The following is a 52,683-nucleotide window of genomic DNA, read 5'->3' on the forward strand; positions in this document are numbered from 1 at the left end:
CCGCGCGCGCCGCCTGCATCATCATGCAGCTTGTCCAAGCTCGCGACGGAGCATCCGCACAGTCGGCCGAGATCGCCTTTACGCCTACCGAAATCGACACCTTGCAGGCACTGGTGCCCGAGCTGGAGGGCAAGACCGAACTTCAGAAAAACCCTCACCCGCCCAAATCCCTGGCCTGGGCCGCATGGATCATCGCCAAGCTCGGAGGATGGGATGGCTATCCCAAGTCCAAGCCGCCAGGCCCCATTACCTTCCGCCACGGCCTTCAGTACTTCCAATCCATCGCACGGGGCTGGAGCCTACGAGATGTGTGAATCGCCTAGCCACTTGGGGGGAGATTGGCAGCTTCAGCGCCTCACCTCTCCTCGGCCCGCGCCGCCTTTTCCAGCGCGGCGAGGTCGGCGTCTTCCAGCGTCAGGAACCCCATGATGTGCTGCACGACTTCCGCCCGCGCGTTGGAGAGCGCGCTGTGCAGCTCGAAGCCGTCGGGCGTCTTGGTGCGGGCCAGCCAGTCGCCGTAGGACGGGCGGCGGTAGTAGCCTGTCGTGGCGGTGAGGTCGGCCAGCACCAGCTCGCCGTCCTCGCCGGAAAAGGCGCGGCGATAGGCCTTGGTCAGCGCTTCGCGCGCGGCGAGCGGACCGCCGGCGTCGGAGGGACGGGCGAAGCGTTTGCGGCTCATGCGGCACCATTGGCGGGGCCGCCCGCGGGGCCGCCCTGGGAGCCAGGCGCAGCGCCTTGCCCGCCGGGCATCGCGCCTAGCGTCGCGCCGGCCGGACCAGCAGCGCCGCCGCCTGCCTGGGCGCCCTGCATCATCGCCTGCAAGCTGTCGAGCAGACCGCTGTCGCGCGCCTGCACGGCCGCCGGCACCGCGTCCTTGGCCACCTTGCCGGCGTTGGCGATCGCCGCCATGCCGGCCTGCGCCTGCTGCGCCTGAGCGCGGGCGCCGCGCATTCCTTCCACCTCGTCCTTGCGCCGGAAAATGCGCTGCGGACTGCGGCCGGCGCTCTGCACGACGCGGATCGCCTCATCGCCGTCGATATTGTCCATGATGCCGGGATCGAACTGCGCCATCTGCATGGCGGTGGTCACCACCTGGATGGTGTCGCGCGCTTCCGCCGAGCGGCGCAGCACGTCGAGCGGACCGGTGAAGGTCGGCCGCACCGCCTTGCCGGCGAGGCTTTCCGGCGGGCGGAAGCGGCTGTCCTGGTCGTAGAGGCCCTTGTCTTCCAGGATCGACAGCTCGCGGTCGAGATTGGCGGCAAAGCCGGCCTGGATGATCGAGCCCGAAGGCCCGAGCAGCGCGCCCTTCTCCTCCTGGCGGATCAGCGCCTCGGTGGCGGTCATCTGCGGGTTCTGCACCAGCGTCTGGAAGAGGTTGACGAACATCATGTCGCGGATCTCCTCCGCCCGGCTCGCCGCATAGTCGAAGGCATAGCTCGGGTTCTGGCCGGTGGCGATCGGCTGGATCAGCGGCCGGCCATTGTCGTCGATCAGGCCCGGATAATTCTCGCCGGGATTGAGCACCGGCACATAGTCGAGCCGTRCCTTTGAGGCCGTCGGCGGATCGGTGATCTGCTGCAAGGCGCGCAAGCCAGAGCGGCGCACGGCGTTCTCCTCGCGCACCGTGGTCAGCGCCTCGATCGCCGGCGAGATGCCGTAAGCGTCGCCCTCGTAGCGACGCCAGTTGAAGGTCGAGACCGGGAAGGTGCGGAAGCCGGACTCGCGCACGATCTCCTCTTCGTCCTCGATGACGTGGTAGGAGGCGAAGGCCTGGTCGAGATACTGGTAGAAGCCGCCCTTGCGGTACATGCGGCGCTCGTCGCGCGGCTGCACGCACTGGATCAGCGAGATCTTCTCCTCGCATTTGGCCGGGTCGTCGACGAGCGCCTTGATGCGCGCCGGCAGTTTCTCGTAGCCGAGCAGCTGCGCCGCCTGGCGGGCCGTGCGCTCGTAGCGGCGGTGGAAGATGTCGACCTGACCCCAGCGGTTGCGGCTGAGATAGCCCTCGACCACGGGGATCGAGGYATAGCGGATCAGTGTGCCGCCAAACCCTTCCTCGGCATAGAGATAGGCCGGGCCGTAGCGCACGACGTTCCTGAGGCAGGCCTGCGTCGCCGGCACGAAGTTGGAGTTGGCGGAATAGCGCAGCGCGAACAGGAAATCGCGGAGCGCCTCCGCCCATTCCTTCTCCTCGTCGGTCTCCTCGTCATTCATCTCGGCCGTGGTCAGCCCATGCCATTTTTCCGACTGCGGGATGATCAGGCTTTCCAGCCCGGCGGCGAGCCGGTTGGCGGCCGAGTTGATCGTGTTGGCGTAGACGCGGGAGCCGCGCCGCTCCTGCCGTTCGGCCTGACTGTCCGAGCGGCTGGTGCGGCGGCCGGACCAGATGTCGGGCGCATCGGGATCGCAGAACTCCGCCACCGCCTCCCATACGGGCTCGTAGGCGGCGCGTTCGGTCTCGAGTTCGGCCTGTCGCGACAGGATATCGCGGGCGCGGGAGTCGGTCATGGGAATGATCTCACTTGTTTGGCGCCGGCGCAGAAGCTGCCAATCTCCCCTCGTGGAGGAGTTGTCCGGCAGGACAGAGAGGGGCACGAAGGATCGCCAACCTCTGAGGTGAATTGGCCAACGAGCATGGCCGCGGAAGAGAGCGGAACGTTAGAAAGGCCGGCGCAACAGCACCCCGTCCGGCTCGCACGCCCTCCGCGGCCGCGCAGAGCGGATCGGTCATCCCCCTTTGAGGTAGATCGACAGTTCCACCGGCCGCTTCTACTCGGCCGGCGTCGTCCCCAACGCCGGCTTCCTGCGGGCGAACCGGCGCAGGACCGTGCGGCCGAGTTGCTGGCCAGGCATTTCGATGACCCTGTAGGTGACGAAGGACAGAAGGCAGACCACCGGCAGCACGATCGCCAGCACGATGGCGAAGCGCAGCGGCGCGGCAAGGCCATCGCCATAGCGGGCAATGACGAATGCCGCGACGGGCTGCAGCACCAGAAGATGGATCAGATAGATGCTGTAGGACAGCTCGCCGAGCACGTGGAAGACGCCTCCACCCAAGGCGACGGCGACTTTTCGCGCCACCTTGCCCGCCACGCCCGGCAGCATCCGATAGAGGACAAGGGCAAAGAACCCAAGCACCAGCGCCTCGCGTATCAGGAACTTCGAAAGGCCGTAGCCGTCGCCGAAGGGGATCGCCGCAAGCGCCATGGCCAGGGCGAGATGCAGCAGCGGCCGCGGTTGTCTTCGTGCCAGCACGCCCGCCAGAAGCATGCCGCACAAGAAGACCTGGATTTTCAGCGGCAGGAAGGACGGCATCGGGAAATGGACCGACATCGACTTGAGGATCATCACCGCCAGACCGCCGAGCGCCGCCACGGCTATGGCGCTCCATATCCAGTTGAAGCGGCGCACCAGGAGCATCAGCGCGGGAAAGACCGCGTAGAACTGCATTTCCAGTCCCAGGCTCCAGTCGGGCAGCGGCGTCCGGTAGGCGAAGTTCGGGGATAGTCCGAACAGGAATGTCAGATGGGTGACAATGTTCTTCAGGCCGCCGTCGAGGAAGCGCTCGGGCGCCTGCGGCGCGCGGCCCAGGAAGCCATCGATGACCATTCGCGATTCATAGAGATAGGGCCCCAGCGCCAGCGCGAGGAACAGCATGACGTAGAACAGCGGCGCAATGCGGAAATAGCGCCGCGTCCAGAATTTGAGCCAGGTCTCGGGCCTTTGCCAGGGCTCCTTGTCCTGGCGCAACTGATAGTGAAACACCATCAGGAAGCCGGACAGCATGATGAAGAGGTCGACACCTAGCGCGGGGTCGCCAAGCACCGGAAGATGCCAGCCGGTCAGGAGCAGGCAGTGTCCGACCAGCACCCACAATGCGGCGGCGGCGCGAAGGCCGTCCAGGCATTCGATGCGCGTTGACTCGGTAGGGCTACTTTCCATGCTGCAATGCAGCATGGCCAGGAGAGTGGGAATGTCAACCTTGTTTCGGCGCTCGTCCTTTTCCGCTGGCGGCAGCGTTCGCGTCAATCCGCCCGTTTTTTCACCAGCCTTGCGTGCCGCCTCCAATACCACCAGTCCAGCACGCGCCGGCGAAAGCTGCGTTTCATTGCGGTCATCGCGTCATACTCCGAGCAGCACACGACGCCGGCCGGCGACGTCGCTCGGAGCCAGATCGGTCTTGACGGTGGAGAGCGTGCCCTGGCGCTGCTCGAGCTCAGCGCGAAGCGCGGCTTCCCGCGCCTGCACGTCCTTGTCCTGCGCGGTCGGCACCGGCGGCAGCGGCTTCAGTTCCGGTGGCTTTTGAAAGAGACACATTGTTCCAGCTTTCCCTTGTCCAGTCATAGAGGAAGAAGTCTTCGCCGTTCCTGCCGTAACCCGGCAGGCGGCAGCGTTGCGTGGCGCCGAGCCTGTCCAGCCAGCGCAAGGCAAGATCATTGTCGGCAAGCGCCCTCGCCTCGACCCGCCAGGCGCCTTTGGCCGCGACCTGAGGCCCGAGCGCCGCATGGAAGAAGCGCGTGATCTCGGGCACGCAGCGCTTCATACGGCGCGTGCCCCAGCTCCAGGCGATCCACAGGCCGCCGCGCTGCTCGGCCGCGCCGAAGCCGGCCTCAGGATTGCCGTCGAGCTCGGCAACGTAGGCAAAGCACTGCAGCGCTGTGAGCGCCAACAGCGCCGGCGACCAGTGGTCGAGCTGGCAGTCGATCTCGGCGCGGTCCTCGGGGCGCAGGTTCGCGGCGATGTAGGAGAGGTCCCGCAGCGTGGCGGGGATGATGCGGATGGGCATTGGCTCTGATCCCGGAGCGAAACAAGGCTGCGGAAGCCAGATGCGGAAAGACCGCTCAACCCGCGAAATTGTTGTCCACGAACATCTCGGCAAATTGCTGGGGTGTGAGCGTCAGGTTGTTGTCGTGGGCGATTTTGAGATTCTTCTTCCACATATCCCGGATTGCCTCCGGCATCGTATCTGGCATGTGGAGAGCCTTGGCGATCGCATCTTCCCACCGTCCATCGCCGCCATAGATGGCCTGCAGCTTGGGAGCCATGGCATTCAGCGATTCTTCCGACTCCCGAGAGAGTTCTCCAATCGCCTTCAGCACGTAGAGCTCTAGTAGCCTGAGCAGCGGCTTTCCTTCATAGCGCGTGTCGGTCGTCATGTTCCCTCTCACGCGTCATAGGTGGCGTATTCGATGAGCCGTTGGCAAACGGCCGACAGGCTGGGCTTTTCCTCCTGGGACGCGACCCAGGCCTCGGTGAATTCGATCGCGATGATTATTTCGATGAAATATGTTGGGCCTGCCTTGGCGGCCTTCGCCGGCACCAATCCCTCGTCGGGCTCGGGCGCTACCATTGCGGCGGAATCTTCGGTCCAAGGCTCCGCTGCATAGATCGTGTCTTCTTCATCGAAATCCGACAGCCGCCCAACGATATCCAAAAGCTTCGTTATTTTTGCCACGGCAGCCTCCCCCAGATTGAATCGCCAAACGCCACACGCTATGAGTGCATAGCCTTAATGTTTGGCGATGAAGATGTCGATCGGGTCAGCGGCGCTAACGTCGTTTTCGCGAGTGTCGCTGGGGAGAACACCATGAAAGCAATAGTCCTTGCGCTTGGCTTCCTGATGTTGTCCGCGCCGCTTGCCGCCGCAGAGAAGCCGTTCAAATGGGTCAAGTCCCTGAGCGGCGGAAGCGAAATCGAAATCCCTGATTTCTTTGGTCGACTGCTTGGCGGATTTGCGCATAACTACGGCCAAACATTCGAGCCGGAGGAGTATCCAGACTCCCAGCTGCGTCAGTATCGAACCCATACCTACGGCAAGAGCCTATTCCAGTACCTCAAGGATATGAACGTCAGCGCTGGTGACAAAGTGACGTATCAAGTTGACAAGCCCTCGCTCGCAGTAATTTCAAGCACCTCCGCTGATGGCAAATTTGTTTTCTACGGCATGTGCCAGAAGCATCGTATCGTCACCTGTTTTGATATCGTGTACGACACGAAGGATCATGCGACCTTCGGTCCAATTGTCGAACATATCGCCCGATCGTTCCGAAAAAATCCGTGATCAGTTTGCCTCTGAGGATCGTCTTGAAAGCACTTGTTTTTGCACTTGGCCTTTTAGCAGCGTCGCCACCATTTGCGATGGCTGAGGAGCCGATCAAATGGGTCGTTTCCACCATCGGCAGAAGCCAGATCGAGATTCCCTCTCTCTTTGCCGAAGGGAAGGTTGAACCTTTATATGAGTTCTCCGTAGGATTGACATTTACGCCGAAGAATTATCCGGGTGCCCAGTTTCGTCAATACGAAGGAAGCGGCACGATAACTCCTTTCGAGTACATCGCGCGCATGCTCGTCGACTCGAATGAAGACTATGAAGATCAGAAGGCAGACTACGAGCGCAACCATCCTGGGGATAAAGTTACGTACACCTTTGATGAACCGACTATCGGCGCGGTTTCCGGTTCGCACGCATACGGATCGATTAATTACTATGGCATGTGCCGGAAGCTCGACGCCGATAACATAATCTGTTTCGATATAACCTGGAAAAAGAAAGATAGGGCGATATTCAAGCCGATCGCCGAGCGCATTGCTCGGTCGTTCGATAAGGATAAATGATCTCACCTACCATGAAGTCACAGATAGCCGACTCCACGAATGTTGACAGAAATCTGCTCTACCGTTCAATTAGGTAGTAGTAAGCACCACTCTCCAGACCCTGACCTGCACTCTGCCAGGGTCGGAAGATTATATTTGCGTTCCGTCCCTTCCATTGATCCAAAATGAAGATTCCTGATTCATTTTGGCCAAGATAAATTCCGGTGTGACTAAATCCGCTTACCCCTCCAGCTTGGCCTTTTGGCCCGTAATGAATTCTACCCTTCCCGTCGCCCCAATCACCGTTGAATGTGGCGATGGGAGTCCCCGGTGGAATCTTATTATTCCCTTGTATTTTCTCTCCCTTTTTCCATGTCGAGGCAGGAATACCGGCCATACCTCCCACTTCCTTTGTCAACGCGACGCATTGGCCATTGCCGAAACTTTTTCCCAGAATTTTTGTGTAGGGTTTAGCCCTCGCCTGGACGTCTTCCGGCAAAACTGAAATATTTGTGGTGCTGTTCCCAAACCATCCTTCAGATAGATTTTTCGACTGCGGTAGCTTTTTGCTGAAATCGATAGAAGGAGCCTTCGGACTCCCTGGCGGCGGCTCCATCTGTTCTGATGGGACCTCCTTCAAGTCGACGGGCAAATTAGAATTGTCGTCCGCGGATTGGGGCGCCGGATCAGATGTTGCAGGAGGAACGTCCGGACGCTCTGGCGGTAGATCTATTTGCTCCGGTAGCCCCTGCTCCAGGCCAACGGGCGGATCAGCACCCTCATCCGCAAGCTCGGACGTGGATATTTGTGAAATACTATCGGCCGCGACCGGAGAGTTAGCAGCCCCAAGCGTCTCGTCCGATTGTTCAGACGCCTGCGTCGAAGACGAGGCGTCTTCACCCGCCAAGGGCGCCTTTGAGGGCGCCCCAAAGCGCTTGTCGAAATCATCCTGCCCAAGCGGGGTTGCCTTCTGCGCCGGCCCGCCAAGCAATCCAGCCTCGGCAAACTGCTGCTTCACCGCCGCCTTGACGACCGGATCCGTCGTTCCGGCAAGCAGGCCGTTCATCCCGGCCCGCATGTCTTGCGGCGCTAGTGCGCCGAGGTCCTTCAGCACAGACCTTGGGACGGGCTGAGCGTTCTCGATGCCGAGATAGCGCTGCGTGGCGATGGTGAGGGCCAGCGCATTCTGGACCGCTGCAGGGTCGCGCCAGCCCTGGGCGGCCGCGGCGCGCCAGGCCTCGTTCGCCTGCGGAAACGCGTTGATGGCCTCGCCGGCAGGATCGTTCTGCCTGGCTTCCAGCACGTGTTGGGCGGCAGCGGCGGTTATCCGGTAGCGCGACTGGCCCTCCGGCGAATTTGCCGCGCCGACCGCTGCGTCCAGAAGCTGACTGTTTAGGTCCCGGGCCGGCATGACACGCATGTCGAAGGCCTGCTTGCCCGTCTCCACGCTCTGGTCGAATTTCGCCAGCTGCCGGCGGCCTTCCTCGACGCCGAAGACATAGGCGAAGTCCTCGGGCTTGGGCATCACGCCAGAATAGCTGCCGGTGTCCGCGAAAGCCTTCGGGGCGTTCTGAAAGGCCAGAGAGATGTTGGCGCGCGCGCCGATCTGCTGGGAGACATTGGCGGCGCGCGCGCGCCGGGCAAGAGCGGCGGCGGAGGCCGGCGTGAGATCGGCAAGCATGGCGGCGAGCGGCCGATCCTTGTCCGTCATGGCATCGACCGGCCGGTCCTTCGCCAGCGCCTGTTCCACCCTGTCATAGAGCGGCGCGAGATCGGCGGACTGGTCACTGGCGCCGGCATTCTCGCCGGTGACTTCGGTCTGGTCCTCGGCGGGATCGAGGGCGATGCCGCTGCCAGCGTTAAGCTCCATTGTCCTGACCTCTTGTTGCTTGAAAATGTTTGACGGCCTGGCAAGACCCTGCCTCGCTTGATGAGCGCGTTCAGCGGAGTCTTAGGTCTGCGCCTGGGTCCTGCGCGACAGCGCTTCCAGGCACGCATTAGCAGCGCCGGAGCGTCAGGCGGCCTCGATCTGGGATTTGCGGTGAGGACCCAGTGCCTCCCCTTCGCCATCAGGCTGGCGTCAGTCGGATAATTACAAACACCATATACAAAGACATAAATCCGGGAACACTGAACGCGGCTGCGCCAAAAAGAACAAGGGCTCGCCGGAGCGGTGTAAGCTGTTGCGACTTGACGCCCTTCACCAACAGGAACATGGCGAATGCAAAACTGGGGACTCCCAGTAAGAATATTAAAACATCCACCTTCACATCTCCGACTTCAGCAGTATATATAAGTCAATTCAATGGAAAATCCAGACAATTCTGTATACAGCAAAATCCCAAATAACGAAGAAGCCCGGCAAACTCAAAAAAGCTGATATATAAATGGTGTATCGACCAATCTTTGGCCAGCGATCACTGCAGATTACGCCAAAAGACGCCAGCAATATCGCTACCACAAGTGAGATAGAACCAAGAAAGTAAAACCCCATCGGCTAAGCCCTTAACGCCGGCTCCGAGTCAAAACCGGAGGCAAAATGAACGCTCAGATCTCATTCCGGATCGCGACTACCAATTGCCGAATGACATGCCGCTTTCAAACCGCGCCCTTCCAACAGCCGCTTGCGCATCGTCGTAAGCCCTTTGCGCTTCATCTCGGCCAGAAATCTCCGCCGCGCTCAACGGATGGAGTGCGACATCGCCGGCAATCTTAATCCGGAAAGCCCTGAGCGCCAGTCGAGCGTATTTGGATGCGTCCCTGCGCTCCTCGTCGGTCTTCAAGGCTGGATCCGTGGCGTAAACCTCATTGTCGAGATATGACTTCAATGATGCTGCAAGTTTCCTATCCGCTAAAATTGTATCGCCCGGCGTTTTCGCGTCATGGTAGTCCGCGTCATGCTGTTTGTAAAACCCGTCCTGAATATCAATGGGCGGCACGCCAAAACCGCCACCCCATGTCCCGCCGGTCCAGCCACGACCGCCGTAGTTGCCATAGGCAGGCATATTTCGGTTGATCCTATCGGACAGGCTTGAAGGCTGGTCATCGCGGGTCACCCCTGCGCCGCCCAGCATTTCCAATGCGCGCTGGGGATCCCGCGCGATCAGCGCCTCGATCCGCGCCGTCGCCGCGCGCTCGCGCCAGGCGGCCTCGGCTTGCAGCCGGCTCTCAGGGTCGAGGTTCATCTTGCCGATGAGGTCGAGGCCGGCGTAACGCGCTGCATCGAAGGCGACGTGGTCGTCCGGGTCGCTGTTGGCGATGATGTCGAGCTCTTCGGCCTGGGCCGCCGACAGCCGGTCTTGCTCATACTGGGCGCGGCGCTGATTTTGCTGCATCGCCATGCGCACCGAGCCTGCCTCTCGCAGGGCCGGCTTGCGGCTGGCGAGGCCGGCGCGCAGCTCGGGCGGCGCCTGCTTCAGGAAATTGTCGAACAGCGTGTCGAACCGGCCTTCGAGCAGGACGCGCCCGGTATGCGGATCGACCTCGCCATACATGGCGTGGTGTAGGCCCTCGCCGTCGGCCGGCGCGTTGGCCGCGACATCGGCCTCAGCGCGCGCGATCTCGCCATCCAGCCTGCGCGCGGCGATCTCGGTGTCGAAAGCCTGCTGCCGCGCCATGCGCCGCGCATAGTGATCGGCAACCTCCTGCCAGTAGGGATCGAGCGGGCCAGTCGGCGCGGCGCCGGGCGCCGCATGGCGAGGATCGGGCCGGCGCTGATTGGTGAAGAGCGGGATAATGTGGACCATGGGGATGCTTCCAGGCATGCGGACGCGCCGCCGGCGGCACGGCCGATGCATGGCGCATCGGTTGCCGCTTGCAGGGGCTGTCGGATCGAGGATTTCGGGGGGCGAGAAGGCGCCAGCGTTGTGGATGAGGCGCCGGCTGCAGGAGCCACGTCATCCTAGGGCGAAGCAAGGAGCGGAGCGACGAGCGCAGACCCTAGGATCCATGCCATGACGCTAAGGCGTTGCTACGGTTACAGAATTCTGCGCCGTTGTGCTCCACGGCGGGGGTCACGGCATGGATACTCGGGTCAAGCCCGAGTATGACGAAGTGAGAGGGCGAATCCCCCTAGCGAAACGCCCCCAGCGGATCGCTCTGCCCCGCTGGCCGTCGAGCCGCCTTGAACTCCGCCGGGTCGACGATCGCCTCGCGCAGCATCATCACGCCGTAGCGCGTCGCGGCCATTAGGTCGTCGCGCAATTTGACCACCTGGCCGTTCTTGCGATGGTAGAGCCGGAATTCCTCGAACCAGGCGTGGAGCGTGGAAAACACCTTGAAGCGGCCGGATTGCATGCGGTCGAGCATGTCCATCAGGCCGGCCTCGACCGAGACGGAGCCATCCGCGAAGCGGGCGTGGCCGGTAAGCATGTTCAGCCCATGCGCAGCGTATTGTTTGGCGAGCGCCACGCCGGCGCCTTCCAGCGTTTCGCGGCGGCCGTCGCGCGGCCAGGCGAAGGGCAGCCATTCGCCCCACGCCTTCAGCGACAGCGCCTGCATGGCGGGCGTCTGCTGGGACGCGCGATGGGCCTTGGTCACGTAAACGACGTCGGCCTCGGTATCCCAGGCAAGCTCGATGGCGGCGGAAGGATGGTCCCAGCCGAAATCGAGCGCGCCGATGCGCGGCCACCAGCGGGGCAGCTTGAACGGTTCGCAGGCGATCAGCTCGTCAGGCACCGGAAAGATCCGGCCTGACCCGAGAACAGGGATGCCTTTCGCGCGGGCTTCACGCTCATGCTCGGGGTATGCCGCGATGATCTCGGCGCGCTGCTCGGGCGAATAGTGCCCGGCATCGTCAATGGTCATGAAGGTAACGTGGCGCGTCATTATTATGTGCTCAAGTAGAGGTTCAGAGTTGATAACTCAGCGAATGAGTGCGACGTTGGCGCGGGACTTGGGGGAAACATGGTCCGCATAGCAATCGTAATAGCCATTGCCGCAAGCGCCTCGGCTTGCCAATCGAACGTGCCTTATGACACGAGCAAGCAGACTTGCAGGATGTATGAGCTGAGGGGGTTCCAACGCAAAGTCTGCACCCCGGACACACCGAACAAAGTATGCAATGTCTGGTTCAATCAGATCACGGGCGACGAAAGGATATGGTGTCAACCGCTCACCCGTAAAGCAACCGATCCTAAGGCTCGCGCCAGGCAGCTTGCGGGCAGCCATTACCCCTGATCCGGCTCCATCTGCCCTTTGAGCTCCAGATTCCTCGCCTCCATGCAAGTGAGGGAGGTGGCGCGGCGAATCCGCGACGGAGGGGAGCAGTGCCTGGCTTTGATGAAAGAGCGGAAAGCTATTCGTAGAGCTTTCGCCCTACGAAGGCCCCTCTCCGGCCGCTACGCGGCCACCCCGCCTTGCGGAGGCGAGGAACCCAGGCCCTGAATCGCCTCCACGCTCAAAAACCTGAGCACCACATCGCTCATGCCGAGCAGCGGCGTGAACGTCACGATCGTGATGCCATCCGTCGCATTCGTGCGGGTCAGGCCTTCCGAATAGATGTCCAGCGGCGGTTCCTCGTCGAACCAGACGCCATGCAGCGTCTCGCCCTGCCATTTCTCGCGGCCCTTCTCGTAGCTCTTGAAGGAGAGCACGCTTTCGCCGGCCTGGACGTCACCGCCGCCACCCCAGCGCACGACGACGCTGTCCAGCGCACCAGGCGCGCCGCGGCCCATCACCGTGTCGGCGATGGCGTCGGCTGGGATCATGCCGGTGCCCCATTCGCCCTGCTGCTGGGGCGGGCCGACCAGCACGCGCTGCGGGTTGTCGCGCGTGCCTTCGCCGGTGACGCCGGCGGCCCACAGCCTGACGGGTTGGTCGAACATCTTGCCCACCCACCAGTCGGGATAGCGGCCGGTGAGGTGCATGGCCCATTCCGCGCCCCCTGCCCTGGTCTTGCCGAGCTGGTTTCCGGCCATGAACAGGCGCTCGCGGTTCGTTGCTCCTGCTGCGTGAAATTCGGCCTGCCTGTCGTAGGGCTTGTAGACCGCTAGGCTATTGCCGCGCCGCCGCCGTTCCAGTTCCTCCAGAAGGGCCAGATACGCCCGCATCTCCTTCGAGGCCGGCATCTTCTTTGAGGAAAGGCCGCAGACTCGCTTCGAGGCCGCGGATTCGGCTCTTGATCTCGTCATCACTCAACCGGTCGAGACTGTTCTTATCGGCATCGAAATCCTGCGAAAAATCCTTGGGCAGCAGCGTCARCACGACCTTCAGGTATTGCTCCGGTTTTTCGGCCCGCACCGCGGCGATGACGCCGGCGCCATGGGCGCGGAAGTCGGCGCGCAGCGCAGCGGCGAAGTCGTCGACGAGCGTCTTTCGCGAGCGCTTCGGGCGATTGGGCGAAGCAACATCGACGCGGCGAGCCTGCGGCTTTCGCCCTGCCCGCTTCGCGCCAGCGGGCCTGCGGCGGGCCTCGTTTTCGTCAGCCATGGGCAGCCGGGACGGATGACGCGGCCTTTGCCGCCTTCGCCTTGCGGACCTTGCGCGCGGGTTTCCTGCGCGGCTTGGCACGTGCCGGCCTGGCGGGCTCGCCGTCGGCCGCCGGCGCGGTCATTGCTTCCAACGTCGCGATGGCAACGCGAGCTGCCGAGGGGCTGGGGCCCTGGCGCGGAAAGCCGAAACCGGCGACGGCATCGACCATGCCGCCACGCACCATGCCGATGCGCACGCCGGGCGCAACCTGCTCAATGCGGCCTGAGCTGAGCGGCAGGCTTGCGCTCTCGAACTCGCCGATGGCGCTGACGATCTCGGTGCCGTCATCGGCGGTGACGATGGTGGCGTAACGTGGCATGGAGGCCTCGATGTGCAGATGGAATGGATGAGGCGGCGTTTCCTCGCGCCCCTCTGTCCCGCCAGTGCTTGAAACAAAAAACCCGCCTTGCGGCGGGCCGTTGGCGCAAATCAGCACCATGGACAGAATAGTAGCATAGCTGCCCTCACCCAGCAATAGGGTTTAGGCGAACTTTCCTATTTCTCCAAATCCGCTTGGCCCGACCTCTGTGGGCGAGGCGCGCCCGCCACAGCCATGGATCGAGCCCTGCAGCCGAAAGCCGAAGGGAATTTTGTCGGAACCAACCTTAGTCCGACGGGTTCCACCCTTAGTCGCAACGCGACAGACGAACCGTCTCGCACAGAGGAGAAGATCATGCTTATGAAGATCCTTGCAGCTTCGGCCCTGACGATCGGTCTCGCCACGGCGGCGATGGGCCAGACCGCCGGCACCGCCGGAAACAATGGCGGCGGCAGCGGCCAGACCATCACCGTCGACCCGAAGACGCCGGCCACGCCATCGCCTGACCAGATGGGGCCGCCTGACACCGGCACGACCGGCAGCATCAGTGGCGGCGACATGAATTCGAACGCCGACAAGAACTGCCCGAACAGCCCGCAGGGCACGGTGGGCGATGCGAACAACTCGACCGCCGGCACGATGGAGCCGAACGTCAATGACAAGAATTGCGGCAAGTAACGGGCGCCGGGCTTGAAGCAAGGGCCGCGGAGCACGCTCCGCGGCTCTGTTTTCTGGCCGGGCGGGCACGGGGCTCGGATCATGCGGCGCGGAACCATGCGACGCCTTGGCCGTTCCAGGAGGCAAAAAGGAGAAACCGATGGCAGACAACGACACTAGCATCGCCAATTCAGCCGACGGCAATCCGAAAACCACGGCCGCGCGCAGCAGCAGCGCATCGCGCAGCAGCGCCGCGTCGCGTGGCAACACGCGGGCCGCGAAAGCGTCCGAAGACGCGATGAAAAAGCAGATCGCCGAGCTGAAGCGCGAGGTGAACCGGCTGAACCGCGCGCTTGCCGAACAGGCCGAGGATGCTGCCGAGACCGCGCAGGGCTGGTACCGAAGCGCGGCCGATCGTGCCTCGTCCCTCTACAGCGGCGCCTCCGATCGCGCGTCGCGCGCGGCGAGCCAGTTGCGCACCCAGGCACATAGCGTTTCGGAAACGGTGCAGCAGAACCCCGGCACCTTCTCGACGGCAATGCTGATCGGCGGACTGGTCGGATTGCTGGCCGGCATGGCGATCAGCCGAAACGCCGACCCCGAGCCGGACTGGCTGCGTCGCTGGCACAGGTAGACCTTTCCGGTCCCGGCTGCAGCGGCCGAACCGAGCAATGGCGGTGAGCGCCTCGCGGCGGCCGCGCGGAGGCAAAGGCCGTCGCGCTCGGCCTTTTTCTTTCTATATCAGATCTTTTCGTTTCAAGGTTGTGCTGCTCCCTGCCCTCTGCTGTGGCTGGTTGTCCCGGGCTGGTCATTAGCCGGAGCTTATGGGATCATTCCCTCAGGGAATCGCGGAGAGCAGCATGGACAGACCTGCCATGGCATCCGTCTTTCGGATGCGGCATGTGCCTGCAAGCATTTCGGGCGTTCGCAGCCTGGGCCGGGGCCAGGCCGATCCGATCTTCCATTCGAGACCACTCGGCGAAGCGATCCGCCTCATCGCCCAGGCCGAGGGCCAGTACGACCTCAGTGCCGTCGCCGTTTTCTATGGCGACCGCCAGACGCCGCCGCTCGGCAATCGCGAGATCAGGCAGCTTTGGAGCGAATATGGCGAGCGGTGGATGGAGGCTTAGCCGCATAGGCTTCCACCCGGATCGGAAACGCCCCTCATGCGTTCTTGAGGCGAGGTCAATGGGAGGAACGCCATGAACGTCGCCAATCTGCAACTCGAGGGCCTGCTGATGGCCGTCGCCGCGATCAACCACGTGCTCGTCAAGAAAGGTGTGCTCACCGTCGAGGAAATCGATATCGCACTGCGCAAGGCCGAGGCCGTCGAGACGGGTGAGGACCGGTCGGAAGGCATGTCGGCATCGAGCCGTGACGCCGTCAACTTCCCAATCCGGCTGCTCGAGCTTGCCAACCAGTGCCAGCCGGAAGCGGACATGCCGTCCTTCTCCAAGCTGGCGCGCATGGTCGGGCAGATGAAGGAGCCGTATAACGATCAGATGTGAAGGCGGGCAGGCGCCTTGCCTTGTAATGTGGGCGCCGCCCCTTATCCGCCCTTCGGGGCACGACAGCCCTGCGCTTTCGCTCCGGGCGTTCGTTGTTCGAAAAGCCAAGCAATTGGCTTTTCGTCCGCTAACGCGGACCACGCCTCACCCCGTGGAACGGGGAGAAGGAAAGGGTCATGCCCTGCCCGGCCAGCCCTGGCGCAGCGCAAGAACGCTGCCGGGGCCGTGCGCCGCGGCGTAGAGCAGGCCGGCGGCGAAGGGGAAATGCGACATGAAGGCGCCGAACTCGGCCTGGTTTCCGGCCCAGTGCGACGGGCCGTGGAAGGCAAAGCCAAGGAAGGTGACGTAAACCGCGCCGATCAGCGCCAACGGTGTCAGATAAGCGCCGGTGAGGAAGGATATCACCAGCAGCGTTTCGAGGATCGCCGCACACCAGGCCAGGAACAGCGGGAACGGAAAGCCCGCGGCGGCGATGTAGCCGGCAGTGGCGCCCATATCCATGAGCTTGAAGGCGACGCCCATCGCGAACATGGCGGCGAAGATCAGGCGGGCGATGAGAATGGCGACGGTCTGCCAGGTCGATTGAGTGTTTTCCACGAGTGTCCCTCCGGATTGTTGAAGCGGTCGATGCCCCAAGGACGGGCGGAGGGAGAGGATTCCGACAGGGGTGGGGAAGATTTTTCGAGGCGCCCTTTTCCTCGCCCCCGCCACAGGCGGGGGAGAGGTGGCGCGGCGAAGCCGCGACGGAGAGGGGGCTGCGCCAGCGATGGTGGGACAAACGCCAAGCGGCGAACCCCATCTAGTCGGCACTCTACGAGGGCCCCTCTCCGGCCGCTGCGCGGCCACCTCTCCCCCCGCTTCGCGCGGGGCGAGGAAGGTTGCGCCCTTACCCCGCCTTTGCTTGCGGCGGATGGCTGATTGAATCCCGCACGGTGCCGTATTCGGCGCCCCAGCGGTCGGTCATGTCGCAGCGTATGTCCCAGAGCTCGGGGAAGAAGCGATGGCGGGCGCCGCCTTCGAGGATTTCCACCGGCCGTCCCTTCAGCGACTTGGCGCCCAGCCCGATCGAGCGGTGGATCAGATAAAGGTGGTTGGCGCGGAATTTCTGGAACAGCTCGTCGAACTCGATCAGCGCCTCGGCCACGACATAGGAATCACCGTGGTCGTAATGCTCGTCATAGATATCCTCCACGGTCAGCCCGCGGCCGTCGCAATAGGCACGCTTGAAGGCCCGCCAAAGATCCGGCGGCAGGCGCAGCAAGAGCTTGAAACCGGGTGATTCCTGGCCGCTGCCATTGCCGAGCTGCAGGCGGATCTGCTGATACTCCTTGGGCGACATCGTCTCCAGGAGATCGAGCTGCGCCGTCATCATGCGCATCAACCGGTGCACGCGGCCCATCAGCGTGACGATGCGGTGGGTGTCCTGCCTCTCCAGATAGTCGAGCACGTCGACCAGCGTGTAGGCGATAAGCTTCATCCAAAGCTCCTCGACCTGATGCACGATCTGGAACTGCAATTCGTCGGCATTGACCATCTCGGCGAGCGGCTTCTGGCAGGTGAGCAGCTGGTCGCATTTGAGATAAACGCCGTAGTCGCGCATTTCGGGCGCCTCGATGCGGGCGTGATAGTCCGTCTTGTCCATGGCTCGTCCTCCTCGCGTCGGGTTTCGACTTGGCGACAAGGATAGCGCTTTCGGCTTGAACATTGTTCCTTTCTGTTGTTCAAGTGGCAAAAAACGAAGGACGATTGTCGACATCTTCTGCCATATTGGAGAACGAATGACGTTGGATGCACTCGACCGCAGAATAGTCGCTGCGCTTGAGCGCGACGCGCGCATCTCCTTCGGCGCGCTCGCCGAGGAGGTCGGATTGAGCAAGACGCCTTGCTGGAAACGGGTGAAGGCGCTGGAAGAGGCCGGCATTATCCGCGGATATTCGACCCGCGTCGACCCGGCCGGGATCGGCTTCGGCATCGAGGCCTTCATCCAGGTGTCGATCGACTTCGAGGTGTCGGATGCCTTCGAGGCGGCGGTGAAGAAGCACCCGCTGATCCGCCGCTGCTACGCCACCACGGGCGAAGCCGATTATCTGCTCCAGATCGTCACCGTCGACATGATGGCGCTCGATCGCATGCTGCGCGAGGAGCTCAGCCGCCTGCCCGGCGTGCGCCGCACGGTGACCTCGATGGCGATGCGCGAGATCAAGGGCGAGATCTCCTTTGCCGAGGCGGCAGCGCGGGTGAGAGGCGCGCACGACAAATGAACCGAGGACGCCGGACGAGCGGCCGCCGCGTCGACCAGATGACTATTTCTGGGATGGTCGAGAACAAAGGTTCAACCCGTCTATAGTCCCGCCCGGGTTACGCGGGTGACTGGTATCATGTCGATCGAAACAGGTTCCGAGCCTGCCAGGCGAGTGTCGGCAGGACGCTTCGGTTTGGCCTTCACGGGCAATGCCGGCATAAGGCGGCGATCCCTTCCCATTCTGGCAGCGGCGGTGCTGGCATCGACCATGCTGCTGCCGATCACAACGCGCGCGGTGTCGGTCCTGCCGGAGTCGCGAGACGGGCTCCACCAGTCCATAGATCGGAAAGCCCTGCTGCAGGAGGCCAAGCGCGCTCTTCTGGCCCAGGCCACCGGCGGAAATGGCGGCAACGGCGGCAATGGCGGCTCCGCTGGCGGGAACGGCGGCAACGGTGGTAATGGCGGATCCGCTGGCGGGAACGGCGGCAACGGAGGGAATGGCGGCAACGGCGGCTCCGGCGGCGATGGCGGATCCGCTGGAAACGGCGGCGCTGGAAATGGTGGCGGGAACGGTGGTTCCGGCGGGAACGGTTCAGGGGGCAACGGCGGCTCTGCTGGGAATGGCGGTTCCAGTGGCAACGGCTCGGGAGGCAATGGCGGCTCCGGTGGCAACGGCAGCTCGGGTGGAAACGGCAGCTCCGGCGGGAACGGCAGTTCCGGAGGCAATGGCGGCACCGGCCATCACAACGACGGCGCCGGGCATTCGGACGGCGGCCCGCGTTCCTGCGGAACTTCTCCGAGATCGTCCTGCTGACGCGGCCTGGCCTTTACGCACTCGCGCAGAAGCCGACCAAAGGACGCGCTTCATGCCTGAACGCAGCGGCCACTCTGCTGATCGCGCTACGGCCCGGTGCGGTAAGCGAAATCGTCGATCGCGGCCTGCCAGTAATGCAGCGTGCGGATCTCAAGCCTCGTTATGCGGCTGTAGTCGGCCGCGAAATAGACAAGGCCGTTGGCGGACAGCGCCAGTTGGTCCTCATAGGCGGGCTCATCGCCCCGCCATGCTTTGAGGATCAGCGTCTCGCCCTCCGCATCGTCCCAGCCGGCGCCGAAATAGGCGCCGGTGAAATCGAACGGCTTGTCGCTGAACACCTGCGCCGGGTGGCCGGAGCTGTTATAGGCGATGAACTCGCCCGACATGGTGGTGTTGACGTAGCCCGGGCCAGCGGTGAAGCTTTGGTGCATGGCAACGAGGTTGTACCAGTTGAGCCCGCCGTAACCGGACGGAATTTCGAACACGCCGGGCGACGTCATCAAGTCGTCGAAGCCGACGACATGCTGGTTGGGCAGCGGCGCCTCGGCCGATCTGCCCAGGCCGGAAAACGCCGAGAGTATTACCGGCGCCGAGCCGACGACGACATGCCTCCGCTCAGTCGCTCCGCCGGCCGAAAAATCGACCAGCCATTCGCCTGGCGTGACGGCTGCGCTGAAGCGCCCGTCGAGGCCGACCTTGGCGGCGGACGTTACGCCGTCGGGCCCCGTGAGGGACACGCGCGATCCGGCGGCGGCCGCGCCGCCCATCGTCAGGTCCGCCGCGAGACCGACCGGATGCGTGGTGGTCCTTGCAATCATGTCGCCCGGCGATCCGGGCGAAACGACATAGTCGCTTTCGTGCGAGGCATTGCCGGTGGTGACAGTATACCCCGGCGGTGGCACGACGCGGAACGCATAGTGCCCGGGATCGACAACTTCGAAATCACGCTGGCTGACCGACATGCGGAAATTCGCGAAGCCGTCGACATTGGTCAGGCGCATGATCGTGCTGCCGTTCGGCTTGTCGAGCTCGACGGCCACGCGCGACATCGGCCGGTCGCCCAGATCGTAGACGCCGTTCCTGTTAAGGTCRCGGAACACAAGCAGCGAGGTGTTCATCTGCCCGCCTTCGAAGGAACCCCATACGCGCTTGGGATAATAGTCCTCGGCACCGCCAGCATGCGCCACGCTGCAGTCCATGGCCAGGCTCATGGCCACCGCGACGGCGACGGCGCCCGAAAACAACAAACCACGCCTCACGAAACTTCCCCTCTGGCAGTCGGTGCCGGTCCGGTTCCGTGGAGACGCGCGATGACCTCGTCGACGGCATCCGTGTCGAAATAGGCGAGATAGAGCAACGCCGTGGTGGCGCTGAATGTATAGACCGGCAGCGTCAGGTAGAGGATGGCATGAAACGCCAGGCCAGGCACGACCAGAAAGCGCCTGCTGCGGCGAAACGGCAGGCCAAGAGCCAAGCAATATTCAAGCGCGACCACGGCGACGGACGCCATGGTGGCCGGCCAGGCAAGGCCGGCCGGGTAATCCGAACCCGCATAGTACCAGAGGAATATCTGCTCGAGGCGCGCGCCGCTGAGAAAAGCGTGGTTCGACTTGTCGAAGGCGGCGAAGAAATAGAGCACCGAGAGCTGCACCACGATCAGTCGTAGCCCCCATAGATTGCCGCGCTCCGCCGGCGGCGGAACACCCATACGCTCGGCGTGYATCACCGCCAGATAGCGATCCAGCGAATAGGAGCGGCCGCAAGGGGTGAGCGCGATCAGGAGCGCCGCGACGGCAAGCAGATAGGTATGGTGGTGGGTCCAGGGCTCGCGGCCAAGCTGGAAGCCGAAATAATAGTACATCGCCAGTCCGACCGCGCCCGCCCAGACGGCGGCGGCGCGGCTGTGATAGCCGATGAAGAGCAGCGCGGTGGCGACGAAGAAGTTGGCCGCCAGAAACAGGCCGGCCGGCGATCGGTCCATATAGAGCAGCAACTCGCCGGCCCAGCGCGACCAGAACAGCATTGCCAGGCCGATGCGGATCAACGCGGACGAACGCGACGAGCCCTCCGTCTCGACCGCCCAGCCAACGAAGCGCGCGGCCCAGGCGGATGCCGAACGCCAGTTCCGCCAGTCGGCGATCAAGTCAGTCCGCGCAGGCATTTTGGTCATCGGTATGGATGGTCTGCCACCCGCCGCGAATGCCAAGCCTGGCACGGACACGGATGTCGGCGCCCTGCCCGGCGACAGCGCAGAGCCGCCTGATGACAGAAGCCAGGTCCTCGCGGCTTTGGATCCATTTCAGCCCCCCGTTGCGAGGCGCGCCAAGCATCTCGAACCGGTCGAGCGGAACAAGCGCGCCATCGGGTCGGCGGATCTCGAAGGAAGCGTCGATCACGCCGAGCCCGATCGCGCTGAACATGGTCCAGGAGCGCAGCAATGCCGTTCGCACGCCGAAGACCTGTTCCGCGACCGGACCGGCGATCATGAAGGCGGCGATCGCCACGAAGGCAATCAGCCGCAAGCGTCCCGCCGACAGCCGCCCGGCAGGCTCCGCACCTGTTCTGATCGAGATGATATCCGCCACCGCGCACCCCCGGTCCGAGACTATAGACCGGTTCAACGCCGTTCTTCGATCGTCCCAGAAAAAGTCGGGGCTTGGCGCGACCGCCCTGACCTCGATGGCGTGCGCTTAGGGTTAAAGTGCGGAATGATCGCAGCGCTGGAGGACCGCAGCCTCAGGACTTTGCCGATACATCTTCCTCGGCGAGCGGAGGTTTAACGCCGGCAACCCGCGCCGTCTCGCGCTCCTTTTCGGCGTCGGCTTTGCGTTTCGGACATTCCTCGAAATCATGGTCGCGGCCGCCGCAATAGGAGCAGCATTTGGCGGGGGTGTCGGGCTGGAGCATCGGGGCCATTCCCAAGAATGCACGAAAAGGTTTCCGGTTGCAGCAATTGCGTGAAGCCGCCGCAACAGCCGCCTTGCCCCATGCCCAAGAGATCAAAGTCCGAGGAGCTCGCCGCTCACGCGGCGGGCTCCCATTCAGTCACCCCTTACGCATGCGCGTGGGGGTTACGGAAGTCCCAGACGGCCCAAGCCGATGCCGCAACCACCAGCACGCCGAGGACGACATGCGTGGCCATGACATGCGTGTCAGCCTCGAAGCGTAGCAACCAGGGCGACACGATCAGCCAGAGCCCAAGGACCACGCTTGCCCATTCTTCCCACTCGGCGAACACCGAAAGCGTCGCCAGCGCCAGCGCGCCGAGAAGAACGCCGACAATCCAGGCGTTCCACGCRGGCACCATCGCCGCGGTGAATCCGATGACCCAGGGTGAGATGAACAGGCAGATCGCGAGGACCAGAGTGATCCAGTCGAGACTCTTTCTTGCTTCCATCATTGCCATGACAACCTCCATGGATGAAGCTTGACCAAAGCAACCTACCCGAGCGTGCGATCACACGCTCTGTTACATGATGTAATCCATTTTTACAGAGCTACAAGGGAGGACCGGCCGCGCAGACGCCTTAGCCCTTGAAATCACTGCCATCTTCAGCGCCGAGCTGCGGCACGACGATCGCCTCGAGCGGCGCCTCAAGTGCCCACTTCACACCCTCGGGCGAGCGTTCGAGGCTGGAGGAACCGCTCAGCGACTGCGGGGCCACCCGCTGCAGCACCACGGTGCCGAACCCCTTGCGTTCGGGCGCCTTCCGCGCGGTTGCGGCCCCCCCGGATGTCTCGTGCCAGACAAGATGAAAGCGTCGCTGCGCTTCGGGGCCGGTTTTAACCTTCCAGGTGATTTCGATATGGCCCCCCTCCGAGGCCAGCGCGCCATATTTGGACGAGTTGGTGCCTAGCTCGTGGAAGGCCATGCCGAGATTCTGCACGGCATTCGACTGCAGCGTTAGAAGCGGTCCGGAAAGCGAGATGCGGTCTTCATGGCCGAAGGGCTTCAAATGTTCCTGGACAAGGTCGAACAGGCTGGCGCCGGCCCATTCCGTGGTGACCAGAAGGTCGTGCGAGCGCGACAGCGCCATGATGCGGGCGCGGATCATTTCCTCGAACTCGCGGGGGTCGGTCGAGCGCTTGCTGGTTTCCCTGACCATCGACAGGATCACCGCGAACTGGTTCTTCACGCGGTGGTTGACCTCGCGCATCAGGAGGCGGATGCGGCGCTCGCTTTCCTTGGCGGCGGAGATATCGCGGGCGATCTGCGAGGCGCCGATGATCTCGCCTGTGTTGTTCCTGATCGGCGAGACGGTGATCGACACGGCGATCAGCGAGCCATCCTTGCGCTTGCGCGTCGTCTCGTGGCTCCCCACCCCCTCGCCCCGACGGATGCGGCCGATGATTTCGGCTTCTTCGTTGTGCATATGCTCGGGGAGCAGCATCAGTATGGATTGGCCCACGGCCTCCTCGGCGCTGTAGCCGAACATACGCTCGGCCGCCTGGTTCCAATCGGTGATGATGCTGTTGAGATTCTTGCCGATGATGGCGTCGTAGGATGAATCGACGATCGCCGCGAGGCGCGCATCGGCATTGGCATTCTGTCGGAAAATCCCCCCCCGATCGGTCATGTGCATTAGCTAGGGCCGATAGACATCAAGGCAACGGCTCGGGTGCATCTGCTTATGGCTTAGAGTCGCTGGAGCCATTGCCGACCTTCCTGTCCTGGGCTATCACGCCAAAATCCTGCGACTTCGCGCCTGCGCCGGCAGTCAAGAACCCATCCGATGCAAGCCCGCGGCGCAAAAGCTCACGCACCGCAGCCGATCGGCTTGGCATGCGCTTTTCGAAACGCCAGTTCTCCAGCGCCGCCAATTCCTCGTCGGTCAGCATGATCTGCAATCTTTGCGGCCGTTCGAGTTCAGCCATGCCCGCCTCTCTCACTGACAAAAATGCCAAGAATGAGTAAATGCCTCGCTGTGAGTAGAAGTAGGGTTCGCCGCATAGCACGTCAAGGATGCTTAAGCTGTGAAAGGGGGCACAAACTAACCATACCAACGATGGGTCGAAACCACATTTGTTGCTCTATGCTAACTTATTGATTATTTTTTCTTTTTTTACTTTTTTTCTTGCTATTCGCGGCTGTGGGACGCATGATGGCGATCGAGGGATATCCTCCAAGAAAGGAGGCATTCCATGTTCCGACGATTCTCCATTCAGTTGCGCGATGATGCGCACCGCAGGGTCCAACAGGCCCTGCGGATCAAAGGCATCGTCAACATCATCCGGCTTTCGGAAGAGATTAGGCTGAACAACCTGGCCGAGAACATCGCCCGCGAAGACATCGAGGACCTGGTGTTACAGATCGCGCAGCTTTACGCTGCGCCGATCGAGTTCGATGACGATGGCCTGGCGGCGCTTGATATGCCCGGCGACTTTAGCCAAGACAACCGCAACGATCTCGAGAAGATGTTGGATGGTCACACTTGCGGCGATGTCACCAGCGATCTGCTGCAGTTGACGCGGAAATAGCGCAGGATCATCTAAGCACGCGCTAGACTCGTGCTCACGCCTTCTTGTTTCGCTTCGAAACGGCTTTCTTCGGCGGGACCGCGGGCGCGTCGGCTTCCTGCGCCAGCCTGGCAGCGCGCAATCGCTTCGTCTTGGCCTCCCTGGCAGTTGCTTCCAAGTCCAGGATCTGCCGCGCGACGCGAGATGTCATGTCGGTTTTGGCTTCCGTTCGAGACGGAACCGGCTTGAACAGACTGCTATCCGATAGGGACTTCATTTCTTCTCCTTGATCAAAAAAGGCCGGGCAAAGCCCGACCTTCTCCAACGCGCCTCCGAGGCTGGTGCCAGTACATCCGTGGTCAAGAACCCGGAGGCGTTATGTTTAGGCGGCTTGCAGGTTTTCGGCAGAACTTTTGCCGTTGCGAGCATCCTTCACGATGTCGAAGCTGACCTTCTGGCCCTCGACCAGCGAGCGCAGTCCAGCGCGCTCCACGGCCGAGATGTGCACGAACACGTCGGGCTGGCCGCCGCCCTGCTCGATAAAGCCGAAGCCCTTGGTGGCATTGAAAAACTTCACGGTCCCAGAGCTCATTGCGATTTCCTTTCAAATCGACGTAAATTATCGTCGCTTGGCCACCTGACCAAACGCCGTATTCTTCGAAATTGAGAGGGAATATCGTCGGGCGCTTTGGCGCGAAAACAATGTTCGTTCAACAAGATCGATTGTTGATAGATAGCGCTTAATTCGGACATTCGCAAGGGATTCCGAAATAATACTCGTTACATCAGCCTTCGACAGGGCTTGGTGCGTTCCACCGTTCGCGGAAACGGCGAACCGCTCTATCCCTTTGTTCTTACGCAATTCCGGACGGAAAACCGCTTCGTACTTTTCCTGGAATTGCTCTAGGCGCTGGCGTTCAATCCATGGAGCACCACGAGGCCGGTTTCATATCTGGCTGGAGAAAGCCCTGCCTGATGTGCCTGCCATAGATTATCTTTCAGATCAGCTTCCTTGACCGACCTGGCGAGCGCGTTCGAGGCTGCGCGGCAGATGAACCCCTGCTCGCTTTCGTCCATCCGTTTCGTCAGCGCGTCGACGGCCGCGACAACGGATGAACTGAAGCCGGCCTGTTCGAGCCGCTCGAGGCTCCAACCCTCACCTTTCTCGACGACATCATGCAGATAGGCGACGGTCTTTTCGTCCAGCGTCTCGACGGCATCGGCGACCCGCCTCAAATGCTCGATGTAGGGTCGTCCGGTCTTGTCTTTCTGGCCGCTATGAGCCTGCTCAGCGATCTTGGCTGCCCGGTGAAGCATGATCCTTCCAATCATCAATATGAAGCCCGCCCCGGCGAGGGACGGCCGAGGCGGGCTGCTCGGGTCTGAACCCGGTCGGTGGCGCGCTTTTCGCGGGGGGGGAGCGGGGCTGCGCGCCATCTGCATCCAAGAACATCCGCGCAAGCCGAATGTTCCCGCAACGCCCTGCAATTTTCACTAGCGCGGTCGCCGCGCCGGCAGACCCGTGACGCTGCCAAGCCTGCCGGCCAACAAACGTTTTGCGGCAGGAACCTCGCGACCGCGCCATCGTTAGCCACTCGTGTTCAACAGGAGGTAAGGCAATGGATTGGAACCGCGTCGAAGGCAATTGGAAACAGATGAAGGGCAAGGTCAAGGAACAGTGGGGCAAGCTAACCGACGATGACCTCGACCGCATCGCGGGAAAACGCGATCAGCTTGAAGGGAAGATCCAGGAACGCTACGGCCTCGAGAAGGATCGCGTGCGCCGCGACATCGACGACTGGTACGACCGCCAAGGATGGTAAAAGCCGACTGGGGTAACCAGGAAGGGCGCTGTCTCGCGACGGCGCCCTTTTCTTTGGCAGGTCAAAGCCGCGTAATGCGGCTGCATATTTCAGTCTCGATGTCCCGGTCAAGCGGCAGGGGCGGCGGCTCGGTCGGCTTGCCGAGTTCAGCCAGAGCAGCGGCATCGCGACCGAATTTTTCGAACGACACCGTGCGGCCCTGCTCCAGCCAACCGGAGGCGTGGAGGATGAAGCTCGCGCCGGAGGCCACCGAGGCCGAGAGTACCCTGCCCCCTTCGGCACCGGATTGCGCGTCGTCGATCTTGGCCGAGGTGATCGCGCCATCGCCCCGTATCGGCACGCCAAGCCGCCTGCCCAGCTCGGCCGCGTAGAACTGAACGAGCTGGGAGGCCGGATCGCCGAAGCTGGGCAGCATCCGGCGCATATCAAAAGGATAGGCTAGGATGCCCATCACGACCGGCGCGCCCGGACGCCAGATCTGCGCCAGCGCAAGTCCGGCAAGCACCTCCGCATAGCCTTGGATAAGCGCGCCGGCCACGGTGACGGGCGACGTCGCGCCCATCATCATGTAGGACGAAACCATGCTCGCCTCGCCCTTCAGCGCGATTGCCCGCAGGCACTTCAATGGGTTCGGCCAATAGGTGAGCGGCGGCGTGGCGTTGATCAGGTGGAGAAGGTTGCACTCGCCGGCAGAGGCCGGCCGCGCGACCGCCGCGGCGGTCAGGTCGATTACCGCTTCGGCGGCGGCCGGCGAAGCGATGTTGCCCATGAACGGCTTGTCGGAGCGGCTGAGATGCGCAAGCAGCATCTCCAACGGCCGCCGATCCTCGGGGATGTCCTCCATGACGCAGATCATCTGCCCGGTGTTGGTGAGCCCCGGCGCGGCATGCGCGGCGGCGACAAGTTCGCCGTAGATCCGCCGGCTTCCCGCCTCTCTCGCCCCGTTGTCGAGCACGACATTGGGCGCGCCGTAGATCGGCGCGAAGACCGGCGGTGCGCCTGCGCCGACCGGCGTATCCCGCGCCGGATTCCTGCCGCGCAGCAGAAACTTTGCCGGCGCATGCCGGCGTATGACGCGGCGCAACTCGGCCCCGTCCAGGCGCACGACATCTCCGGTCGCCACGCCACCGGCCTGCTTGAGAACGTCGATGGTCTGCGGATCGTCCAGAAAGCGGATGCCGGTTTCCTCAAGAACCCGGTCGGCCGCCCTCTCGATCGTCTCCAGCCCGGCCTCGTCCTGTTCGGGACGATAGGCCGCGGCGACAAAATCCGCCGCCGCGCGATATTCCTTTGGCCATGAAGCCGGCATGCAACTCCTCGGCCGGCGCAAGGTTCGATGAGGCCGGCACGCAGGAATATCCGGATCGGCTTGCCTTCGCGACGCTCCCGGCGCGCCACCTTGCGTCGCTTCCAGAAAGGCGCGGCGGACGAGCGATCCGGCGGCACCGGCCGCAATGCGTCAATCGGCATTTCGCCCGAGAAAAAGCGCCGAGTTATCAAATGTTAGCGCACTGTGTCTAACAACCCCATACCTCGTCAAACGCGCCTGTTTTGAATCACTTGTGACATCCCCTGTGACCGGGCCGCTCGGCCCGCTCATGGAAGACATGAATGCTTGAATCGCTTTTCCTGAATCTCGGCCAGCACGACAGCCTGTCGGATGATGAGCAATCCCTGCTCGGCAATTTGATGACGGGCGAGCGCAGCTTCGCCGCCGGGCAGGACATCGTCGCGTCCGGATCGCGGCCGGCCTACAGCACGCTCATCCTCGACGGACTCGCCGCGCGTTACAAGGTGCTTGCCGATGGCGGCCGGCAATTCACATCGCTGCAGATTCCAGGCGATTTCGTCGACCTCTATGCCTTTCTGCTGAAGACGATGGACCACGGCGTCATCGCGCTCTCGCCCTGCCGCGTCATCCTGGCCGACCATTCGAAGCTGCGTAGCATCACCGAGCGGGCACCGCACCTGACGCGGCTCTTGTGGCTCGACACGCTGATCGACGGCGCCATCCACCGCGAGTGGATCGTCGCCATGGGGCGGCGCTCGAAAGTCTCCCATCTGGCRCATCTGTTCTGCGAGCTGTTCGTCAGGCTGCAAGTGGTGAAGCGCACCAACGGCATGAGCTTCCATTTGCCCGTTTCGCAAGCCGAGCTCGCCGACGTGCTGGGCCTGTCGGTGGTGCATATGAACCGTGTCATCAGCGCGCTGCGCAACAGCGGCGTGATCGCCTGGGCAAACCATACGGTGACGATCCTCGACTGGCAGAAGCTGCAGCAGATCGCCGAGTTCGACCCGACCTATCTTTCAATGACGCGCGAGCCGCGCTGATCGCCGCTGAAGGCATCTTGCCAAAACCGCTGCGCAGTTTTCGGGCGACATGCATCATTCAGAACGCCGTTTCCGGTGCGKGGATTCCTGGTTTTCGCCGCGCAGCATCTGCCGGTCGTCGGGATCGGTCAGGTCGCTCTCGGCAGGCTTCAACGTATTGCCCTTCGCGCGGGCAGCCCGCTCCTGATGCGGCCGCTTCAGTTCCTCCTCGGCATTGAAATCCTTGCCGGCATTCTTGGTGTTGACGCGCTCCTCGATGATGCGCTGCTGCTGATCATGCGTTGTCTTGCCTGCCATGCCGGTCTCTCCCACGGCTGAAAGAAATTCTCCCCCACAGAGAAGCCCGTCCGCAGGGGTGAGCGGGCGGGCTTCTATCGGGAGGGACCCCGATGGCGGCGGGGGAGCCGCCGCGCACCGAACCGGCCACCGGCGGTTATGTTCCATTGCTGGAGCGAAAGCGACGGAATTTCCCGACGGGGCCGAGACATTCCGCGCGACAGCCGCTGCGGTTCCGATCTTCGTCGCGCTGCCGGCCTTCTTCCTCTTCGGCCGATAAGCCGGTGGGACACGCGCCGGCTGCGCCGCGGACGCGCCAGCATGGCGCAAAATATCAAATGTAATTTTGCTCTGCCCCGCGGTCGRCCAAACTGTGGGTGGGGATTCGATGAATGAAGGCCTATCGCGTGGAAGAGATGGATGGCGAGACCGTCCTTGCAAGCCATGCCGTCGAGGCGATGGCGCCGTACGAGGCGGCGCGAAAGGCGCTCGGCGTCGAGGTCACGCTGCGCGCCGGTGCCGACAGATGGATTCGGGTCGTCGAGCTGACCGACAGGCCGCCGACGCGGCTGCGCCCTGGCGTTTTCGAGTTCAGGGTTGTCGGTCGTACGAGCTATCCTTTGCCATCGGTTTGCTGAAATCGGCTCGCGGTTGATCTCAACGATCCGCAACGCATCCTCGCCCTGGAACCTTCCCCTGCCGGTGAAAGTTCACTTTGCGCAACTGACTCGGCGCGGCTCCCGATTTGAAATGGCTGATTACCTCAAACTTCCGGCAATCTCTGGTAAACTATTCCGTGTGGTCGTCGAGACGCCGCGGGGATCGGCCGCGAAACTAGCCTATGAACGGAAGACCCGCGTGTTCGAATACTCCCGCCCTCTTCCGGTGGGAAATACCTACCCCTATGATTGGGGTTTCGTGCCGTCCACGTTGGGGGACGATGGTGATCCCCTGGACGGGCTCGTTATCCATCAGGCCGCCGCCGCCCCGGGCGTTGTTATTAAATGCGACCTACTTGGCGCGCTTCGCGTGAAGCAGCAGGACCCCGATGGCTCGAAGGTTCGTAACGACAGGTATATCTTCTGCCCGCACAATGAAGACGCGCAGGACGAGCCCGTCGCTATCGCCGATGTCCCACAGGATCTTCGCCGGGAGATAGAGCAGTTTTTTCTTTCGTCGGTATTGGGCACCGGCAAGAAGATCAAGCTTAAGGGTTGGCAAAACGCCGCCGAGGCCAGGGCTTCGCTTGTGGAGGGGATGAAAATTTTCAAGCGAAAATTCTCGCATTGAGCGGACAGCGGATGCCTGCCTCGCACGGTTTTCTGACCGTCGGTGAGAACCTCTGGGCCATGAACGAATGCGGTGGGAACCTCGGCTGGCCATGCCCAGGTGACCGTCACTCTGGAACCGATCGTTCATCCGCCGGTTACCTTATGCCTTCGTTAGCAGGTGCTTATGCAATGCGGAAGAGCCGCCCCAAATCCTTGGCGCACCTCGCGCTCACGGCCGACCCCGCGCCGGCGGCCTTCCTATGACCGGGATCGGTTCGCAAATCGATAGAGAACAAAGCAGCACGTTGGCGAAAGGTCCTTTCCAACGGTTCCTTCGCACGATCGGGCCCGGATTCATCACCGGTGCGTCCGATGACGATCCCTCCGGCATCGGAACTTACAGCCAGGCTGGAGCCCAACTCGGATTCAATATCGGCTGGTCCATGCTGTTCACCTTCCCGCTGATGGCGGCAATCCAGGAGATCGCCGCTCGCATTGGCCGCACCACGGGCAAGGGTATTTCAGGCAACCTCAGCCGGCACTATCCGGCCCCGCTGCTTTCCGTTGTGGTGATGCTGCTGTTCGTTGCCAACGTCATCAACATCGGCGCCGATCTCAGCGCCATGGCCGACGCGTTGAAACTGCTCGTCGGCGGACCGAGTTCCCTCTATGTCGTCGCTTTCGCGATCATCTGTGTCTCGGCGATCGTGTTCCTCGACTACACCCGCTACGTGACGGTCCTCAAATGGACCACCTTGAGCCTTTTTGCCTACGTCATCGCGATGTTCGCGGCCAATGTGCCCTGGATCGACGCGGCCAAAGGCCTGTTCATTCCGCACCTCGAATGGAGCGGGGCTTTCTTCACGACATTGCTGGCGATCCTTGGCACGACGATCTCGCCTTATCTGTTCTTCTGGCAGGCCTCGCAGGAGGTCGAAGAGGAGGAGCTCAAGCTGACCGCCGAGCCGCTGCGATGGGCGCCCTGGCAAGCCACACGGGCGTTCGGGCGGATACGCGCCGACACGCTGGTCGGAATGGCGTTCTCGAATTTGATCGCCGTCGCGATCATCTTCACCACCGCCGCGACCCTTCACAAGGCGGGGGTGACGGACATCACCTCGTCAACGGACGCGGCAAAGGCGCTGGAACCGGCGGCTGGAGAATTCGCTTTCATCGTCTTCTCGGCGGGCATCATCGGCACCGGACTTCTGGCGGTGCCGGTGCTGGCGGGTTCGGCGGCATTCGCAGTAGGCGAAGCGCTGCGCTGGCCGGTCGGCCTTCAGCGCAAGCCGAAGGAAGCAGCCGCCTTCTACGCCACGCTCGCCGCGGCGACCGCTCTTGGCACTGGGATCATGTTTACCCCAATCGACCCGATCAAGGCGCTTTACTGGAGCGCCGTGATAAACGGCATGTGCGCTGTGCCGGTCATGGTCGTGATGATGCTGATGGCTGCCCGTAAGGACATCATGGGAGAATTCCCGGTCCAGGGCTGGCTGCGCGCGCTGGGTTGGCTGTCGACATTGGCAATGGGTATGTCGTCGCTCGGTCTGGTCGCTCAATGGTTCTTGTGAGTGCTGCGCCCGCTGCGCGGCACCTAAGACGAGAAAGGCGGTCAACGCCTGAGCTGCACCCAACCGGTCGTCTGGAGGGATAGTGCGCGACTTCGGTCAGCATTGATTATTCATTTTGAAGGCGGGCAAATATGACCAAATCTTCGCTTCATCTGCTCAAGGGCACCGGCTATCTGATCTCCACCGTGAGCGTGATCCTGCTGGCGACCGTAAGTTGGGACAGCGCCTCGAAAAGTCCTTTGCTGACGGCCTGTCTGCTCGGAGGAGCGGCCACCTCGATCATCGGCATGTTCTGTCGCTGGCTCTCCTACGAGATCGAGAAACGGCAGGAAGAGCGGCGGGAGAGTCAGCAGGCTCGGTGAGGCCGTTCGCACCCGCGTTTGCCGAAGGAATCGCGCCCAGGCTGGTGACGCATCCAGCGACAATAGACGCCCGCCGGCAAGGCCAGCGGGCGCACCTGACGAGGGATGCCGAAGGCAGCCGGGCTGTCAGCCGCGAACGAAGAGCGCTTCGTCTTCGTCGCGCTGCCTGCCGCCGAGAGCGCCGGCAACGCTGGCAATGAAAGCTCCAACGATCATCGACAGGGCGCCGACGAGCGCGAAGGTGGCACCTGCCTTTCTGGCGGTGTCGGCGGCCGCCTTCGCCTTGTTCTTGGCGTCTTCAATGCCGCCAAGCACAGTATCGACGCGCTTGGCGGCATCGGCCTGAGAAAGCCCGGTGCGGGAGGCTACCAGCTTCGCAAGATAGGCTTTGTCGTCGGCCGACACCTCGCCCTTGGCGGCGCTTGCCACCAGGATGCGTGTTGCCTGCGCCGTCATGCCGGCGTCATTCTGGCCGGCTGGGGCGACGTTACCTGTGTCGGCCGGGCGGAAGAGCTGGTCGATGAAATAACCCAAGGTGTTGTTGTCGGTTGCGGCGGCGCCATTCGCGGCTGCCGTCGAAGCACCCRCCGCCGCGCCCGCCGCAACGTTGGACCCCGCTTGCACGCCCGCCCCGATTGTTGCGGACAAGGCAGAGCCGAACACGCCGGCAACCAGCAGCGTCGCCAGCGCCCAGGCCAGAAAGCCATGCGCGGTGTCGCGGAAGTAGACTTCGTTGTCGTGAATGCCGACCCATTTCGTCCGTAGCCGGCCGGTCAAGTAGCCGCCCAGCCCGGCCGACAGCCATTGCACGACGATCAACCAGACGGCGGCCGAAACCGCAAAAGTGGTGGTCGAGGCGCTGGCGCCGGTCCAGGGCGAAACCATGGTTAGCCCCAACCCGGAGCCGATCAGCATCAAAACCACTGTCAGGGTCGCCGCGGCGAAGGCTCCCGCAACGATCGGACCCCAACTCACGGCAGAAGACGAAGACTCGGTCGCGCCGGAAAGTTCGACGTCAGTTACAGCGGAATTCATCACCCATCTCCTACCGCGCGAACAGCATAAGCAGGATGATGATCGGGATTGGAACCCCCAGCAGCCAAAGCAATATACCTCGTCCCATAGTAACCTCCTGTTGCTGTCGAGACGGAATACCAATTCGCAGAACTGGCTTTCGTTCCTAAGGTTTAGTGAGGGATCGACGGGACTTTGAGCCCGCTGATGCCGGCGATGCCGCCGCGGAATCTTTCGGAACAAGCGGCGACTCGACATGTTCGGCAGCCGGTGGCTCGCGCGGCCTGCAAGGCACAATTCGGTGCCGGCGCAATGGTCCCCGAAGATGCTGTCGAAAACGGTGGCGAATTTGCAATAAGAAACGACGGACATATAATTAGCTGACTAAGTGATTCATGGCACGGTGAGCCGATGGCCAAGAAGAAGAACAGGCAGACTCCCGCAGGCGTTTCGGCAGCATCTCGAGCTGAAATCCTCGAGGCGGCCTATTTTGCCCGCAAATGCGGGCTCACCCGCGACGAGGCATTACAGATGATCCGCGAAGCCCACGGCTCGACCGTCAAGCCGGTAGAAGGCGGAAAGCGCAAACACTGACCTTGGTCGACCGGTCAGTTCTCATTGGCCCGTCTGCGGCGGCACCTGGCCGGGCTTGATCACCGGCATCTCGCTGCCTGTCGGCGGCGGCGGCGTTGCGTTCTTGTCGCCGGTCGGCGGCGGTTTCAGCACGCCGCCGCAATTGCCGAGCTGTTTCGACAGTTCATCCGTATCGGCCTCTTGCTTCTGTTTCTGCTGCTGGTCGTTGGCGTCGGGCTTGGCCTGACAGTTCTGCGTCTGCTGATCCGTCGGTTGCTCGTCCCCCTGCTGGGCGGTCTGCGCAACCGCCGGCAGAGCCGGGATCAGAGCGAAAGCCGCGATGAGAAGCGCTTTCTTCATGGGATCCTCCTCATGGTCAGTGCTCGTGAGAGCGCCTCGGCCAGGCTAGAAACGCATGGGGCCGGCGCGATCTCATTCAGCGGGCAGTATTTGGCGTCTCGGTCGGAACTGCGAAATATCCTCCGCTTGCCTTTCAGGCGGGTCGAGCGGCGTGAAAGCCGGCCGGCGCCACCGCGCTGAAGCGAATTCCAAGGGACAACGCATATCGCCAGAAAAGGTTGGCTCGGTTCGTCGCGCTTGGCCAAGACCCTTCGGCATGCATCAAAGTTAAATGCGGACCACCCGAGCGTGATGCTAGATTCCATCGTTGGGGGGACTCTTCAGGAGGAGTCCCATGGACGTTCGAACTCTCATCGGCACTCTCTCGGCCGCTTTGCTGCGCCGGCGTGCCGCAGCACCGCCGATTCCCGCCAGGGTAATCCGCGCCTCGCTGGCGGATATCCCGCTAAGGCCGCGGCCGCGTCCGCCACATCGGCCGGCGCCTCCCGCCAGGCCCGCGAGCAACATGTAGCCTCCGAACCGCTGGGCGAATGCAACCGACTGGCTAGGTCATCGTTTACGGCCATTCCCAATCTTGTGGTGCACCATGAAATCCTTGCCTGTGAATCCGCTCCTTGCCCTTGTAGCCGCCATGATCACGGCCGCACCCTTTGTCGGCCTTGCCTGGCGAACGCGCGAATGGTTCGGATGGTGACGACCCGATGAGCCGTTTCCTGCCGCTCACCATCCGCTTCGTCAGCGGCGGCACGATGGTCGTCACCACGGTCGCAGAGGCGAAGAAGGCGCTTGCCGGGGCCTGGAAGAACAAGGAAGCGCCGGATTATCTCAAGGCGGCGCGGCTGGTGGACGACGCAATCGCGGGCACCTGCCGGCCGGCCGTCGCCTTTGCCGCCTTCAAGAAAGCCGCCGCGCAGCAGGGGCTGCTGAAATCCGCGCAGCCAAGCGCGGCCCTGACCATGCTGGACGAGCTCTGGTCGCGCTCCAAGAAGCCGCCTGGCTAGAGACCTATCTCGGCTCGCGCGTCATGCTGAGATAGGTCGGATCGAACTCTGCGATCGTAACCAGCCGCTCCCAGTCGAGGATCGTGATCATATGGTTCGTCCAGTTGATGACGTTCATGCGTCGCAGCGTGCCGATCACCCGGTTCATATGGACGACGGACAGGCCGAGCACGTCGGCCAGTTGAGCCTGCGACAGCGGCAAGTAAAAACCCATGTCGCGCGTCTTCTTCACCACCTGTAGCCGGATAAACAGCTCGCATATCAGGTGTGCGAGGTGGGAGAGCTTGGAGCGGCGTCCCATCGCCACGATCCACTCGCGATGAATGGCGCCGTCGACGAGCGTGTCGAGCCACAAAAGCCGGGTGAGATGCGGCGCCTGTTCGGTGATCGTCTTGAGCTTGCTGTGCTCGGCAGCAGCCACATGGCAAGGCGACAAGGCAGTGATGCCGTGATCCATCGTCTTCAGCAGGAAGGCATGGAGATCGACGAAATCCCCCGGGACCTGCAGCGAGGTGAACTGACGGCCGCCATCCTCCAAAACTTTGTAACGAGCGGCAAACCCGTCGATGATCAGCGTGCTATAGGTCGGCCTGGTTCCTTCAGAGACGATATCCTCGCCGGTGCCAACATATTTCTCGATCGACAAAGTCGATGTGAGCAAAGCCTTCTCTTCTTCCGACAAGGCGTCATGCTGGCCGAGATTGAGGTAAAGCGATTCCAGCAATTGCACGTTCTCCGTTGGAGACTGCTAACGCTGCAAGGTGGGGCTGGTTGCAGGCGGCCACCAGCCGACAGGTGGCACCGCGCGGATTCTTCTCTCCGGATCAGCGGCTTGGAACCACGACCGCGCTACCGAATTGACCTTCGAAATTTCCGGGGATGGACCTGTCCATGCAGCGCTTTTACTTCAACCTCTACAACACCGAGCACAGCCAGGAAGACACCGAGGGACAGCTCTTCGCCAGCCGCGAGCGCGCCGGCATGGAGGCGTTGCGCATCCTGCACGACGTCGCCCGCGACGAAATGCCGGGCGGCAGGCATCTGACCATCACCGTCAAGGTGCTGGATGAAAAGCGCGACCAGATTTTCGAAGCGTCGCTGATATTGGACTCCGCCTGGACGTGAGCGGTCGACGCTGTCGGCGCCAGCCGCCGGAGACAAGCCATGTTTGAGAATTTCGACAGTCGCGAGATTGATACCGGCGAAGCAAGGATCTTCGCCCGCCGCGCTGGCAGCGGGCCCGGTCTGCTCCTGCTGCACGGTTTTCCCGAGACCCATGCGATGTGGCGCGAGGTGGCTCCCGGCCTGGCACGGGATTTCACCGTCGTCTGCGCCGATCTGCGCGGCTATGGACAAAGCTCCTGCCCGCCATCGACCAGCGACCATGCGCCCTATGCCAAGCGCGCCATGGCCGCCGACATGGTCATGCTGATGGAGACATTCGGCTTTCGATGCTTCATGGTCGCGGGTCACGATCGCGGCGGGCGCGTTGCCTACCGGCTGGCGCTCGACCACCCGGACCGAGTCGAGAAGCTTGCAGTGCTGGACATCATCCCGACAGGCGATGCCTGGGACCGGGCGGACGACCGCCTGGCGCTAGGCTACTGGCCCTGGTCGTTGCTATCGCAACCCTGGCCGCTGCCGGAGACGATGCTTGCGGCCGCCGCCGATGCCGTCGTCGACAATGCGCTCTCCGGCTGGGGATCGTCGCCCGACGCGTTTCCGCCCGGAGTGCGGCAGCTCTATATCGATGCGCTGCGTGATGCCGCGCATATCCATGCTATTTGCGAAGAATATCGCGCGGCGGCTTCCCTCGACCGCGAGCATGACCGTGCCGACAGGGAGGCCGGCCGGCGCATCGCCTGCCCACTGCTGGCGCTATGGAGCGAGCATGGGGCGCTGGCCGAATGGTACGCGCAGGAAGGCGGCCCGGAAGCGATGTGGCGGAACTGGGCGGACGACGTCAGCGGCGGCGCCCTGCCCGGCGGTCACTTCTTTCCGGAGGAGTCGCCGATCGAAACGGCGGCCACGCTCGACGCCTTCTTTTCCGGAAGATAGACACAGTCCTTTCCGGATACCGCCCCCAGCGCGGACAGGCCCGGCTCACGCTAGCATCAGGTAGAGCAGCGGCAGGGCCGCCAGGCCGGCCGCCATTGCAATGAGCGTGGCGTGGCCGAGACGTTCAGCGCGCCTGGCGATATCGGCGACCTCATCCTCGTCATTGATGACGTCGAGGAAGGAAAGATCGGCAAGGGTGGCAGGTTGATTATCGTTGGCAGGCAGGCTTTCGGCGTCCTGCCGGGCGGGTTTTGCAGAGATATAGGTCAAAACGTCGTCTCGCTCCGAAGCCGGTTAAGCGGCCTTCTTGTTCATGGATATTGGTGCCCGCCGAAATGCGCGCGGGGGCGATCGGCGGGCACCAGGACAGCCGGCGATGGAGGGGGCTTTTCTCGACGGCCGCTCCCCAATTCGCAAAAAGCGGATTGGTTGCACATGCCGGCCCAATGCGTCGGTCAGGTCGGACTTCAGTCCGAGGCGGTCACGAAATGTTTCAGCCGGAACATAGCCAGTTCGCGCCTGTTCCTTTTACTCAAGGATGCCGAACGCGTCCTTGAATTCACCCTGAAGAAGAATCCCAACCGACGGAGAAGTCGACATGCCCAATCAAGGCGGAAGCCACGAACAGCACGTCAAGGCCGGCCAGCAGAGCCACAAGAACCGCGACGACCGGCATCGCGGCAGTGAGCAGCAGCAGGCCGAGGACCGCAACATGGATCAGCGCGGTGCGGGTCAGCACAGGGGCGGCAGCGGCAACTTCGCCGAAGACCGCCAGCGTGCCTCGGAAGCCGGCCGCAAGGGCGGCCAGCGCTGAGTTAAAAGGTGGCGTCGGTGCTTTTGCACCGCGCCACCTTCGTTTTGGAGTTGTGCCTTTTCAAATCATGGAGAAATCGATGGCGACGAAGCGTTCGTCCGAACCCGCGAACGGCCTGGAAAGCCTGTTCGTAGATGGCCTCAAGGACATTTACTATGCGGAAAAGAAAATCCTGAAGACGCTGCCGAAAATGGCCAAAGCCGCGTCAGCGGAAGAAGTAGGCGCGGCTTTCGAGAAGCATCGTGTCGAGACGGAGGGCCATGTCGATCGACTCGAAAAGGTTTTCGAAATCCTCGGCAAACCTGCGCGCGGCAAGACCTGCCCGGCGATCGATGGCATCATTGAAGAAGGTTCGGAGATCCTCGAGGAATACAAAGATGAGCCGGCTCTCGATGCCGGCCTTGTAGCGGCTGCCCAGGCGGTCGAACACTACGAGATCGCGCGCTACGGCACGCTGATCGCCTGGGCAGAGCAACTCGGCCTGAAGGACGCGCTGCCGTTGCTCCGCGACACGCTCAAGGAAGAGTCCGCAACGGACGAAGCGCTTACCAAGCTGGGCGAAAGTGGTGCGAACGAGCGAGCGTTGCAGGCCGCATAGAAGGCGCCAGAGGCCATGGCTTCGGTCCGCATACCATCGCCTGGCCTGATGAAGCGGCCCCGGTTCAACGCCGGGGCCGTAGGCTGGAATCCGAACCGTCGGGGGAGTTGGTCGTACCTGTAGAACGGAACTTCAAACCGTTACCCGCCGATGCCGCATGGAACCAGTTCGGCTCCTCCCGGTTGCTTAGATGCCGCGCCGCAGAATGGAGGCCGGCATTCTAATGGAGGGCAACTGATGTCCACGCATACGCTTCATCCTGAGCGAGTCGACGAGACCCGCTTGCAGGCCTATTCGGCTTTTGCGCCAATTCTTATCAATTCGCTCGCACAGAAACTCGCGCGCCAACAGGGAATGAAGGAGCTGGATAAACTCGAGGCATCGTTGGTCCGGCTGGTCGAGGAGACGGATATCGCCGCGCCGGATTCGGAAGCGATGAAGGAGTTCGCCGTCGAGCTTGTCGTGTCCACGCTGCGCAACGTGCGAGAGCACCCTGACGCCAAGAAGGATCTGGAAGAGATCGACGAGCGTCGTGCCGAAGGGCGCTCGGAAGACCCGGACACGCTGGAAGAGCAGTTGCAGTCCGGGCTCGAGGACAGTTTTCCGGCCAGCGATCCCCCGGCCGTCGTTTCGACAGCGATCACCGGCGGTGCCAAGGACATCGTCGGCACCGACGAGGTATTGCGCCGCAAGAAAGAAGCGTCCGCGCGCCGCCAGGAAAAGCAGGAAACCTGATCGCCGGAGTGATGCCGTGCCATTCGAGCAAGGCAACGGGCTGATTACGAAAATCAGGCAGCAGCTGAGGGGCTTACGGCGCGCGTAGCGCACTCTCGCCGGAGCCCCCCGATATGAAGACGGCTCGCCAAACTCGCGAACGAAAAGGAACCAGCCTCGCCGCGAAGGGTTGGTTCAGTATTGGAAGGACAAAACCATGCAGAAAAGCGAACTTCCCAACCGCCCAGGCCCAGCAGGAACTCCGTCAGGTAACCTGCCGACCAAGGGCGGCGACGATCCCGATGTGCGCTTCCTGGCGGAGAACACCGATCTATCGCCAAAGCAGGCGCGGGAGTTGATCCGGGAGCACGGGCATGACCGGGACAAGCTCCTGAGGATCGCCCGGACCATGAAGGCGGAGGGCTGACCGCCCGAGAAGCAAGCGAGGTTGAGATGAGCAATTCACCGAACACAGGACGCCCCGGAACCTCCGATCAATGGCCGCGCTGGGAAGGCCCGAAGGCCAACAAGCCGCGCGGCTACCTGCCACCCAAGGACGATCCCGACGAGGATCGGGACGCCGCCGGCGAGAACAACAAGGATCCGGAACGGTCTGACCTCAGCGACGTCGCCAAGAAAAAGGGTTCCTGAGGCCGGTCTGCGGCTTCACTCAGCGCAACAAGGAGCAAGACAATGCCACGCGGAGACAAATCCAAATACACTGACAAGCAGGAACGCAAGGCGGACCATATCGCCGAAGGCTATGAGAAGCGCGGCGTCTCCGAGAAGGAAGCAGAGCGCCGCGCCTGGGCGACGGTCAACAAGGACGACGCCGGCGGCAAGAAGGAGGGCGGCTCCGGCCGCGGCAAACACACCGGCCATCCGGCGGCGCACAAAGGCGGCAAGGCCGGCGGCAAGGCGTCGGGCGAGCGATCCGCGGCCGCGCGTTCGGCCTCGGCCAAGAAGGCGGCTGCGACGCGCAAGAGAAATGCCGAGCACCACGCGCATTAGTGAGGACCTCCCCTTCTCCCACAACAAGGGGAGAAGGGAAGACCCTACAGCGGCATTTCCGAAGTCTGCTTGATTGTCTGGCTGGGTACGTCCGTCTTGACGTTCTGCACACCCTTGATCCGGCTCAGATGCTCCGACTGGAAGCGGCGGTAGTCGTCGATGCCGGCCGCCACGATCCGCACCATGGCATCGCAATCGCCCAGCATCAGATAGCATTCCATCACTTCCGGAAATTTCGCCACCTCGGCGGCGAAATGCTCGATCGTGTCCTCGTCCTGCTGCTTCAGCCAGATGCGGGTAAAGAAGGTCTGGCCGCGGCCGATCTTGGCCGGGTTCAGCACCGCGACATAGCGGTCGATGACGCCCGCCTCCTCCAGCAGCTTCACGCGCCGCAGGCAAGGTGACGGCGACAGGCCGACTTCCTTCGCCAGATCGTTGTTCGCCATGCGCCCGTCGCGCTGCAGCGCGCGCAGGATACGTCTGTCGATCTCGTCCAGCTTCATGGCCCAGAATTCCAATCTTTTGCCTGAATGCGCTACCCAGTGCCAAATCGTGGCAGAAGCGACGCATCTTCGCAACCCGATTGCCGGGCGTTTCGGCTATTGTCCGGCGATCGACAACCCACAACCGACCGGGAGAATGGCGGCCGCAAGGCCAGCCAAAGGCAAAGTCATGAGCGTTTCCGAGATCGCCCTCGCCGGGGAGCAAACCAGCAACGGCCGCGGCGCCGAGTTCCGGCGCGGGCTTGCCGCCTCGACGCCGGTGCTGCTCGGCATCATCCCCTATGCGCTGGTTCTCGGCGCGCAGGCCGCGCAGAAAGGCCTTTCTGTGGCCGAGGTGCCGCTGATGACCGGCCTCAACTTCGCCGGCGGCTCCGAATTCGCCGCGATCCAGCTCTGGACCTCGCCGCCGCATGTATTGTTGATCACCGCCATCACGCTTCTGGTCAACAGCCGGCATTTCCTGATGGGCGCCGCACTTGCGCCCTTCATCAAGCGCCTGCCGAAGCGAAAGGTGTTTCCTGCGCTGTTCCTGATGTGCGACGAGAGCTGGGCGGTGGGCCTGGCCGACGCGCAACGCCGCGCCGCCTCCGGCCTGCGGCCGGCTTTCAGCCTGGCTTTTTACCTGGGCGCCGGCCTGCCTTTCTATCTCGCCTGGGTGGCGTTCACGACCTGCGGCGCGGCGCTCGGCCCGGTGCTCGGCGACGTCCAGACATATGGTTTCGCGATGGCCTTCCCGGCCGTCTTCCTGGTTCTGCTGCGCGGCATGTGGAAGGGCTTTGTCGCGGCGCGGCCCTGGCTGGTCAGCCTGGTCGTGGCGGCTCTCGTCTATCTCACCGTGCCCGGTGCCTGGTATGTGGCGGCCGGCGCGCTTTCCGGCCTGGTGGCCGCGTGGTTCCTGGCAGGTGAGAAATGATCGACCCGATGACCGTGCTCGCCATCTCGGCGATGGCCGGCGTGACATATCTCACCCGCATCGGCGGCTATCTGGTGCTGAGGAACCGCACGCTCAGTCCCCGCGCCACGGCGGTGATGGAGGCGGCGCCCGGCTGCGTGCTGATCTCGGTGATCGCGCCGGACTTCGTCTCGAAGAACCCGGCCGACCTCGCAGCACTGGCCATAACCGTGCTTGCCGCGACAAGGCTGTCGATGCTGCCGACGGTGGTGATCGGGGTTGGCTCGGCGGGAGCGTTGCGGTGGCTGATCGGTTAGCAGGCCTCAGCCGCCGTAAAGTCCGAGTTCGTCCGGCTGGACCGAAGCCGCGTCGCCTTCGGCCTGCCCGCCCGCATGCCGCTTCAGCGCGGCATCCAGCCTTTCGCTGTCGCTGCCTCGCGGATCGACTATGGCATTGACAAGCGTATCGAGAGAAACGCCAAGTTGATCCAGCCCAAGCTGTCTCTCGATTTCGGCAATCGCCTGTGGAGATTGCCCTTTCAACGCTTCGATGGCGTTCTTGATCGCCGCCCCATAGGAAGACACGGACTCGTAGTCGGTCTGATCGACGCCAAACTCCTTGCCAGCGCGCTCCATCAGCCGGACCTTCATGGCTGTGATGTTGAGGTTGTCGACGCTGAACATGGATGGCGATGCTGCGGGCTCGGCCGGCATCAGCGGTGAAGTCGTGAGCCTGGAGCCGATGCCGATACTTGCCGCCGCTCCGGGAGTCGAAGGCAGGCGTTGCCGCTGCAGGATCACAAGCCTGGTGCTGTTGAGCGGTGAAGACATTGCCGGTCTCGCAGGCGCCGGTCCATCATGATTCGGACGCCGGGCGGTCGACCCAAGACATCATGTCCCGAGCGGAACAGTTCGCAGGCAGTAACCCAGTTGTCCTAAGAATTCGACAGAGCAACCGTTCATCATTTAACGAAATGGCGAACCGGTCTATCGCTTTGTTTGGCAAAAGGAGCCTATGCAAGATCGCCGTCCCGGCAAGGCAGCACCGCCCCCGCCCAGGCGCCTTCCCAACATGGGAACATGGCGATATCAGCCTGCCCGCATCTCCCGCGCGCCGCCCCTCGCCCTCGCCACGATCGCCTCCAGCGGCTCGGGCCGGTGCAGGAAATAGCCCTGGCCAAAGGCGACGCCCATGGCCATAAGGATCTCCAGCGCGTTTTTCTCCTCGACCTTTTCGGCCACCACAGCGGCGCCCATCGATCGGGCGATGCCGGTGATCGCCGAGACGATCTCGCGATCGAACGGGCTGTCGGCGATGTGCTCGACGAACGAACCGTCGATCTTGATCGCATCTATGGGAAAGCGCCTGAGATATTCGAAGGAGCTCATGCCGGCGCCGAAGTCGTCGAGACTGACGCGGCAATGGCGTTCGCGCGCCCGGCGCACGAACTCCGCCGCCGCGTCGAAATTGGTGACGGCGGCCGTCTCGGTGATCTCGAAGCCGACGGCCGACGGTGACGCGCCGCTCTCGGCGATGGCCTCGTCGACGAAATCCCAAAGTTGCGGATCGGAAAGCGTCTGCGCCGACAAATTGAAGTCGAGCGCGATGGCCCCCGCTCGCATCGCATCGCCATGGCGCGTCAGCGCGGTGCGGATGATCCAACGGTCGAGCCGGGCAGCAAGGCCGAAGCGTTCGGCGACCGGCATGAAATCGCCGGGCGGAATCATGTTGCCGGTGCGAGCCTCGAGCCTGGCCAGCACTTCGACATGGCGGCTGTCTTCCCATGGCTGGCCGAGCCGGTGGATTTCCTGACCGAACAGCTTCAGCCGGCCGTCCTCCATCGCATCGACAAGGTCAGCCGCCAGCCGTGCGGCGTTGAGGCCGCCAGCGCCCGACGTAGTCTCCGGCGAGAACACCGCGAAGCGGTTGCGACCGCCGGCCTTGGCGGCGTAGCAGGCATCGTCGGCGCAAGCAAGCGCATCGGCCACGCTCATGTTGCGGTCGCGCACGAAGGCGATGCCGATGCTGGCGGCAAGCCTGCGCGAAGTGACGGCCGGGCCGAGATCGGCGTCGCGCACGGCGGCAAGCACGGCGCGGGCAAGACGCTCGGCGCAGGCGTCATTGCAGTTCGGCACCAAAAGCGCGAATTCGTCCCCGCCAAGCCGCGCCGCATGCGCCGAAGCGGGCAGGCTGGCGAGGATGCCCGCCGCGACGCTCTTCAGCGCCACGTCGCCGGCGGCATGGCCGGCATAGTCGTTGAGCGCCTTGAAGTAGTCGAGGTCGACATAGAATACGGCGAGTGGCAGCCGCTCGGCCATGGCGATGTTCTCGGCAAGCAGCCGGTCGAAGGCCGCGCGGTTGAGCAGCCCGGTCAACGCGTCGTGGCGCGCGGCGAAGGCAAGCTCCTCGGCACGCCTCTTCTCCTCGGTGATGTCGCGCACCGTGCCCAAAATCTGGCCGGCTGAGCCCGCAGCGATGAAGCGCACAAGCGACTCGACGTGACGGATTTCACCGTCGCGGCGGACGATGCGATATTGCACGGCCGCGACGCCCTCAGAGCCGACCGGCACATCGTGGGCACGCTCGGCGACTTCCTTGTCCTGCGGATGCAGGAAAGTGTGCCAGAAGTCGGCGGCCACCTCGTCGTGGTCAGTGACGACGCCGAATATCTCGCGCGTGCGGGCGTCCCAATAGCTTTTCTGGGTGCCGATATCGAAGTGCCAGATGCCCGTGCCGCTGGCGGCGAGCGCGAGACGGAAGCGGACGTTGATCTGCTCCAGCGCCGCTTCGGCCTCCTTCTRCCGGGTGATGTCGGTCTGCACGCCCATCAGCCTGAGCGGCTTGCCGTCAGCGTCGCGCTCGACGATGCCRCCGCGGTCGAGCACCCAGACCCAGTGGCCGTCCTTGTGGCGCAGGCGCAGCTCCGTCTCGATGGAATCGACGAGGCCCGCAATATGCCGGTCGCCGCTTTCCTGCGCGCGCTGGCGATCGTCGGGATGGGTCAGCTTCAGCCAGAGATCGGACGTGTTGGCAAGCTCGCCCGCTTCATAGCCCAGCATCTTCGACCAGGTCGGCGAATAATAGCAATCGCCGGTCGACAGATTCCAGTCCCACAGGCCGAGTTGAGCCCGGTCAAGCGCCAGCGCCCAGAACTTGCCGTTGCGTTTATTGTCGTCCGCCATTCTTTGTTCTTGCCGCCCTGTCCCGGCAATACTGCATGAAAGCAGAGAAGAAAGAGTTACCGGGTGGGGGGCAGCTAATCTCCCCCTTGCGGGATTGCTAACTGCCCAGCGCCAACCGCCGCCTCACCACCGCCGCATGGAACCGCGCACCGTGCAGCAGGCCTTCGTCGTTGAAATCATAGGCAGGATTGTGCAGCGGCGCGGTGTCGCCATTGCCCATGAAGACGAAGCAACCAGGGACACGGTCGAGGAAGCGGGCGAAATCCTCCGACGCGGTCATAGGCTCCGCCGCAACGTGAACAACATTGTTCGCCAGCACCATGCGCGCGGCAGCGAATGCCTCGTCGACAAGCGCCGCGTCGTTGATCAACGGCACGAACTCGCGCGTGTAAGTGATTTCAGCAGCAACGTTATAGGCCTGGGCGGTGCCCTCGGCGATGCGGCGCATCTCCTTTTCGATCGCGGCGCTCACCTCGGACCGGAAACTGCGGCAATCGCCCAGGATGCGCGCCAGCCCCGGCAGCGCATTGCGGGTGCCGTCGGTGATGAGCTCGGTCACCGAGACGACACCGACATCGGCTGGACTCAGGCGCCGCGAGACGATGGTCTGCAGGTTGACCACCAGCGCGCAGGCGGCGACCAGCGTCTCCTGGCCGGCATGYGGCCGCGCCGCGTGGCCGCCGAGGCCTTTGAGCACGATCTCGAAATTGTCCTCGGCCGACATGACCGGGCCGCTGCGGGTCTCGAAATGGCCGATGGGAAGGCCTGGCATGTTGTGCAGCCCGAAGATCTCCTCGAAGGGAAAGCGCTCGAGCAGGCCGTCGTCCAGCATGGCCAGCGCGCCCCTGCCCCATTCCTCGGCCGGCTGGAAGATGAAGCGCACCGTACCGTCGAAGCCGCCTTCGTTGGCGAGCAGCTTGGCCGCGCCGAGCAGCATCGAGGTGTGGCCATCATGGCCACAGGCATGCATGGTGCCGGGCGTCTGCGAGCGCCAGGCTTGCTTGCCCTGCTCGGCGATGCGCAGCGCATCCATGTCGGCGCGCAGCGCGATGGCCCGGTTGCCGCTGCCGCGGGTCAGCGTGCCGACGACGCCGGTGYCGCCGACGCCTTCGGCCACCTCCAGTCCGAACGCGCGGAGTTTTTCCGCCACAAAGGCGGCGGTGCGTCTTTCCTCGAAGCCGAACTCGGGATGGGCGTGGAGATCGCGCCGCCACGCCGTCATCTCGCTGTGCAGTGCCTGTTGGTCGAGTTCAGCCATCGGCCGCTCCAAGCCTCTTGTTAACAGGGAGAACCGGAATTGCTGTCAGGCACTCTGCAGGAACACCTCTTCCGGCGCCATCCCGACCAGCTCGGCAAAGCGGCCATGGTCAGTCGCGCCCTCGGAGTTGATGACGAGCACGCGCGAGTGCGTATCGAGGCCGAGTGCGGCACGTATACGTCGGTCGCCGGCGGCGCGGACCAGCCCGGCCAGGCCTGCCCCGCCGCTCTCTCCGGAGACGATCGCCGGATCGCCGCCCAGGGGCCGCGCCAGCCGCTTCATCACCGCGACCGCGTCCTCTTCGTCCACCGTCATGAAGGCATCGCCGACGCGCGCCAGCACGCGCCAGGCGACGAGAGAGGGCTCGGCGCATTCAAGCATCGTCATCACGGTCGGCTCCTGCTTTGCGACCGTCGCCGGACGTCCGGCCTCAGCCGATGCGTAGATGCAAGCCGAGCGTCGCGGCTCGACCACCACGGCCTTCGGCCGCCTGGAGCCAAGCATGACGGCCATATGGCCGGCGATCGCCGCCGCGAAGCCACCGACGCCGGCCTGCAGGAAGACATGCGTTGGTGGCTCGGCCATGCGCCGCAGCGTCTCGCGCACGATCACGGTATAGCCCTGCATGACGAGCCCAGGGACGCGCTCATAGCCGAGCCAGGACGTGTTGGAGATGATCTTCCAACCGCGCTCGGCGCCGACGCGCGCGACTTCGCGCACCGCATGGTCATAGCCGCCCTCGACCTCGACGATCTCCGCGCCGAAGCGGGCGATGGCCGCGACGCGCTCGGCACTGACACCGGCATGGACGAAGATCACCGAACGCGCGCCGACGAGGCTGGCGCCCTGCGCCACGGAGCGGCCATGGTTGCCGTCGGTGGCGCAGACGAAGATCATGCCGGACGCGATCTGGCGCACTCTGGCGTCGTTTATCTCGCTGATATCGACATCGCGCCCGAGCCACTTGCCGGCCTCCTCCAGCACCAGCCGCATGACGGCATAGGCGCCGCCCAGCGCCTTGAAGCTGCCAAGGCCCAGACGCTGGCCTTCATCCTTGACATGAAGCGACGCGATGCCGAGCTCGTCGGCCAACGCCGGTAAGGCGTGCATCGGTGTCTCGGCATGGTCGTGGCGCGCCTTGAGGTAATGCTCGGCCCGCTCGCCGCCAGCCATGCCGAGTGCCTCCGCATCGGCGGCAACCAACGGCTGGTTGTGTTCGGGACGTTGGTTGAGAAGCAGCATGCTAGTCTTCCTGCGAGGCACTGAACTCTTTTGGCGGGCGCGACTCCGGCGCGATTCTGCGCGCGCTTTAATTGGCTAAGTGATTGAAGTTTGTTTCGATTGGATGTCGCCGAATGTTCGGTTCGGAAGCACCCGACACAGCCAACATGACTATTTTTGGTGGTATTTCGCTGCCGCTGCACCCATCTGCGTTCCTCCCGCGATCAGTCGGCCGCCAGCCGGGCGGCGACGCCGAGCAGGATGTTGGCGCCGGCAACCAGCCCGTCGGGAGCGGTGAATTCGGCGGGGCTGTGGCTGATGCCGCCCCGGCTCGGCACGAAGATCATCGCCGACGGCGCGATGCGCGCGATCATCTGCGCGTCGTGGCCGGCGCCCGAGGTCATGCGCAGGCACGAAAGGCCGGCGGCCCTGGCGCCATCCTCGATCAGCGAGACGATGCGGGCATCGAACGTCACCGGCTCGAAACGCGCCAGGCTTTCGGCGTGGACGGTGACGCCGGCGCTTGCGGCCAACTTGTCGAGGAAGGCGACGAGCGCCGCTTCCATCTCACGAAGGTGCATCTCGTCGGGGTCGCGAAGGTCGATGGTGAAGGTCGCTCGGGACGGGATGACGTTGATGGCGTTGGGCTCGAAGGCCATGGTGCCAACAGTGGCGACGGTGCGCGTCGATGACGCGCTGGCCCGGTCGGCGAGGAAGCCGATCACCTGCGCCGCGGCGACGCCGGCATCCCGGCGCATCGACATCGGCGTAGTGCCGGCATGGTTGGCCTCCCCGTCGATCGTGATGCGCTGCCAGGAAATGCCCTGCAGGTTTTCGACCGCGCCGACGGCGATGCCTTCGCGCTCAAGCACCGGCCCCTGCTCGACATGCAATTCGACATAGGCGTGCGGCTTGAGGAAGCCGGGCTCGTGCTCGCCGGCATAGCCGATGCGTTCCAGTTCCTTGCCCAGCACCGTGCCGTCGGTGCCGATGGAGGCCAGCGCTTCCTCGAGGTCGCGGCCGCCGGCAAAGACCAGCGAACCCATCATGTCGGGCGAAAAGCGCACCCCCTCCTCATTGGTGAAGGCGGCGACGACGAGCGGACGGGCCGGCGCGAAGCCGGCCTCCTTCAGGCTCTCGATCGCTTCGAGGCCGGCAAGCACGCCATAGCAGCCGTCATAGATGCCGGCGTCGATCACCGTGTCGATATGCGAGCCGAGCATGACCGGCGACTGGCTTTCGGTGGCGCCTGTCTTCCAGATGCCGAAGATGTTGCCGATGCGGTCGATGGCGACCTCAAGCCCAGCCTCTTCCAGCCAGCCGACGAGGCGGTCGCGGCCGAGCTTGTCCATGTCGGATGCGGCGACGCGGACCAGCCTGCCCTGCGCGTCGCGGCCGATTCCGCCGAGTTCCTGGATGCGGCCCAGAAGCCGGTCGGCGTTGATGGTCAGATTGCTCATGCCGGCTGCCTCGCGTTTGCGACCTCGTCCGGCGCCATGCCGACCAGTTCGGCATATCGGCCAGGATCCGTCGCGCCTTCGGAGTTTATGATGAGCACGCGCGAACTGGCGTCGAGGCCGAGCGCAGCGCGCATCTTGTTATCGCCGGCAGCGCGGATCAGTCCGGCGAGCCCTGCCCCGCCGCTCTCGCCGGAGACGATCGCCGGATCATCGCCCGCAGGCCGCGCCAGGCGGTTCATCACCGACACCGCGTCTTCCTCCTCCACCGTCATGAAGGCATCGCCGATCCGTGACAGCACGCGCCAGGCGACCAGCGACGGCTCGTAGCATTCGAGCATCGCCATCACCGTCGGCTTGCTGTGCGCGATCGTCACCGGACGTCCGGCCTTGGCCGTCTCATAGACGCATGCCGCCCGCGCGGGCTCGACCACGGTCACAGTCGGCCTCGCGTCGCCGCGCGCAATGGCGAGATGGCCGGCCACCGCCGCGGCGAAGCCACCGACGCCGGCCTGCAGGAAGACATGGGTGGGCGGCTCAGGCAAGCGTTCCAGCGCTTCGCGCACGATCACGGTGTAGCCCTGCATCACCAGTCCCGGGATGCGTTCGTAGCCCGGCCAGGATGTATCGGAGACGACGGTCCAGCCGCGCTCGGCGGCGACGCGGGCGGCTTCCCTGACCGACTGGTCGTAATCGCCGGCGACGCGCACCATCTCGGCGCCGAAGCGGGCGATGGCCGCCACGCGTTCGTTGCTGACGCCCGAATGGACGAAGATGACCGAGCGCGCGCCGACAAGGCCGGCGCCCTGCGCCACCGAGCGTCCATGGTTGCCGTCGGTCGCGCAGGCGAAGGTCATTTGCGCGGCGATCGCCTTCACCTCAGGCTTGCGCAGGTCCTCGACCGCGACGGCGTGGCCGAGCCGCCTGCCAGCCTCCTCCAGCACCAGATGCATCACGGCATAGGCGCCGCCCAGGGCCTTGAAGCTGCCGAGGCCGAGGCGCTTGCCCTCGTCCTTGATGTGGAGCGCACCGATGCCGAGTTCGGCCGCCAGCGAGGGCAAGGCATGAAGCGGCGTCTCGGCATGGTTGTCGCGCGCGGCAAGGAAGCGCCCGGCCTCCTGGGCGCCGGCAAGCCCAAGCGTCGCGGCGTCTTCCTCGGTCAGCGGCTGGCGATGGTCGGGGCGGCGGTTGAGCAGGAACATGGGTTTCTCCGTCTTGATGGCTGAAATTTATTGCAAGCCAGGCGAAAAAGGCGCTCTCTTTTGGCGCTTGAAATGCAAGTTTGTTTCGTTTGGAACACTGCCATGTCTATTTCGCCCGACCTCGACGCCTTCGACCGTGCCATCCTCGCCATCCTGCAGAAGGACAACGCCACGCCGCAACGTACCATCGGCGAGGCAGTGAACCTCTCGGCGCCAGCCGTACAGCGACGCATCAAGCGCATGGAGGAGACGGGCGTCATCCGCGCCAATGTCGCGTTGGTCGACCCGGCCAAGGTCGGCCACCCGATCACCATATTCGTCGAGGTCGAGGTGGAGAGCGAGCGCGCCGAGTTGATCGATGCCGCCAAGCGCGGCTTCGCGGCGGTCCCGGAAGTGCAGCAATGCTACTACGTCACCGGCGAGGCCGACTTCATCCTCGTCGTCACGGTGGCCACCATGGCCGACTACGAGGCACTGACCAGGCGGCTGTTCTTCGCGAACAACAATGTGAAGCGGTTCCGCACTTTTGTTGCGATGGACCGCGTGAAGGTTGGGATGGAAGTGCCGGTGGGGCGCTAATCTCCCCCCTTGAGGGGGAGATGTCGCCGAAGGCGACAGAGGGGGTCGTCTCACATAGAGCGCAACGCCGTCTAACATCGAGCAAAGGGCGTTGGCACTCCACGCGCGAGGCCCCCCTCTGGCCGCTTCGCGGCCATCTCCCCCTCAAGGGGGGAGAAGCGCGCCGCACTCAACCTCCGCGCCCCAACCACCGCACATAGATCTCGCCGACGATCCCGCGCCGGAAGATCAACACGCAGACCATGAAGATCAGGCCGGTGGCGATGGTCACCGGGAAGCCGGACGTCGCCAGCGTGTTCTCCAGCCCCACGACGAGGCCCGCTCCCACCACCGGGCCGACCATGGTGCCGATGCCGCCAAGCAGCGTCATCAGGATCACCTCGCCCGACATCTGCCAGGTAACGTCGGTGAGCGTGGCGAACTGGAAGACGATCGCCTTCGTAGCCCCTGCAAGACCGGCGAGCGCGGCCGACATGACGAAGGCGGCGAGCTTGTAGCGGCCGACGGAATAGCCGAGCGAAATGGCGCGGTTCTCGTTCTCCCTTATCGAGCGCAGGATCATGCCGAAGGGCGAGTTGACGATGCGCCAGATGGCGAAGATGCCGAGCAGGAAGATCGCCAGCACGAAGAAATACATGGTCATCGGCACGTTGAGGTCGAGCATGCCGAAGAGATGGCCCCGCGGCACGCCCTGGATGCCGTCCTCGCCTTCGGTGAAGGACGCCTGCACGCAGAAGAAATAGAACATCTGCGCCAGCGCCAGCGTGATCATGGCGAAATAGATGCCCTGGCGGCGGATGGCGAGGAAGCCCATCACGAGGCCCATCAAGGCGGCGCCCGCGGTGCCGAGCAGGATGCCGGCTTCCGGCGGCCAGCCCCAGGCTTTCACCGCATAGGCGCAGAAATAGGCGGCACCGCCGAAGAAGGCGGCGTGGCCGAAGGAGAGCAGGCCCGTGTAGCCGAGCAGCAGGTTGAAGGCGCAGGCGAAGAGCGCGAAGCACAGCATCTTCATGACGAAGATCGGATAGATGACGAAGGGCGCGGCGATCAGCGCCACGATGCCCAGTGCCACCAGCGCCCGTTCCAGCCTGACGGAGGCGGCGGCGCGCTGTGCGTGAAGGGTCGCCCCGCTCATCTCAGGCGTCCCTTCCAAACAGGCCGGCGGGCCTGAGCAAAAGCACGATCGCCATGATGACGAAGACGACGAGGTTCGAGGCCTCGGGATAGAACACCTTGGTCAGGCCCTCGGCGAGGCCAAGCATGTAGCCGGTGACGATGGCGCCGAGGATCGAGCCCATGCCGCCGACCACCACGACGGCGAAGACGACGATGATCAGGTCCGAGCCCATCAGCGGGCTGACCTGATAGACGGGCGCGGCGAGAATGCCGGCAAGGCCCGCAAGGGCCGCGCCCAGCCCGTAGGTGAGCGTGAGCAGCAGCGGCACGTTGACGCCGAAGGCCTGAACCAGTTCCGGGTTCTCGGTGGCGGCGCGCAGATATGAGCCGAGCCTGGTTTTCTCGATCAAAAGCCAGGTGCCGATGCAGACGATGAGCGAGGCGACCACCACCCAGCCGCGATAATTGGGCAGGAACATGAAGCCGAGATTGGTGCCGCCGGCGAGCAGCGTCGGCACGGCGTAGGGATTGCCCGAGACGCCGTAATAGTAGCGGAACACGCCTTCGATGACCAAGGCGAGGCCAAAGGTGAAGAGCAGGCCGTAAAGCGGGTCGAGACGGTAGAGGTGCGACAGCGCCACGCGCTCCACCGCCATGCCGAACAGACCGACGATCAGCGGCACCAGGACCAGCGCCGGCCAGTAGCCGATGCCGAGATGCACCAGCAGCAGGTAGCCGATGAAAGCGCCCAGCATATAGAGCGCGCCATGGGCGAAGTTGATGATGCGCAACAGGCCGAAGATGACGGCGAGGCCGAGGCTGAGCATGGCATAGAAGGAGCCGTTGATCAGGCCAACAAGGAGCTGGCCGAGAAGCGCCTGGATGGGGATGCCGAAGACCGTCAACATGGCGCGATCATACCCCCAGCACCTCGTGCAGCTTGTCGGTGTGCGCGGAAAGCTGGCCGACCGGGAAGCCTTCGACCACCTTGCCATGGTCCATCAGATAGAAGCGGTCGGCAATGCGGGCGGCGAAGCGGAAGTTCTGCTCGACCAAGAGGATGGTCATGCCGCGCTTCTTCAGCGTCGCCAGCAACTCGCCGATGCGTTGCACGATGACCGGCGCCAGGCCTTCGGTCGGCTCGTCGAGCAGAAGCATCTCAACGCCTGTCCTCAGAATGCGGGCGATGGCCAGCATCTGCTGCTCGCCGCCGGAAAGCTTCGTTCCCTGACTGTTGCGGCGCTCCTTGAGATTGGGGAACAGCTCGAAGATCTCTTCCACGCTCATGCCGCCCTTCGCCACGACCGGCGGCAGGATGAGGTTCTCGTCGACGGTAAGGGTGGCGAAGATCCCGCGCTCCTCCGGCACGAAGCCGATGCCCTGGTGGGCGACGCGGTGCAGCGGCAGGCCGATCAGTTCCTTGCCGTTGAAGGT

68 protein-coding genes and 2 pseudogenes (1 of these 70 only partly in view) are annotated in these 52,683 nt (G+C 63.5%); 30 read left to right on the forward strand and 40 right to left on the reverse strand.

The annotated features are described in order from the left end of the window. Positions 1-314: pseudogene (locus LCM4577_RS08350) on the forward strand (transposase); the annotation flags it as partial. 41 nt (positions 315-355) lie between these two features. Here the strand turns inward: LCM4577_RS08350 and LCM4577_RS08355 are convergent. The 6 genes from LCM4577_RS08355 to LCM4577_RS08380 form a co-directional block, all read right to left on the reverse strand. Then, positions 356-679 (reverse strand): hypothetical protein, encoded by a 324-nt coding sequence (locus LCM4577_RS08355; RefSeq protein ID WP_071030980.1) that lies wholly within the window; start codon positions 677-679, stop codon positions 356-358. After that, positions 676-2,508, reverse strand: coding sequence for a portal protein (locus tag LCM4577_RS08360; RefSeq protein ID WP_244508252.1), 1,833 nt, complete (start codon positions 2,506-2,508; stop codon positions 676-678). The genes LCM4577_RS08355 and LCM4577_RS08360 overlap by 4 nt, the downstream gene beginning before the upstream one ends. Positions 2,509-2,769: 261 nt before the next feature. After that, positions 2,770-3,942, reverse strand: a complete 1,173-nt coding sequence (locus LCM4577_RS08365) for an acyltransferase (RefSeq protein WP_071070927.1) — start codon at positions 3,940-3,942, stop codon at positions 2,770-2,772. Positions 3,943-4,216: 274 nt separating this feature from the next. Continuing rightward, positions 4,217-4,786 (reverse strand): hypothetical protein, encoded by a 570-nt coding sequence (locus tag LCM4577_RS08370; RefSeq protein ID WP_071030979.1) that lies wholly within the window; start codon positions 4,784-4,786, stop codon positions 4,217-4,219. A 55-nt stretch (positions 4,787-4,841) separates the two neighbouring features. Then, positions 4,842-5,156 carry a hypothetical protein gene (locus tag LCM4577_RS08375; protein WP_071070722.1) on the reverse strand — a complete coding sequence of 105 codons (315 nt, stop codon included), beginning with the start codon at positions 5,154-5,156 and terminating at the stop codon, positions 4,842-4,844. Between the two features lie 8 nt (positions 5,157-5,164). Further along, positions 5,165-5,455, reverse strand: coding sequence for a hypothetical protein (locus tag LCM4577_RS08380; protein ID WP_071030977.1), 291 nt, complete (start codon positions 5,453-5,455; stop codon positions 5,165-5,167). 132 nt (positions 5,456-5,587) lie between these two features. Here LCM4577_RS08380 and LCM4577_RS08385 point away from each other — a divergent pair, with 132 nt between their 5' ends. After that, on the forward strand, positions 5,588-6,061 hold the full coding sequence (locus tag LCM4577_RS08385; RefSeq protein WP_131803432.1) for a hypothetical protein: 474 nt from the start codon (positions 5,588-5,590) through the stop codon (positions 6,059-6,061). Between the two features lie 23 nt (positions 6,062-6,084). Next, entirely contained in the window at positions 6,085-6,615 is a 531-nt protein-coding gene (locus tag LCM4577_RS08390) for a hypothetical protein (protein ID WP_131803434.1), read from the forward strand. 58 nt (positions 6,616-6,673) lie between these two features. Here the strand turns inward: LCM4577_RS08390 and LCM4577_RS08395 are convergent, their stop codons facing one another. The 6 genes from LCM4577_RS08395 to LCM4577_RS08420 all read right to left on the reverse strand — a co-directional run bounded on the left by LCM4577_RS08395 (position 6,674) and on the right by LCM4577_RS08420 (position 13,384). Further along, entirely contained in the window at positions 6,674-8,464 is a 1,791-nt protein-coding gene (locus LCM4577_RS08395; RefSeq protein ID WP_071030974.1) for a BPSL0067 family protein, read from the reverse strand. Between the two features lie 700 nt (positions 8,465-9,164). Next, the gene (locus LCM4577_RS08400) at positions 9,165-10,211 is read right to left on the reverse strand and encodes a hypothetical protein (RefSeq protein WP_198541029.1); all 1,047 of its coding nucleotides are present in this window, start codon (positions 10,209-10,211) and stop codon (positions 9,165-9,167) included. A 454-nt stretch (positions 10,212-10,665) separates the two neighbouring features. Continuing rightward, on the reverse strand, positions 10,666-11,421 hold the full coding sequence (locus LCM4577_RS08405) for a terminase large subunit domain-containing protein (protein WP_071070734.1): 756 nt from the start codon (positions 11,419-11,421) through the stop codon (positions 10,666-10,668). A 512-nt stretch (positions 11,422-11,933) separates the two neighbouring features. Continuing rightward, complete coding sequence (locus tag LCM4577_RS08410) at positions 11,934-12,644, reverse strand: terminase large subunit domain-containing protein (protein ID WP_371410033.1); 711 nt, start codon at positions 12,642-12,644, stop codon at positions 11,934-11,936. Next, complete coding sequence (locus LCM4577_RS08415; RefSeq protein ID WP_244508253.1) at positions 12,589-13,023, reverse strand: hypothetical protein; 435 nt, start codon at positions 13,021-13,023, stop codon at positions 12,589-12,591. The genes LCM4577_RS08410 and LCM4577_RS08415 overlap by 56 nt, the downstream gene beginning before the upstream one ends. Beyond that, entirely contained in the window at positions 13,016-13,384 is a 369-nt protein-coding gene (locus LCM4577_RS08420; RefSeq protein WP_071070929.1) for a hypothetical protein, read from the reverse strand. Before LCM4577_RS08420 ends, LCM4577_RS08415 begins: the two co-directional genes overlap by 8 nt. A gap of 354 nt (positions 13,385-13,738) precedes the next feature. On the opposite strand from LCM4577_RS08420, the gene LCM4577_RS08425 reads away from it, so the two are divergent. From LCM4577_RS08425 to LCM4577_RS08440, 4 genes are all read left to right on the forward strand, one after another. Then, entirely contained in the window at positions 13,739-14,062 is a 324-nt protein-coding gene (locus LCM4577_RS08425) for a hypothetical protein (RefSeq protein WP_040980781.1), read from the forward strand. A gap of 139 nt (positions 14,063-14,201) precedes the next feature. Continuing rightward, entirely contained in the window at positions 14,202-14,675 is a 474-nt protein-coding gene (locus tag LCM4577_RS08430; RefSeq protein ID WP_083354665.1) for a hypothetical protein, read from the forward strand. A gap of 226 nt (positions 14,676-14,901) precedes the next feature. Continuing rightward, the gene (locus LCM4577_RS08435; RefSeq protein ID WP_040980779.1) at positions 14,902-15,171 is read left to right on the forward strand and encodes a hypothetical protein; all 270 of its coding nucleotides are present in this window, start codon (positions 14,902-14,904) and stop codon (positions 15,169-15,171) included. Positions 15,172-15,243: 72 nt separating this feature from the next. Beyond that, positions 15,244-15,549, forward strand: coding sequence for a hypothetical protein (locus tag LCM4577_RS08440; protein ID WP_041009568.1), 306 nt, complete (start codon positions 15,244-15,246; stop codon positions 15,547-15,549). A 174-nt stretch (positions 15,550-15,723) separates the two neighbouring features. On the opposite strand, the gene LCM4577_RS08445 is transcribed toward LCM4577_RS08440, so the two are convergent. Next, complete coding sequence (locus LCM4577_RS08445; protein WP_041009567.1) at positions 15,724-16,146, reverse strand: DoxX family protein; 423 nt, start codon at positions 16,144-16,146, stop codon at positions 15,724-15,726. Positions 16,147-16,435: 289 nt separating this feature from the next. Then, the gene (locus tag LCM4577_RS08450) at positions 16,436-17,191 is read right to left on the reverse strand and encodes a tryptophan 2,3-dioxygenase family protein (protein WP_071070736.1); all 756 of its coding nucleotides are present in this window, start codon (positions 17,189-17,191) and stop codon (positions 16,436-16,438) included. A 136-nt stretch (positions 17,192-17,327) separates the two neighbouring features. On the opposite strand from LCM4577_RS08450, the gene LCM4577_RS08455 reads away from it, so the two are divergent. Further along, positions 17,328-17,810 (forward strand): Lrp/AsnC family transcriptional regulator, encoded by a 483-nt coding sequence (locus LCM4577_RS08455; protein ID WP_040980773.1) that lies wholly within the window; start codon positions 17,328-17,330, stop codon positions 17,808-17,810. 117 nt (positions 17,811-17,927) lie between these two features. Next, the gene (locus LCM4577_RS08460) at positions 17,928-18,605 is read left to right on the forward strand and encodes a hypothetical protein (protein ID WP_157900452.1); all 678 of its coding nucleotides are present in this window, start codon (positions 17,928-17,930) and stop codon (positions 18,603-18,605) included. 86 nt (positions 18,606-18,691) lie between these two features. Here the strand turns inward: LCM4577_RS08460 and LCM4577_RS08465 are convergent, their stop codons facing one another. From LCM4577_RS08465 to LCM4577_RS08495, 7 genes are all read right to left on the reverse strand, one after another. Further along, positions 18,692-19,864 carry an SdrD B-like domain-containing protein gene (locus tag LCM4577_RS08465; protein WP_131803436.1) on the reverse strand — a complete coding sequence of 391 codons (1,173 nt, stop codon included), beginning with the start codon at positions 19,862-19,864 and terminating at the stop codon, positions 18,692-18,694. Next, positions 19,861-20,766, reverse strand: coding sequence for an HTTM domain-containing protein (locus LCM4577_RS08470; protein WP_157900453.1), 906 nt, complete (start codon positions 20,764-20,766; stop codon positions 19,861-19,863). Before LCM4577_RS08470 ends, LCM4577_RS08465 begins: the two co-directional genes overlap by 4 nt. Beyond that, on the reverse strand, positions 20,750-21,190 hold the full coding sequence (locus tag LCM4577_RS08475) for a hypothetical protein (protein ID WP_083354667.1): 441 nt from the start codon (positions 21,188-21,190) through the stop codon (positions 20,750-20,752). Before LCM4577_RS08475 ends, LCM4577_RS08470 begins: the two co-directional genes overlap by 17 nt. 151 nt (positions 21,191-21,341) lie before the next feature. After that, complete coding sequence (locus LCM4577_RS08480) at positions 21,342-21,512, reverse strand: hypothetical protein (protein WP_157900454.1); 171 nt, start codon at positions 21,510-21,512, stop codon at positions 21,342-21,344. Positions 21,513-21,657: 145 nt separating this feature from the next. After that, positions 21,658-22,011 (reverse strand): SPW repeat protein, encoded by a 354-nt coding sequence (locus LCM4577_RS08485; protein ID WP_083354668.1) that lies wholly within the window; start codon positions 22,009-22,011, stop codon positions 21,658-21,660. A gap of 121 nt (positions 22,012-22,132) precedes the next feature. Then, a complete protein-coding gene (locus LCM4577_RS08490; protein WP_071070931.1) occupies positions 22,133-23,182 on the reverse strand; it encodes a sensor histidine kinase in 1,050 nt (349 codons plus the stop codon). 52 nt (positions 23,183-23,234) lie between these two features. Then, positions 23,235-23,480, reverse strand: a complete 246-nt coding sequence (locus tag LCM4577_RS08495) for a hypothetical protein (RefSeq protein ID WP_041009559.1) — start codon at positions 23,478-23,480, stop codon at positions 23,235-23,237. Between the two features lie 267 nt (positions 23,481-23,747). Here LCM4577_RS08495 and LCM4577_RS08500 point away from each other — a divergent pair, with 267 nt between their 5' ends. After that, a complete protein-coding gene (locus tag LCM4577_RS08500; protein ID WP_071070748.1) occupies positions 23,748-24,083 on the forward strand; it encodes a hypothetical protein in 336 nt (111 codons plus the stop codon). A 34-nt stretch (positions 24,084-24,117) separates the two neighbouring features. On the opposite strand, the gene LCM4577_RS08505 is transcribed toward LCM4577_RS08500, so the two are convergent. The 3 genes from LCM4577_RS08505 to LCM4577_RS08515 form a co-directional block, all read right to left on the reverse strand. Beyond that, positions 24,118-24,339 (reverse strand): hypothetical protein, encoded by a 222-nt coding sequence (locus LCM4577_RS08505; protein WP_040980760.1) that lies wholly within the window; start codon positions 24,337-24,339, stop codon positions 24,118-24,120. Positions 24,340-24,444: 105 nt separating this feature from the next. Further along, positions 24,445-24,654 (reverse strand): cold-shock protein, encoded by a 210-nt coding sequence (locus tag LCM4577_RS08510; protein ID WP_040980758.1) that lies wholly within the window; start codon positions 24,652-24,654, stop codon positions 24,445-24,447. 311 nt (positions 24,655-24,965) lie between these two features. After that, complete coding sequence (locus LCM4577_RS08515; RefSeq protein ID WP_338012029.1) at positions 24,966-25,505, reverse strand: HD domain-containing protein; 540 nt, start codon at positions 25,503-25,505, stop codon at positions 24,966-24,968. Positions 25,506-25,681: 176 nt separating this feature from the next. Here LCM4577_RS08515 and LCM4577_RS08520 point away from each other — a divergent pair, with 176 nt between their 5' ends. Then, entirely contained in the window at positions 25,682-25,885 is a 204-nt protein-coding gene (locus LCM4577_RS08520) for a CsbD family protein (RefSeq protein WP_040980754.1), read from the forward strand. Positions 25,886-25,946: 61 nt separating this feature from the next. Here LCM4577_RS08520 and LCM4577_RS08525 read toward each other — a convergent pair whose 3' ends face one another. Beyond that, positions 25,947-27,194, reverse strand: a complete 1,248-nt coding sequence (locus LCM4577_RS08525) for a trimethylamine methyltransferase family protein (RefSeq protein ID WP_071070749.1) — start codon at positions 27,192-27,194, stop codon at positions 25,947-25,949. Positions 27,195-27,496: 302 nt separating this feature from the next. On the opposite strand from LCM4577_RS08525, the gene LCM4577_RS08530 reads away from it, so the two are divergent. Continuing rightward, positions 27,497-28,216, forward strand: coding sequence for a Crp/Fnr family transcriptional regulator (locus LCM4577_RS08530; protein WP_040980750.1), 720 nt, complete (start codon positions 27,497-27,499; stop codon positions 28,214-28,216). 54 nt (positions 28,217-28,270) lie between these two features. On the opposite strand, the gene LCM4577_RS08535 is transcribed toward LCM4577_RS08530, so the two are convergent. Further along, positions 28,271-28,513, reverse strand: coding sequence for a hypothetical protein (locus LCM4577_RS08535; RefSeq protein WP_071070751.1), 243 nt, complete (start codon positions 28,511-28,513; stop codon positions 28,271-28,273). Between the two features lie 371 nt (positions 28,514-28,884). On the opposite strand from LCM4577_RS08535, the gene LCM4577_RS08540 reads away from it, so the two are divergent. The 4 genes from LCM4577_RS08540 to LCM4577_RS08555 all read left to right on the forward strand — a co-directional run bounded on the left by LCM4577_RS08540 (position 28,885) and on the right by LCM4577_RS08555 (position 31,696). Then, complete coding sequence (locus tag LCM4577_RS08540) at positions 28,885-29,130, forward strand: hypothetical protein (protein ID WP_040980746.1); 246 nt, start codon at positions 28,885-28,887, stop codon at positions 29,128-29,130. Between the two features lie 13 nt (positions 29,131-29,143). Then, complete coding sequence (locus LCM4577_RS08545; RefSeq protein ID WP_244508255.1) at positions 29,144-29,782, forward strand: inorganic diphosphatase; 639 nt, start codon at positions 29,144-29,146, stop codon at positions 29,780-29,782. A 241-nt stretch (positions 29,783-30,023) separates the two neighbouring features. Next, the gene (locus tag LCM4577_RS08550; RefSeq protein WP_041012458.1) at positions 30,024-31,334 is read left to right on the forward strand and encodes an NRAMP family divalent metal transporter; all 1,311 of its coding nucleotides are present in this window, start codon (positions 30,024-30,026) and stop codon (positions 31,332-31,334) included. 131 nt (positions 31,335-31,465) lie between these two features. After that, the gene (locus tag LCM4577_RS08555; protein ID WP_041012457.1) at positions 31,466-31,696 is read left to right on the forward strand and encodes a hypothetical protein; all 231 of its coding nucleotides are present in this window, start codon (positions 31,466-31,468) and stop codon (positions 31,694-31,696) included. Positions 31,697-31,822: 126 nt separating this feature from the next. On the opposite strand, the gene LCM4577_RS08560 is transcribed toward LCM4577_RS08555, so the two are convergent. After that, entirely contained in the window at positions 31,823-32,731 is a 909-nt protein-coding gene (locus tag LCM4577_RS08560; protein ID WP_071070753.1) for a hypothetical protein, read from the reverse strand. Here LCM4577_RS08560 and LCM4577_RS08565 point away from each other — a divergent pair. Together LCM4577_RS08565 and LCM4577_RS08570 are read left to right on the forward strand one after the other, a co-directional pair. Beyond that, a complete protein-coding gene (locus LCM4577_RS08565) occupies positions 32,730-32,909 on the forward strand; it encodes a hypothetical protein (RefSeq protein ID WP_371410036.1) in 180 nt (59 codons plus the stop codon). The two genes, LCM4577_RS08560 and LCM4577_RS08565, sit on opposite strands and share 2 nt — an antisense overlap. Before the next feature lie 212 nt (positions 32,910-33,121). Beyond that, positions 33,122-33,304, forward strand: coding sequence for a hypothetical protein (locus LCM4577_RS08570; protein WP_083354669.1), 183 nt, complete (start codon positions 33,122-33,124; stop codon positions 33,302-33,304). A gap of 21 nt (positions 33,305-33,325) precedes the next feature. Here LCM4577_RS08570 and LCM4577_RS08575 read toward each other — a convergent pair whose 3' ends face one another. Continuing rightward, a complete protein-coding gene (locus LCM4577_RS08575) occupies positions 33,326-33,643 on the reverse strand; it encodes a hypothetical protein (protein ID WP_071030951.1) in 318 nt (105 codons plus the stop codon). A 701-nt stretch (positions 33,644-34,344) separates the two neighbouring features. Here LCM4577_RS08575 and LCM4577_RS08580 point away from each other — a divergent pair. Beyond that, positions 34,345-34,644, forward strand: a complete 300-nt coding sequence (locus LCM4577_RS08580) for a DUF982 domain-containing protein (RefSeq protein ID WP_040980730.1) — start codon at positions 34,345-34,347, stop codon at positions 34,642-34,644. A 4-nt stretch (positions 34,645-34,648) separates the two neighbouring features. Here the strand turns inward: LCM4577_RS08580 and LCM4577_RS08585 are convergent, their stop codons facing one another. Next, positions 34,649-35,368, reverse strand: a complete 720-nt coding sequence (locus LCM4577_RS08585) for a Crp/Fnr family transcriptional regulator (protein ID WP_040980728.1) — start codon at positions 35,366-35,368, stop codon at positions 34,649-34,651. 167 nt (positions 35,369-35,535) lie between these two features. On the opposite strand from LCM4577_RS08585, the gene LCM4577_RS08590 reads away from it, so the two are divergent. Both LCM4577_RS08590 and LCM4577_RS08595 read left to right on the forward strand, forming a co-directional pair. Beyond that, positions 35,536-35,769 carry a DUF6894 family protein gene (locus tag LCM4577_RS08590; protein WP_040981048.1) on the forward strand — a complete coding sequence of 78 codons (234 nt, stop codon included), beginning with the start codon at positions 35,536-35,538 and terminating at the stop codon, positions 35,767-35,769. Between the two features lie 39 nt (positions 35,770-35,808). Further along, positions 35,809-36,702 (forward strand): alpha/beta fold hydrolase, encoded by an 894-nt coding sequence (locus tag LCM4577_RS08595; protein ID WP_071030949.1) that lies wholly within the window; start codon positions 35,809-35,811, stop codon positions 36,700-36,702. A 45-nt stretch (positions 36,703-36,747) separates the two neighbouring features. Here LCM4577_RS08595 and LCM4577_RS08600 read toward each other — a convergent pair whose 3' ends face one another. Next, the gene (locus tag LCM4577_RS08600) at positions 36,748-36,972 is read right to left on the reverse strand and encodes a hypothetical protein (RefSeq protein ID WP_040980724.1); all 225 of its coding nucleotides are present in this window, start codon (positions 36,970-36,972) and stop codon (positions 36,748-36,750) included. Positions 36,973-37,414: 442 nt separating this feature from the next. Here LCM4577_RS08600 and LCM4577_RS34155 point away from each other — a divergent pair. From LCM4577_RS34155 to LCM4577_RS08630, 6 genes and pseudogenes are all read left to right on the forward strand, one after another. Next, positions 37,415-37,510: pseudogene (locus tag LCM4577_RS34155) on the forward strand (KGG domain-containing protein); the annotation flags it as partial. A gap of 85 nt (positions 37,511-37,595) precedes the next feature. After that, entirely contained in the window at positions 37,596-38,114 is a 519-nt protein-coding gene (locus tag LCM4577_RS08610; protein ID WP_040981046.1) for a ferritin-like domain-containing protein, read from the forward strand. A 237-nt stretch (positions 38,115-38,351) separates the two neighbouring features. Next, positions 38,352-38,849: a hypothetical protein gene (locus LCM4577_RS08615; RefSeq protein ID WP_040980720.1), complete on the forward strand. Its 498-nt coding sequence runs from the start codon at positions 38,352-38,354 to the stop codon at positions 38,847-38,849. Between the two features lie 196 nt (positions 38,850-39,045). After that, entirely contained in the window at positions 39,046-39,255 is a 210-nt protein-coding gene (locus tag LCM4577_RS08620; protein ID WP_040980718.1) for a hypothetical protein, read from the forward strand. Between the two features lie 26 nt (positions 39,256-39,281). Continuing rightward, entirely contained in the window at positions 39,282-39,479 is a 198-nt protein-coding gene (locus LCM4577_RS08625) for a hypothetical protein (RefSeq protein ID WP_040980716.1), read from the forward strand. A gap of 42 nt (positions 39,480-39,521) precedes the next feature. Next, positions 39,522-39,839 carry a plasmid stabilization protein gene (locus LCM4577_RS08630; protein WP_040980714.1) on the forward strand — a complete coding sequence of 106 codons (318 nt, stop codon included), beginning with the start codon at positions 39,522-39,524 and terminating at the stop codon, positions 39,837-39,839. 44 nt (positions 39,840-39,883) lie between these two features. On the opposite strand, the gene LCM4577_RS08635 is transcribed toward LCM4577_RS08630, so the two are convergent. After that, positions 39,884-40,342: an Lrp/AsnC family transcriptional regulator gene (locus LCM4577_RS08635; RefSeq protein ID WP_040981044.1), complete on the reverse strand. Its 459-nt coding sequence runs from the start codon at positions 40,340-40,342 to the stop codon at positions 39,884-39,886. Between the two features lie 169 nt (positions 40,343-40,511). Here LCM4577_RS08635 and LCM4577_RS08640 point away from each other — a divergent pair, with 169 nt between their 5' ends. After that, positions 40,512-41,255, forward strand: coding sequence for an AzlC family ABC transporter permease (locus LCM4577_RS08640; protein WP_071070757.1), 744 nt, complete (start codon positions 40,512-40,514; stop codon positions 41,253-41,255). Continuing rightward, positions 41,252-41,551: an AzlD family protein gene (locus LCM4577_RS08645; protein ID WP_071030947.1), complete on the forward strand. Its 300-nt coding sequence runs from the start codon at positions 41,252-41,254 to the stop codon at positions 41,549-41,551. Before LCM4577_RS08640 ends, LCM4577_RS08645 begins: the two co-directional genes overlap by 4 nt. A 6-nt stretch (positions 41,552-41,557) precedes the next feature. On the opposite strand, the gene LCM4577_RS08650 is transcribed toward LCM4577_RS08645, so the two are convergent. From LCM4577_RS08650 to LCM4577_RS08675, 6 genes are all read right to left on the reverse strand, one after another. Further along, positions 41,558-42,064 (reverse strand): hypothetical protein, encoded by a 507-nt coding sequence (locus tag LCM4577_RS08650; protein ID WP_071070759.1) that lies wholly within the window; start codon positions 42,062-42,064, stop codon positions 41,558-41,560. Positions 42,065-42,322: 258 nt separating this feature from the next. Then, positions 42,323-44,416, reverse strand: coding sequence for an EAL domain-containing protein (locus tag LCM4577_RS08655; RefSeq protein WP_071070761.1), 2,094 nt, complete (start codon positions 44,414-44,416; stop codon positions 42,323-42,325). 97 nt (positions 44,417-44,513) lie between these two features. Then, positions 44,514-45,674, reverse strand: a complete 1,161-nt coding sequence (locus LCM4577_RS08660) for a M20 aminoacylase family protein (protein WP_071070762.1) — start codon at positions 45,672-45,674, stop codon at positions 44,514-44,516. Positions 45,675-45,719: 45 nt separating this feature from the next. Further along, a complete protein-coding gene (locus LCM4577_RS08665; RefSeq protein ID WP_071030944.1) occupies positions 45,720-46,916 on the reverse strand; it encodes a diaminopropionate ammonia-lyase in 1,197 nt (398 codons plus the stop codon). Positions 46,917-47,119: 203 nt separating this feature from the next. Beyond that, entirely contained in the window at positions 47,120-48,355 is a 1,236-nt protein-coding gene (locus LCM4577_RS08670) for a Zn-dependent hydrolase (RefSeq protein ID WP_071030943.1), read from the reverse strand. Continuing rightward, complete coding sequence (locus LCM4577_RS08675) at positions 48,352-49,554, reverse strand: diaminopropionate ammonia-lyase (RefSeq protein WP_071030942.1); 1,203 nt, start codon at positions 49,552-49,554, stop codon at positions 48,352-48,354. Before LCM4577_RS08675 ends, LCM4577_RS08670 begins: the two co-directional genes overlap by 4 nt. 102 nt (positions 49,555-49,656) lie before the next feature. On the opposite strand from LCM4577_RS08675, the gene LCM4577_RS08680 reads away from it, so the two are divergent. Further along, positions 49,657-50,133 carry an Lrp/AsnC family transcriptional regulator gene (locus LCM4577_RS08680; protein WP_071030941.1) on the forward strand — a complete coding sequence of 159 codons (477 nt, stop codon included), beginning with the start codon at positions 49,657-49,659 and terminating at the stop codon, positions 50,131-50,133. Between the two features lie 169 nt (positions 50,134-50,302). Here LCM4577_RS08680 and LCM4577_RS08685 read toward each other — a convergent pair whose 3' ends face one another. The 3 genes in view from LCM4577_RS08685 to LCM4577_RS08695 are tightly spaced (at most 7 nt apart) and all read right to left on the reverse strand, a layout consistent with a single transcriptional unit that may run on beyond the window. After that, on the reverse strand, positions 50,303-51,268 hold the full coding sequence (locus LCM4577_RS08685; RefSeq protein WP_071070764.1) for a branched-chain amino acid ABC transporter permease: 966 nt from the start codon (positions 51,266-51,268) through the stop codon (positions 50,303-50,305). Position 51,269: 1 nt separating this feature from the next. Beyond that, positions 51,270-52,157 carry a branched-chain amino acid ABC transporter permease gene (locus LCM4577_RS08690; RefSeq protein WP_040980698.1) on the reverse strand — a complete coding sequence of 296 codons (888 nt, stop codon included), beginning with the start codon at positions 52,155-52,157 and terminating at the stop codon, positions 51,270-51,272. Between the two features lie 7 nt (positions 52,158-52,164). Then, positions 52,165-52,683 carry the 3' portion of an ABC transporter ATP-binding protein gene (locus tag LCM4577_RS08695; RefSeq protein WP_071030939.1) on the reverse strand. The gene runs 186 nt beyond the window's last position, so 519 of the gene's 705 nt are visible here — the last part of the coding sequence; its start codon lies beyond the right edge, outside the window — the gene reads right to left on this strand; its stop codon occupies positions 52,165-52,167.

This window comes from Mesorhizobium sp. LCM 4577 (genome assembly GCF_001854795.2).
GTDB lineage: Bacteria > Pseudomonadota > Alphaproteobacteria > Rhizobiales > Rhizobiaceae > Mesorhizobium > Mesorhizobium plurifarium.

Coding starts and splice junctions, on each gene's coding strand:
- LCM4577_RS08375 (WP_071070722.1), bottom strand. CDS start 5,156: ATGACGACCGACACGCGCTATGAAGGAAAGCCGCTGCTCAGGCTACTA.
- LCM4577_RS08370 (WP_071030979.1), bottom strand. CDS start 4,786: ATGCCCATCCGCATCATCCCCGCCACGCTGCGGGACCTCTCCTACATC.
- LCM4577_RS08590 (WP_040981048.1), top strand. CDS start 35,536: ATGCAGCGCTTTTACTTCAACCTCTACAACACCGAGCACAGCCAGGAA.
- LCM4577_RS08395 (WP_071030974.1), bottom strand. CDS start 8,464: ATGGAGCTTAACGCTGGCAGCGGCATCGCCCTCGATCCCGCCGAGGAC.
- LCM4577_RS08640 (WP_071070757.1), top strand. CDS start 40,512: ATGAGCGTTTCCGAGATCGCCCTCGCCGGGGAGCAAACCAGCAACGGC.
- LCM4577_RS08410 (WP_371410033.1), bottom strand. CDS start 12,644: ATGCGGGCGTATCTGGCCCTTCTGGAGGAACTGGAACGGCGGCGGCGC.
- LCM4577_RS08385 (WP_131803432.1), top strand. CDS start 5,588: ATGAAAGCAATAGTCCTTGCGCTTGGCTTCCTGATGTTGTCCGCGCCG.
- LCM4577_RS08450 (WP_071070736.1), bottom strand. CDS start 17,191: ATGGACAAGACGGACTATCACGCCCGCATCGAGGCGCCCGAAATGCGC.
- LCM4577_RS08685 (WP_071070764.1), bottom strand. CDS start 51,268: ATGAGCGGGGCGACCCTTCACGCACAGCGCGCCGCCGCCTCCGTCAGG.
- LCM4577_RS08500 (WP_071070748.1), top strand. CDS start 23,748: ATGTTCCGACGATTCTCCATTCAGTTGCGCGATGATGCGCACCGCAGG.
- LCM4577_RS08670 (WP_071030943.1), bottom strand. CDS start 48,355: ATGAGCAATCTGACCATCAACGCCGACCGGCTTCTGGGCCGCATCCAG.
- LCM4577_RS08555 (WP_041012457.1), top strand. CDS start 31,466: ATGACCAAATCTTCGCTTCATCTGCTCAAGGGCACCGGCTATCTGATC.
- LCM4577_RS08580 (WP_040980730.1), top strand. CDS start 34,345: ATGAGCCGTTTCCTGCCGCTCACCATCCGCTTCGTCAGCGGCGGCACG.
- LCM4577_RS08615 (WP_040980720.1), top strand. CDS start 38,352: ATGTCCACGCATACGCTTCATCCTGAGCGAGTCGACGAGACCCGCTTG.
- LCM4577_RS08520 (WP_040980754.1), top strand. CDS start 25,682: ATGGATTGGAACCGCGTCGAAGGCAATTGGAAACAGATGAAGGGCAAG.
- LCM4577_RS08540 (WP_040980746.1), top strand. CDS start 28,885: ATGAAGGCCTATCGCGTGGAAGAGATGGATGGCGAGACCGTCCTTGCA.
- LCM4577_RS08665 (WP_071030944.1), bottom strand. CDS start 46,916: ATGCTGCTTCTCAACCAACGTCCCGAACACAACCAGCCGTTGGTTGCC.
- LCM4577_RS08440 (WP_041009568.1), top strand. CDS start 15,244: ATGAACGTCGCCAATCTGCAACTCGAGGGCCTGCTGATGGCCGTCGCC.
- LCM4577_RS08495 (WP_041009559.1), bottom strand. CDS start 23,480: ATGGCTGAACTCGAACGGCCGCAAAGATTGCAGATCATGCTGACCGAC.
- LCM4577_RS08400 (WP_198541029.1), bottom strand. CDS start 10,211: ATGGCGCGGCAGCAGGCTTTCGACACCGAGATCGCCGCGCGCAGGCTG.
- LCM4577_RS08355 (WP_071030980.1), bottom strand. CDS start 679: ATGAGCCGCAAACGCTTCGCCCGTCCCTCCGACGCCGGCGGTCCGCTC.
- LCM4577_RS08645 (WP_071030947.1), top strand. CDS start 41,252: ATGATCGACCCGATGACCGTGCTCGCCATCTCGGCGATGGCCGGCGTG.
- LCM4577_RS08525 (WP_071070749.1), bottom strand. CDS start 27,194: ATGCCGGCTTCATGGCCAAAGGAATATCGCGCGGCGGCGGATTTTGTC.
- LCM4577_RS08690 (WP_040980698.1), bottom strand. CDS start 52,157: ATGTTGACGGTCTTCGGCATCCCCATCCAGGCGCTTCTCGGCCAGCTC.
- LCM4577_RS08430 (WP_083354665.1), top strand. CDS start 14,202: ATGGCAGACAACGACACTAGCATCGCCAATTCAGCCGACGGCAATCCG.
- LCM4577_RS08435 (WP_040980779.1), top strand. CDS start 14,902: ATGGACAGACCTGCCATGGCATCCGTCTTTCGGATGCGGCATGTGCCT.
- LCM4577_RS08625 (WP_040980716.1), top strand. CDS start 39,282: ATGAGCAATTCACCGAACACAGGACGCCCCGGAACCTCCGATCAATGG.
- LCM4577_RS08595 (WP_071030949.1), top strand. CDS start 35,809: ATGTTTGAGAATTTCGACAGTCGCGAGATTGATACCGGCGAAGCAAGG.
- LCM4577_RS08680 (WP_071030941.1), top strand. CDS start 49,657: ATGTCTATTTCGCCCGACCTCGACGCCTTCGACCGTGCCATCCTCGCC.
- LCM4577_RS08460 (WP_157900452.1), top strand. CDS start 17,928: ATGTCGATCGAAACAGGTTCCGAGCCTGCCAGGCGAGTGTCGGCAGGA.
- LCM4577_RS08550 (WP_041012458.1), top strand. CDS start 30,024: ATGACCGGGATCGGTTCGCAAATCGATAGAGAACAAAGCAGCACGTTG.
- LCM4577_RS08630 (WP_040980714.1), top strand. CDS start 39,522: ATGCCACGCGGAGACAAATCCAAATACACTGACAAGCAGGAACGCAAG.
- LCM4577_RS08420 (WP_071070929.1), bottom strand. CDS start 13,384: ATGCCACGTTACGCCACCATCGTCACCGCCGATGACGGCACCGAGATC.
- LCM4577_RS08510 (WP_040980758.1), bottom strand. CDS start 24,654: ATGAGCTCTGGGACCGTGAAGTTTTTCAATGCCACCAAGGGCTTCGGC.
- LCM4577_RS08635 (WP_040981044.1), bottom strand. CDS start 40,342: ATGAAGCTGGACGAGATCGACAGACGTATCCTGCGCGCGCTGCAGCGC.
- LCM4577_RS08455 (WP_040980773.1), top strand. CDS start 17,328: ATGACGTTGGATGCACTCGACCGCAGAATAGTCGCTGCGCTTGAGCGC.
- LCM4577_RS08505 (WP_040980760.1), bottom strand. CDS start 24,339: ATGAAGTCCCTATCGGATAGCAGTCTGTTCAAGCCGGTTCCGTCTCGA.
- LCM4577_RS08575 (WP_071030951.1), bottom strand. CDS start 33,643: ATGAAGAAAGCGCTTCTCATCGCGGCTTTCGCTCTGATCCCGGCTCTG.
- LCM4577_RS08365 (WP_071070927.1), bottom strand. CDS start 3,942: ATGGAAAGTAGCCCTACCGAGTCAACGCGCATCGAATGCCTGGACGGC.
- LCM4577_RS08570 (WP_083354669.1), top strand. CDS start 33,122: ATGGCCAAGAAGAAGAACAGGCAGACTCCCGCAGGCGTTTCGGCAGCA.
- LCM4577_RS08425 (WP_040980781.1), top strand. CDS start 13,739: ATGCTTATGAAGATCCTTGCAGCTTCGGCCCTGACGATCGGTCTCGCC.
- LCM4577_RS08515 (WP_338012029.1), bottom strand. CDS start 25,505: ATGCAGATGGCGCGCAGCCCCGCTCCCCCCCCGCGAAAAGCGCGCCAC.
- LCM4577_RS08490 (WP_071070931.1), bottom strand. CDS start 23,182: ATGACCGATCGGGGGGGGATTTTCCGACAGAATGCCAATGCCGATGCG.
- LCM4577_RS08405 (WP_071070734.1), bottom strand. CDS start 11,421: ATGACGCGCCACGTTACCTTCATGACCATTGACGATGCCGGGCACTAT.
- LCM4577_RS08610 (WP_040981046.1), top strand. CDS start 37,596: ATGGCGACGAAGCGTTCGTCCGAACCCGCGAACGGCCTGGAAAGCCTG.
- LCM4577_RS08650 (WP_071070759.1), bottom strand. CDS start 42,064: ATGTCTTCACCGCTCAACAGCACCAGGCTTGTGATCCTGCAGCGGCAA.
- LCM4577_RS08480 (WP_157900454.1), bottom strand. CDS start 21,512: ATGCTCCAGCCCGACACCCCCGCCAAATGCTGCTCCTATTGCGGCGGC.
- LCM4577_RS08620 (WP_040980718.1), top strand. CDS start 39,046: ATGCAGAAAAGCGAACTTCCCAACCGCCCAGGCCCAGCAGGAACTCCG.
- LCM4577_RS08675 (WP_071030942.1), bottom strand. CDS start 49,554: ATGTTCCTGCTCAACCGCCGCCCCGACCATCGCCAGCCGCTGACCGAG.